Genomic DNA, 54,792 nt, shown 5'->3' with positions numbered 1-54,792 from the left:
GCGCGACGTACAAGTCGATCAAGGTCGGCCCGCCCACCGACGCGTCGGCGATGATGGGCCCGGTCATCAGCGCCGCGCAGCGCGCCAAGTGCGAGCAGTACGTGAAGCTGGCCGAGGAGCACGGCGGCAAGGTGTACTGCGGCGGCGGCCGGCCGGCTGGACTGGACCGCGGCTACTACTTCGAGCCCACCGTGCTGGATCTGCCGAGCAACGCCAATCCCGCTGCGCAGGAAGAGATCTTCGGCCCGATCATCGGCGTGCTGGGCTACCGCGACGTCGACGACGCGGTGGCGATCGCCAACGACAGCATCTATGGGTTGTCCGGTCAGGTATATGGCGCCGATGCGGCGGCCGCGGTCGCCGTGGCGCGTCGGTTGCGCACCGGTGCGGTCAATGTCAACACCAGCGTGTTCTCGGCCTACGCACCCAGCGGGGGCTACAAGCAGAGCGGTCTGGGCCGCGAACGCGGCCCGGACGGGATCCGCGAATTCCAGGAGGTAAAGCACATGTCGATCGGAGAACTCAAGTGAGCGAATACGACCTGAACTGGTTGATCTCGGTCGACGACCACATCCTCGAACCGCCGAACCTGTGGGTCGACCGCGTCGCCGCCAAGGACCGCGACCGGGCGCCACACATGGAAAAGAACGACGACGGCATCGACAACTGGGTGTACGACGGGAAGCGCTACCCGAACTCGGGCCTGAGCGCCGTGGTCGGCAAGTCCAAGGAGGAGTTCAGCCCGGAGCCGCTGTCCTACTCCGAGATGCGGCCGGGCTGCTATGACGCCAAGGCCCGCGTCGAGGACATGGACCGCTCGGGCGTGCTTGCGTCGCTGTGCTTTCCGACCATCACCCGGTTCTGCGGGCAGCTGTTCATGGAGGCCAGCGACCGCGAATTCGGCTTCGAATGCCTGCAGCACTACAACGACTGGCTGGTCGAGGAGTGGTGTGGCGCCGCGCCGGGCCGCTACATCCCGCTGATGCTGATTCCGATGTGGGACCCCAAGCTCGCCGCCAAGGAGATGGAGCGGATGGCGGCCAAGGGCGTGACGTCGTTCGCATTCTCGGAGAACCCGGAACCCTTGGGGCTGCCCACGATTCACGACCCCGACGGCTACTGGGAGCCGGTGATGGCGGCGGCCAACGAGCTGGAGATGGTCGCCAGCATGCACGTGGGTTCGTCGTCGACTTTGCCCAAGATCTGTTCGGACGCGCCGTTCATGGCCAACCTGACCTGGGGTGCGTCGCGCACGTCGGGCACCATGCTGTCCTGGCTGTTCAGCGGGATGTTCCAGCGCTACCCGAAGCTCAAGATCGCGTTGTCCGAGGGTGAGATGGGCTGGATGCCCTACTTCCTGGAGCGCGCCGAGCAGGTGCTCGACAAGCAGCGGTATTGGGTGATGCGCGGCGCGAAGTTCGACACCCACGCCGGTGCCGGCAAGGCGATCGACCTGGACACCCTCGACATCCGGGAAACCTTCCGTAACCACATCTTTGGCTGCATCATCGAGGACCGCCACGCCGTCCGGAGTCTGGACGAGCTGGGCGAGGACAACATCATGTGCGAGACGGACTACCCGCATTCGGACTCGACCTGGCCGGACTGCATCGACGTTGCCCGCAGCACCATGAAGGACCTGCCGGAGCACGTGCAGTACAAGCTGCTGCGCGGCAATGCCGAACGGCTGTACCGGTTTACGCCGGCCGAGCCTCCGGTCCTAGCGAGCGCTTGATGGCCGGGGTACTCGAGGGCAAGAGCGCCATCGTCACCGGCGCGGGGTCCGGCGTGGGCCGGGTGTCGGCGCTGCGGTTCGCCGAGGAAGGCGCCCGGGTGGTCGCGGCGGACATCGATGCCGAGCACGCGAAAGACACCGTGCGCCAGATTGAGTCGGTCGGTGGCATGGCCATCGCCATCGGCACGGACGTCTCGGATGAGCAGCAGGTGCAGGCGATGATCGCGGCGGCGGTCGACCAGTACGGGCGGCTCGACATCCTGTTCAACAACGTGGGCATCCCGACGCCGCGGCTCGGCATGACGTTCGAGGACCATTCGCTCGAGGACTTCAACCGGCTGGTCGCGGTCAACCTCGGCGGGGTGTTCCTCGGCTGCAAGTACGCTGTGCTGCGCTTCAAGGAGCAGGGTGACGGCGGCGTGATTCTCAACACGGCCTCGGTGGCCGGGCTGGTGGGCTGGGGCGGCACGGTCTACGGCGCCACCAAGGGCGGGGTCATCCAGCTCACCCGCGGCGTCGCAATCGAGGCCGCTCCCTTCGGGATTCGGGTCAACGCCATCTGCCCGGCCGCCATGCCGCTGACTGGGTTCATGGCCGCCGGTGGGTTGCAGGTCGACGCCGAGCAGCAGGCCGAGATCGCCAAAGCCGTTGGCGGGCAACACCCGTTGGGTCGCGCGATCACCGCCGAAGACTGCGCCGAGGCCGCGCTGTATCTGGTCTCCGACGCGTCGCGCAACGTCACCGGGGTGGCTTTGCCGGTCGACGGTGGGTTCGTGGCCCGATGACCGCACCCGCGCTGGACCGCGACCGGCTGCGGGAGCTGTTCGACCTGCGCAGCTCCTACAACGCCTGGGCCGGTGGCGCTTACGAGGACGATCCCTATCCGGTGTGGCACCGGTTGCGCGAAGAGGGACCTGTGCTGCCCGGCGTCCTGCACGAGCTCACCGGTAGCACGGACATGATGTTCTTTCACGGGCTGCCGTACCCGGACAGCCCGCATTTCACTGTGTTCGACTACGACACGTGCATGGCCGTTTACCGCAACCCGGAGGTGTTCGCGTCGTCTCCCGATCCTGTCGACCTCGAGGGCGGTCCGCTGGGCCTGACCAACAGCATGCTCTCGATGAACGGCGAGCAGCACAAGCGTTATCGCGCCCTGGTGCAGCCGTCGTTCCTGCCGGCGAATGGCAAGTGGTGGATTGACAATTGGATCACCGAAACCGTGGATCTGCTGGTCGACGGCATCGCGCATGAAGGACGCGCCGAGCTCAATGTCGACTTCTGTGCGGCCATCCCGGTGCTGACCATCACCGGCAGCTTCGGCGTGCCCGTCGAGCAGGCGCTCGACATCCGGGAGGCGCTGGCGCGGGATCCGCAAAAGGTGGTCGACATCCTCAAGCCCGTCATTGCCGCCCGCCGCGCGGAGCCCCGCGACGACCTGATCAGCATCCTGGTGCAGGCCGAGCTGACCGACGAGAACGGCGGCACCACCCGACTCACCGATCGCGAAATCGATTCCTTCGTACTGCTTTTGCTGGGCGCGGGCTCGGGAACCACCTGGAAGCAGATGGGCACCACGATCACAACGCTGTTGCAGCGGCCCGAGGTCTTGGACGCGGTGCGGGCCGACCGGCAGCTGCTGCGCGCCGCCATCGAGGAGTCGGTGCGCTGGATGCCCACCGACCCGATGTTCTCCCGCTGGGTGATCGCCGACACCGAGCTCGCCGGCGTGAAAATCCCGGCGGGATCGGTCGTGCACCTGGCACTCGGTGCGGCCAATCGGGACCCGACTCGATGGGACCGTCCCGACGAATACGACATCACCCGAAAGTTCCGGCCGTCGTTGGGTTTCGGGCAGGGCGTGCACATCTGCCTCGGCATGCACGTCGCTCGGGCAGAGATGACCATTGCGATCTCGGCGCTGCTGGACAGGCTGCCGAACCTGCGGCTGGATCCCGACGCCGAACCGCCCCGCATCATCGGGATGTACGAGCGCGGAGCGACCGCCATACCCGTGCTCTTCGATAAGGCGTGACATGTCTGATTACTCCCAGCCCGACCTGACGCTGCTCGGCGACGATCACATCCGCGCGTACCGGGACAGCGGCGGCGAGGTCGGCTACCTCTGGAACGGCGTGCCCACGCTCCTGCTCACCACGACCGGTCGTCGCACCGGCGAGCCCCGCACGTCGGCGCTGATCTTCGCCCGCGACGGGGTCGACTACCTGATCGTGGCCTCCAAGGGCGGAATGCCGACTCACCCGATGTGGTACCTGAATTTGCAAGCCAACCCGGCGGCCAAGATCCAGGTCAAGGCTGACGAATTCGCCGTCGTCGCGCGCACCGCGTCGGCGGCCGAGAAGCCGCGGTTGTGGAAGATCGTCACCGAGGTCTGGCCCAACTATGACGTCTACCAGACACGCACGGACCGCGAGATTCCCGTCGTGATACTCACACCGGCATGACGGCCGCTAGCATGACTTCGGTGTCACGAGCCGAAGAACGGGCCGCCCAGCGGTCAGCGGCCGTCCAGCGGTCGCGCACCCGCATCGCCAACCAGGTGCGGTCGATGCTCGACGCGGCCCTGCGGCTCATCCGAATCAAGGGCGATGCCTTCACGACCCAAGAACTGGTCAAAGAGGCCGGCGTTGCGCTGCAGACGTTCTACCGCTACTTCGCCAGCAAGGACGAGCTGCTGCTGGCGGTGATCGCCGACGCGATGACCGACGCCTGCGCGCGCTGGTCCGAGGCCGCCGGCGAGCTGGATGGTCCCGTCGAGCGGTTGCACTTTTACGTCACCGCCGTCATTGACGTGCTCGACAGCGAGGGTGGTGGCGGTGAGACGGCCCGGTTCGTGGTGTCGACGCGGTGGCGGTTGCATCGCATCTTTCCCGACGAGCTCGCCGAGGCGGAAAAGCCGTTCGTTGACTTGTTGCTCGGTGAAATCAATGCCGGTGTCGACGCCGGTCTGCTGCGCCCCGCGGATCCAAAATGGGCGGCCTGGTTCATCGTCGAACTGGTTCGGTCGGTGTACCACTACTACGCGTACGTGCCGAGGCAGCCCGACGTCAAGGAACAGTTGTGGGAGTTCTGTCTCACCGCACTCGGCGGCAAGGCGAGGTAGCTATGCCGCACGCGAGACCGGAGGAACTGCCCAGCGGCGGGGGCGGGCGATGGCCCTTGGCCGGTGACGGTTTCCGCTCCGTGCAGTGGGGCGACATGGAGGTCGGCTACACCACCACCGGGCCGCTGGATTGCACGCAGCTCTACCAAATTGGCGGGCTTCCCGGCGGGGTGTGCACCTGCCCGCACTACGGGTACATCTTCGAAGGATCAATTCGCGCAACGTATCCCAACACCGACTGGGCCGACGAGGTGGCGTGCGCGGGGGAGGTGTACTTCTTTCCCGCCGGGCACATTCTGATCTATCCCGAAGCGACGCGCGCCCTGGAGCTCAATCCGGCGTTCGCGCTGCAGCAGTGCATGGACGCGATGCAAAGGGCCGGGGAGAGAGCGGCCGGCCCCCGGCTGGGTGGCATATGACCGTTTGTCCACCTCTGAGCGACAACGTCGCGCGCTCAAGCGAACTTGTCGCTCGGAGGCGGACAACTACGTATGTGCCTCGGATTGGAGACGCCTGTGACGGACGTGACTCACAGGCGCGACAGCGTGAACGGATAGGTGAGGGTTCCGCCGGGGGCGCCGTCGCACCCCGCGTCGAAGGAGGACTCGAGCGAGCCGGCCAGCGTGACCGCGTCCCAGGTGTATACGTCGTGCGTGGGAATGGTTGTGCCGTAATAGATATTGTCGCAGCGCAGGCCGTCGGGGACATCGACGGTCAAGGTGTAGCGGCCGTTGGCCAGCTGCGCGTCGCCCGCGTAGTTGAACGCCCTTCCCACCGGCATGGCGATGGCGTTCACGTGAACACATGCGCCGGGGCAGGCACTGATCGCCCATGTCCAGGTGTGGAAGTCGTATCTGCCCACGATCTGCAGGCTGTAGTTCCCGAGCGTCATATTGGCCTGAGCGACCGGTACGGGCGCCAGCGCGAATATGCCCGCGAGTATCGCGGCGAGTTGTCGCGGAGATCGCATGACGCTCCTCATCTTTGGTAGATTGTCATTCTCGTAGAGTCTAGAACGAGGTATCCGAATGGTGAAGCTGCGGGAGATGCCCGCCGGCGCAGGCATTCCCGAGACCAGCGCGACCCGACCACCATCCGAATTCGAAGAGCTGCTCCCCGAGTTCTCCGACGACTACCTCGAGACCGAATACCTGCTCTCCGGCACGGCGAACACCTACACCGGTCCCGCCACCGGGCCGGCCAGCGTGCACAGCAGCGGGCACGAATACGTCACCCGGGTCCTGGCACGCTATCCAAAAGACTTGGGCCGCTTCAGCGGCCGAGTGGTCATCGAGCCGTTCAACACCACCTACGGCATCGACCTGGATGCGCTGTGGCTGCACGTGGCGCCGCTGTTGCAGGCGCAGGGCGACGCGTGGGTCGGCATCAGCGTGCGCGCCTGGTCGTCGGAAGAGCTCAAGCGCCGCAACGCGCACCGCTACGCCGACGTCGACATCGGATCCAACGACCTGGTCTGGGACATGTTGCGGGACATCGGCACGTTCGTCAAGCGGGGTCCCGTCCGGCGCGTGTATCTCGGCGGATATTCGCAAAGCGCGCTTGACGCAGCCACTTTCGCCGCGGCGTTTGGTGACGTCTACGACGGCTTCTTCCCGACCGCGCACGCGGCGAGCCTCACGCCGCTCGCGTTGGGAGAAGGCCTGCCCCGCTTCGAGTACGCCCCGATGCCACCGACCGGGGCCCCGGTCATCGAGGTACAACCGCAAAGCGACGTCGAGGGATTCCGCTTCGACGAGTTCGTCAACCCGGGCAGCGCCTCGGTGCGGCGGCCGGACAGCGACACAAGCGCGGATCGCTTCCGGTTGTACGAAATCGCGGGGGCGCCGCACGCGGCCAAGATCGTCGGCTGCGACGGCGACGGATCGAGCCTTCCGACGGCGGCCTTCGTCCGTGCCGCGCTGCGCAACCTATTCCGTTGGGCCGAAGACGACATCGCCCCGCCGACGGCCCCGCGCATCGAACTCGACGTCGACGACACGGTGGCGCAGGCGGCCGTCGACCGATTCGGCAACGCCCGCGGGGGCGTGCCGTCACCGTTCCTCAACGTGCCGATCGCCCGCTACGAGGCCCACTCGACGCCGGGGCCGGTGTGCGCGCTCGCCGGCCGCGAAACGCCGCTGTCGTACCAGGTGCTCGCCGACCGGTACGGAGATCCGCAAAGCTACCTCGCCGAATTCACCGGCAGCCTCGACGAGATCATCGCGGCGGGCTTTCTGCTCGAAGCCGACCGCGATGCCATCCTGCAGGCTCAGGCCGCAAAGGCGAAGGCGGCATTCGCATGACGGCGACGACCGTGCCGGTGCCGGACGCCCTCGAGCAGGCGTTGTCTCCGGACTGGCTCACCGCGGCGCTGCAGCCGCAATTCCCCGGCATCGCTGTTTCCGCGGTCGTGCCGGGGCCGGTGGTCGACCGGATCTCCACCAATGCCCGGTTTTCCGCCGAGTGCGCCGACGGGCGATCGCTGGCGTTGTGCGTCAAGGGCTATTTCAACGAGATCGGCCGTACGGCCCGCTATGTCGGCGCACCGGAAGCATTCTTCTACCGGGACCTGGCGGCGTCGACCGGGGTGCGCACGCTGCGCAGCGTCTACGCCGACATCGACCCGGTCACGCAGCACGGCGTCGTCATCACCGAAGACGTTGCGTCCCAGGGCGCGACGTTCCTGGACGGCAACAGCCCCTACACACCCGACCAAACCGCAGACACACTCGTCGAATTCGCCCGGCTGCACGCGGCAACGTGGGCCGACCCACGCTACATCGACGTTCCGTGGCTGGCGCCGCAGCTGGGCCGCGTCCTGGAAGTGTGGGGCGAATCCGCAACGATCGAGATCATCGCCCGCAACCTCGACAGCACGGACGACGCCCATCGGCTCGTCGACGCGTACCGCGACCTCGCGGCGGAGGCGGCATCGGGAACCTGGTGTGTCATCCACGGCGATGCCCACGTGGGCAACCTCGTTGTCGACACAGGCGGGACAGCGTCCCTGGTCGACTGGCAACTCGTCCAACGCGGCAAGTGGTATTTCGACGTGGGCTACCACATTGCCTCGACGCTGACCGTCGAAGAACGTCGCAGTAACGAACGAGATCTCTTGCGGCACTACCTCGATGCCCTGGCTTCCCACGGCGTCACGCCGCCGCCATTCCACGAGGCGTGGCGCGCCATCGCCGGCGGCATGCTGCACGGGTTCTTTCTCTGGGGCATCACCACCAAGGTCGATCCCGCGATCATCGTGACGCTGATACACCGGCTGGGCACGGCCGTCGCGGACAGGAGGCAATAGATGGAGGCCAACGCGTTTGACGGAATGCGCGTCGTCGAGTTGGCGCAGTGGGTGTTCGTCCCGGTGGCCGGGGCGCTGCTGGCCGACTGGGGCGCCGACGTCATCCGCATCGAGCGCCTCGAGGGTGACCCCTACCGCGGTCTGGCGACGCAGGGCATCGGCACCGACCGCGGTGGCGTGAATCTTTCGATGGCCCTGGCCAATCGGGGTAAGCGGTCGATGGCGCTGAACCTTCGTCACGAGAGCGGCCTGGCCGTGCTGCACGAATTGCTCTCCACCGCAGACGTTTTCCTCACCAGCCTGCGACCCGGCGCGCTGGGCCGGCTCGGGCTCGACGCAGCCACGCTGCGCAAAAGGTATCCCACCCTCGTCTACGCCCGTGGCCACGGCTTCGGCACCCGCGGGCCGGACGCCAACCAGCCCGGCTACGACAGCTCGGCGTTCTGGGCGCGCGGGGGAGTGGGCCACATCCTCACCCCGCCCGACCGCGACTACCCGATCAGCCAGCGCGGCGCCATGGGCGACCGAAACGGCGCCATGGCCCTGGCTTTCGGCATCGCGACCGCGCTGCTCAAACGAACCAAGACCGGCGTCGGCTCGGTGGTCGACGTGTCGCTGCTGGCCACCGCGATGTGGACGCTGTCGTCGGATCTGCTCGCCGCACTCAACGGCGGGTCGGCCGAGCCGATGGGCGGCCGCGGGCCGGCCGTCAACCCGCTGGTCGGGAACTACCGCACCAAGGACGGCCGCCACATCCAACTGATGTTCCTGCAGGGCGACCGCTACTGGCCGGAATTCTGCCGGGTGGTCGGCCGCGACGACCTCATCGACGATCCGCGCTTCAATGACCTCGCGGCGCGCCGCGCCAACGCCGAAGCTTGTGTGGCCGAACTGGATTCCATCTTCGCCCGCCACACGCTCGACGAATGGAAGGAACTGCTGGCCAAACTCGACGCCCCCTGGGCACCCATGCAATCCGTCCAGGAGGTGATCGAGGACCCGCAGATCGCCGCCAACGGCTATGTGGGCGAGGTCAGCCTCGAAGATGGCCAAACCTATCGCCTGCCGTCGGTGCCGGTTCAACTCGACGAGGAGGCGGCGCCGTTGCGGCGCGCACCCGAGCACGGCGAGCACACCGAGGCCCTGCTTGAGGAACTTGGCTACGACTGGGACGCGATCTCAAAGCTGATGGAACAGGGCGTGATTCCGTGACCGCGCGCCCGGTGCCGGTCCCCGATGAGGCATCGGCCCCGTTCTGGGCGGCCGCGGCCGAGCACGTCCTCACCGTCGCCCGCTGCGGACAATGCGGCCAGTTCAGCATGCCGCCCGACGTGGTGTGCCCGCACTGCCGCAGCACCGAGCCCGGCTTCGAGTTCACACCCGTCAGCGGCCGCGGTACCGTGCGGTCGTGGACCGTCGTGCGCCAGGCCTTCCTGCCGGGATTCGAGGACGACCTGCCGTTCGTGCTCGTCGACGTGGAACTCGTTGAGCAGAAGGAACTTAGGTTGATCGGCCGGTTGCTGGACGGGCCACAGAAGGAGCTCCACGTAGGTAACGCCGTCACGGTCGGCTTCGAGGACCTTGCCCCCGGCGTGGCCGTACCGGCATTCGAGCTCACCCGGTGAGGAACAGGGTCGCCCTGGTCGGCTACGCGCACACCCAAGTCGTGCGCCACGCCGATCGGCCGTTGGGGGCGCAGGCCGTTGAAACCGCCCGCGCCGCAATCGCCGACGCCGGCCTGCGCCTCGACCAGATCGACGGCTTCGTCAGCTCGAGCCTGCTGCCCAGCGCGGGAGGGCGGGCGGCTGAGGACGGCGTCAGCACCGTGTCCTCCGCCTGGCTCGCACAGCATTTGGGTGTCGAGCCACGCTACGTCGCCGGGTTCGACGGCATCGGCCAGATCACCGGCTCGGTCGGCATGGCGGTCAACGCGGTCGCCAGCGGCGCGGCCGACTACGTGTTGCTGCACCGCGCCCTGCACAATCCGGCGGGGAAATATCACGCCAACCCCATGCGGCAGGCGTCCGGCCCCCTGCAGTGGACCGCGCCCCAAGGGTTTTTCGGGCCGCTGGCCATGATCGCCCTGCCCTACAACGAGTACCTGCAACGGTACGGCGCGAGGCGCGAGTCGATGGCCGCCGTCGTGGTGGAGGCGCGCAAGAACGGCGCGCGGATCCCGTGGTCGTATTGGCATGGCCGGCCGCTGAGCACCGACGAATACCTGGAAGCGCCATCGCTTTTCGATCCGGTCTGCCGCTATGACTGCGACATCCCGGTCGACGGGGTGGCCGCCTTCGTCTTCACCTCCGCCGAACGCGCCAAGGATCTGCCGCATCCGCCGGTGTATGTCGCCGGTTATGCCGCCGGCGCCCCTGCCCGGCAGCGACTTCCGCTGCACTGGCCGCTGGACGACATCCTTGACGGCGGCGCGCACACGGCGAGGCGGCTGTGGGAACAGGCGGGCATCACGGCCGACCAAGTCGACCTGCCGCAGGTGTACGACGGCTTCTCGTCGTTCGTGTGGTTCTGGCTGGAGGTGCTCGGGTTCTGCCCGCCGGGTGAGGCGCATCGCTTCGTCGAGTCCGGCGGCATCGACAGCGACCGCCCGGATGCCATACCGGCGCTCTCGGGCGGCGGTGCGCTGGGAAACGGGCGCATGCACGGCATACCGCAGATGCTCGAGTGCTACCTGCAATTGTCGCGACGGGCCGGTGATCGCCAGCGCGACAACGCGACCATCGGGTTGGCTTGTCATTCGTCACCGCATTTCGGCGGGGCGGTGGTCTACAGCGCGGAGGCATTTTGAGAGTTGTGCTCTTAGATTCGGCAGAATATCGTTCTACTGTTACTAGCGTTGAGGAGTCGCTGTGACGGTTCCATCCGAGTCGTGGGTCGAGCGCGCGGTCGATCGGTCAGCCGCCGTGCAGCGTTCCCGCACCCGCATCGCCAACCAGGTCAGGTTGATGCTCGACGCCGCGCGGCGACTCATCCTGGTGAAGGACGATTTCACCACCCAGGAACTGGTCGCCGAGGCCGGCGTCGCACTGCAGACCTTCTACCGCTACTTCGCATCGAAGGACGAGCTGCTGCTGGCCGTGATCGGCGACGCGATGACCGAGGCCTGCGAGCGATGGGGCCGCGCCGCCGCCGAGATGGCCGACCCCCTGGACCGGTTGCGGTTCTACATCACCGCGCCGCTGGAAATCTTCGACGGCGATAGCCGCCGCGCCGCCGGCATGCGGTTCACCGTCGCCATGCACTGGCACCTGCACCGCATCTTCCCCAAAGAGCTTGCCGAGGCCGAAAGGCCGTTCGTGGACCTGTTACTCAAGGAGATCAACCACGCCGCGGACGCCGGGTTGCTGCGTCCCCGCAACCCCGAATCGGATGCCTGGTTCGTCGTCGAACTCCTGCGCGCGGTCAACCACTACTACGCCTACGCGACACAGACCGGCGACGACTTGAATGCGACCAAGGAAAACCTGTGGCAGTTCTGCCAGACCGCGTTGGGGGTGAGGGCATGACCGAAAACAGCGAATTCGACTCCATCGATTTCTTCACCGATCCGTCGCTCGTCCCCGATCCCCAGCCGTATTTCGACTATCTGCGCGGCAAGGCGCCGGTCGTGCGCGAGGCGCATCACGGCGTCGTCGCCGTCACCGGCTACGACGAAGCCATGTCCTTATACAAGGACATCGACTCGTTCTCCAGCTGCATCGCGGTGGGCGGCCCGTTCCCGCCGCTGCCGTTCGAACCGTCCGGCGACGACATCAGCGCTCAGGTCGAGCAGCATCGCACGAAGTTGCCGCTGCACAAACACATGGTGACGATGGACCCACCGGAACACACCCGGGCGAGATCGGTGTTGAGCCGGCTGTTGACGCCCGCGCGGTTGAAGGAGAATCAGGAATTCCTTTGGCGGCTCGCCGATCAGCAGCTCGATGAGTTCGTCGAGAGCGGCGAATGCGAGTTCCTCGAAGCGTATTCCAAGCCGTACTCACTGCTTGCCATCGCCAACCTGCTCGGCGTTCCGGAAGCCGATCACGACGAATTCCGTGCCGTGTTTGGGAATTCGCATACCGTAGGTAATCTCGAGCACGATCCCGCCGCGATCAACCCGCTGGATTTCCTCGACGAGAAGTTCCACTTTTACATCGAAGACCGGCGTCGCGAACCGCGCGGCGACGTGCTGAGCGATCTCGCGGGCGCGAAGTATCCCGACGGATCGACGCCGGAGGTCGTCGATGTCGTGCGCACGGCCACGTTCTTGTTCGGGGCCGGTCAGGAGACGACCGCGAAGCTGCTCGGCGCGGCGTTGCGAATCCTTTGCGACCGGCCGGATTTGCAGCAGACACTGCGCGACGACCACAGTCTCATCCCGGCGTTCATCGAAGAAACCCTGCGGATGGAGAGCCCGGTCAAGACCACCTACCGGCTCGCCCGCAAGTCGACGTGCGTGGGTGGCGTCGACATCCCCGCCGGCACCACCGTGATGGTCGCCCCGGGGGCGATCAACCGCGATCCCCAACGCTTCGACGACCCACACGAATTCCGGCTCGACCGGCCCAACGTCCGGGAACACATCGCGTTCGCGCGCGGCGCACACACCTGTCCCGGCGCGCCGCTTGCCCGCGTCGAAGGCCGGATCTCGATCGAGCGAATCTTGGACCGCATGACCGACATTCGCGCCAACGAGGCCAAACACGGACCCGCGGACCACCGCCGCTACACCTATGTTCCGACCTACATCCTGCGGGGGCTGACCGAGCTCCACCTCCAATTCACCCCCACCGCTTAGCTGGTGCACGGTGAGGCGGATGGCGGCGGTCGCGAGCGGGATCTTGGTGGGGATCCTCGCCGTCGGCGCACCGCCGGCGGACGCGTCCGGCGAGTGGGGACTCAACGGGACCTACGCCGCGCTGTCAAACGGTCAGTGGGCGCAAACCAACGAGATCTACCACGACGAAGCCAGCGTCCGCAGCACCTGGACGATCAACACCACCTGTAGCACGCCGGTCGAATGCACCGGGTGGGTCACCAGTGATCAAGGCTGGAGCGCGGACACGAGCATTCACGGCAGCGAGTGGGTCGTCAAGCGCGACATTCCCAATTGGCAGCCCTGCCCGGACGGCTCCGCCCGCACCGGACACCAGATCTACCGGTTTTACCCGGTGGACGAAAGGGGTTGGATCTCTTGGGATTCGACGGTCCTCGCCGGTTTCGATAAGACGGTCGGGGACAGCGGTGCCTGCGGGGTGAACAAGGCGCTGGTGATCACCATGCCGTTCCGCCTGGAAAAGCTCGGCTAACTAGCCCGAAGCCTTGGGGCCCCACCATAACTCGTGGATGTGCTTGTCGTTGCGGCCGGCGTACATGACATGCTGCGTGCCGTCCACCACATAGCCGATCGGTCCGTTGCCGCCCGAGACCGGCGCACCGGTGGCGGCGGTCAAATCATCCAGGTGCCAGCCGTTGCGGTCCCACCACAGCTCGTCGAATTTGTTGTCGTCCACGATCACATGCTGGGTGCCCTGGGCTTCAAAGGCATATCCCGACACTGACCACGGCGAGCCCGCGACCCCGGTCGCCGCGGTCAAATCGTCCGTGTGCCAACCGGAGTGATCCGACCACAACTCCCGCAGGTGGGTGCCCTCCAGGGGATAGCTCTTGTAGATCACGTGCTGGGTGCCCTGCGCCGCGAACGGGTAAGCGGAGAAGAACCCGCCGATCGACGGCGGGGCGCCGGTCGCTGCGGTCAGGTCGTTGTTGTGCCAGCCGTTGGCGTCCGACGACAGTTCGTGCATATGTCCGGCACCCTCATCCCGGTAGAACACGTGCTGGGTGCCCTGGAACACGTAGCCCTCCGGGTGGCTACCGAGGTCCACCATGACCGAACCGGTGACCGCGGCCAGATCGTTATAGTGCCAGCCCTTTGCATCCCACCACAGTTCGTGGAGCTGATCGTCGGGCCAACCGCGATAGAACACGTGCTGGGTGCCCTGACCCTCAAAGCCGTACCCGGTGATCGCGTCGCTCGACAGCGGGGAACCGGTCAGTGCGGTCAGATCCTCCACATGGGTGCCGCTTTGATCCCACCACAGGTCTTCGATGTGATGTTCGGTGCTGAGATAAACCGCGTGTTGGGCGCGCTGGAACGCGTATCCCGCGACGTCCAACCTCGAGAGCGGAGCGGAGGCGGCCGCGCTGAGATCCTTGAAGTGCCAGCCGATGCCGTCCCGCGACAGGTCCACGATGTGACCCGCCGTGTTGGCGTAGAGCACGTGCTGAGTGTTGTCGGGCTGGGAGATGTAGCCGGCGATGCCGCCGAGGGCAGCCGCCGGAGCGTTGGTCAGCGCGCTCAGGTCCTGCGTTTGCCATGCGCCGGGCGCAACCAAGGACGCGGTCGGCGTCGTCGACGCACCCGTGCTGGCCGTCTGCTTCGATGCGCACCCCGTCACGCCCGAGGCGACGATGCCCACGGTTGCGGTGAAGGCGATCAAAAGGGTGGACTTCATCGCTGAATCTCCTGCCATTTGGACGCAACTGGAATAAGAATGAGGCAGGTTTGGTGTGCTGTCTTTTGTTTGCCGGAAATGCCGACCCTAGGACTCGAGGTGAAGCTGATGCGAGACCGATGCAGGATCGGCCTAGCAGCGATCACGGCCAGCGCGCTGGTCAGCTGGTTTGCCACCGGGACCTCCGCAGCCCAGTCGGCGTGCGACCAACTCGGCGGAACGGTCGACCCCGGCCAGACTTGCCACGTGCGCAGCGCTACCGCCACCTACAAGATCGACTTCGGCTTTCCGGTCGACTACCCCGACCAACAGCCGGTGGCCGACTATCTGATGCAGACGCGCGACGACTTCGTCAAGTTCGCCCAGTTGCCCGCTGCGCGCGATTGGGGCGCGCCGTATCAACTGATAGCGCAGGGGGAAACCTACCGATCGGCCGGCACGCAGAGCCTGGTGCTGCGGATGGGCCAGGACGCCGAACCCCACCCGGTCAGCTGGTTCAAGGCGTTCAACTACGACCTGACCAAGCGCGCCCCGATCACCTTCGACACCCTGTTCAAGCCGGGCACCAATCCGCTGGACGTCGTGTATCCGGCGGTCCAGCGCGCGGCCCAAAAGCGTTCGGGCTCAGCAACACCGCCGACGCTGAACGGCGGGCTCGACGTCAGCAACTACCAAAATTTCGCCATCACCGACGACGCGGTGACCTTCTATTTCGGCCAGGGACAACTGCTTTCGCACGCCGACGGTGAATTCGAGGTCCCGGTACCACGCGCCGAGCTTGCCGCCATGCTGGCTTAGTGGCCGCCGGCCTTGGCCGCGTACTGCGAGCAGTAGGCGTCGATGCTCGCGCCGACGAAGTAACCGGCTTGGTAGGCCGGCATGGAACTGCTGTTCAACACGTCACTGGCCACCTGCGTGGGCGTCTCACCGCCATCGAGTTTTTGGCAGACGCTATGACCGGCCTCGATTGCGTGTTGAGCCGACACATGGTCGGTGATGCCCTCCGACTTCATGGCCGCCAGGAACTTGGTGTCGTTGCTGTCGGCATGAGCCGTCGACACCGCTCCCAGCGGGCCAACCAAGGCGACGGCGATAGCTATGAATAGGCGCTTCCTCATCTTCAGATCCCCCCACTGAAATGAACTGCCGGTGCTCTGGTTAATCGCTCGAAGTGAACGCGGAGTTAGCCGCCGACTAAATGTCGACGGCGGCGACATTACGTCCTTAGGGCACTATAACCAGCGACAACTGTGGGCTCAGGCGATCAGCGCGACGCATAGCGCGCAAACCGCCAAGCCCTGCAGCGCCGCACGCGCAGTGATCACACGATCCCAATTAGCTTGCAGGACACGCGCATTCGCGGGTACCACGCGGTCTCGCGCGGCGGCGGTGAGCTGCCGATTGATGGGTGCGCTCACCGTTAAATACAGCGTGAGCCAAACCAGCAACAACGCCAGCGCGGTGCCCGCAAGGGTGGCCACCGTCCAGCGGCCGGCCGCGGCGGCGAGTGCGGCGCTGGCCGCCGCGGCGAGCAGCCCGAGCACGCCCGGAATCGGCATGCGGCGATCACCATAGCGATGCACGTGGCCCATCACGGCCACCAGCGCCCCGTCGTCGACGAACGCCAGTGCCGGTCGTTGCACGAGCGCGCAGAACACGTCGGTGCCAAAGACCACGGCGGTGCCCAGGACCGCGAAAAGCGCGGCGGCTTTGGCGAGCTCGATCATGCCGCACCGAGCTGCTGAAAGAACTCCATCGTGTTCAGCTCATCCCAGTGTTCGACGAACACGTCGTCGGCGACCCGCCAGATGTCAATGGAGCGCATCTCGACGCGGCGCCCGGTGGCGGGAATTCCCATGAAATCGCCGCGATGCGTACCCCGGTACACGAAGCGCCCGACCACTCGATCGCCCGAGACGACCAGATCCTCCATGGTCGCCGTCAGATCCGGAAATGCCGCAAAGAACCCGGTCCAGAACTGCCGGTTGGCCTCCCGCCCGTCGTCGACGTACGCGTTGTGATTGCGGTAGTCGCGGGCCACGAAGCGATCGACGAGGTCCGGATCGTGGTCGTTGAGCATTCTCAGGTACGTCTCGGCGAGGTGCCGGCTGGTGTCAGTCATGCTAGCAACGCTAACCCCTGCCCGACCAGGCGTCAATAGCGTCGCTAGTGTTCCTAGCGGTGCTACCATACTGGGCATGGCCACCGAAGACCGTCGTACCCGCGAGCGCGCCGCGCGGCATCGGCTGATCGTCGACACCGCTCGCCGGCTCGCCGAGACCGAGGGTTGGGACGCCGTCACCACCCGGCGGCTGTCCAGCGAGATCGAATACAGCCAACCGGTTCTCTACAAACACTTTTCGGGCATGGACCAGGTCGCCGCCGCCGTCGCGCTCGACGGCTTCGACGAGCTGGCCCGCCGGCTACACGCCGCGCGAGCCGACGCCGCCACCCCCGCCGCTGCGCTGACCCGGCTCGCGCACGCCTACCTCGACTTCGCCCGGGACAACCCCGCCGTCTACGACGCGATGTTCACGGGGCGCACCACGTTGCGTTTCGCGGCCGACGACACCCCAGCCGCGTTGGTGACCGCCTTCGACGCGCTGCGCCAGGCGGTGTCCGCGGTCGTCGAGGACGCGGACGCGGATTCCCTGACCGAGGTGTTCTGGGCCGCGCTGCACGGGCTGGCCACCCTGGGCCGCGGCGCCCGGCTACGTTCGGACTACGAGCGCGAGCGCGTCGATCTGCTCGTCGCGCGGTTCTGCGGCTGAAAGACGTTGTCAGTCAAGGTCATACGAGTCACGGGACACCCGGAAATAGTGCCCGCTGCCGCTATCCGCGCATCGCATGCCCGAGGCCTCGCTGACGCAGGACAGCGTTCCCGCGGATGCGGTCTGACCGTAATCGAGCGTCGGCTCGCCCGGGAGGCGCAGCGTATCCCCGTGGCAGTGGATGGCGGCAGGCTTGCCCGGTTCCAGCACGAACCGATTGCCCCAGGCAATGTGTTGTGCGCACGCCGGCGGCGGCGGTGGCTGATAGGTGTAGTCGCTGATATCGCAGGCGACCCCATCGGCGCCCAACATGCACGCGATATTGCCCGACGGGGATTGAAACGATTCGCTATCCGCCTGCGCCGGTGCTGCCAGCATGATTGCTGCCGCGGCCGTCGCCAGCACTGTGAGCCCGATTCTCATTTGCTGAGCGTAGCGCCGACGCCGCCGCCCCGGCGGATTTTGTCAGAGGGGCTGCGTATCTTGCCAGCCATGAGGTTCGGTGGGCTATTCGGGTTGCTGCTGCTGATCGCGATCATCATCAAGTTCATCTGGTGGATCCTCGCGGCGGTCGCACTGGTTGTCGCCTTCTTCATCGCGCGGGCCGTCGTGCGCCACCACGACGAACGGCGGGCCGCCGAGGCGCGTCGCCGCGCCGCTCTTGTCGCGCGTGCCGATCGGCAGCACAACTGGGTCATGCGCGGCGACGACCGCGGGATCTACGGCACCGAAGGCGCCGAGCTCATGCACTACCTTTTCCCGAGTCGGCGCTACCGCTGATTGCTACCATCGCGCGGTGAGCGATGTGTCGAGGCGCGATGTTCTGAAGTTTGCCGGCGTCGCGCCGGCGGCGCTCGGCGTCGCCGCGACATTCGAGGCACCGCGGGCCGCGGCAAGCGTCGCCGGCGCGGCCGTCTTCCTCGACCCCGGCCACAACGCCGTCAACGATGCGTCGATCAGCCGGCAGGTCAACAACGGCCGCGGCGGCACCAAAGAATGCCAGACGTCCGGGGCCGCCACCAATGACGGCTATCCCGAGCACGCATTCAATTGGGCCGTGGTCGGATTGATCCAGGCCCAGCTCGATCAACTGGGCGTTCGCACGCAGTTGTCCCGCGGCAACGACAGCTCCGTTGGACCCTGCGTCGACGAACGCGCGGCGGCGGCCAACGCGATGCACCCGGATGCGATCGTCAGCATCCACGCCGACGGCGGACCCCCATCGGGCCGCGGATTCCACGTGAACTACTCCAGCCCGCCGTTGAACGACGTCCAGTCGGGCCCGGCGCTGCGGCTTGCCCACGCGATACGCGACGCCCTGGTTGCCGCCGGCTATCAGCCGTCCACCTATCTCGGGTCCGACGGACTGTACGGCCGAGCCGACCTCGCCGGCCTGAATTTGGCTGAATACCCGGCGGTTCTGGTCGAACTCGGGAACATGAGAAACGCCGAGGAGGCCGCGCAGATGGAAAGCGCCGACGGCCGGGCAAGGTATGCCGTGGCCGTCACGAACGGGATCGTGGCATTCCTAAATGGCAAAGCGCCGGCCGGGTAGCGACCATGTCCGCGGAAGAGTCCCGTGTCGGAACGACATTCGGCAAGTACACGATCACCGGCGTGCTCGGCAGCGGGGGCATGGGCGAAGTCTACGAGGCGCACGACAACGAAATCGGCCGAACCGTCGCCCTGAAGATCATCAAGAGCCAGTTCGCCGACGATCGGCAATACCGGATCCGGTTCGAGCGGGAGTCCCACGCCGCCGCCAAGTTGCAAGAGCCGCATGTCATCCCGATTCACGGCTACGGCGAGATCGACGGCTGCCTGTTCATCGACATGCGACTGGTCCGCGGCACCGACCTGCAGACCATGATCGACACCGCGCCGCTGGATCCGTCGCGGGCGGTGGCCATCATCGCGCAGATCGCCGCCGCGTTGGACGCGGCGCACGCCGAGGGTTTGATCCATCGTGATGTCAAGCCGCAGAACATCATTGTCACGCCGGCCGATTTCGCGTACCTGGTGGATTTCGGCATCGCCGAGGCGATTGGCGATACCCGCCTCACGGCGGCCGGCGCTCAAGTCGGTTCCTTTGCCTACATGGCGCCCGAGCGATTCGGGGGCCAGGAGATCACGCCCGCGATCGACGTCTATGCCCTGACATGTGTTCTCTACGAAGCGCTTACGGGCCAGATGCCGTTTCAAGTCGATACCCCGGAGGCGGTAATCGCGGCCCATCTGGCCTACCCGCCGCCGCAGCCGAGTCTGACGAACCCGGATGTTCCGGCTTCCTTCGACGACGTCATCGCCCGTGGCATGGCCAAGGAACCCGACGATCGGTATGGCAGTGCGGGCGCGTTGGGGCGAGCCGCCAACCGCGCGCTGAAAGGTGTCGGTACCACCTCGGTCGAGTCGACGGAAAGGGCATGGGTGCCCCAGACCCCGAAGCCGCCCGAACGTCCGCGCGATCGCGCGCGTTGGCTCGTGCCGACCGTCATCGCCGTGTCGGCGGCGTTGGTTCTGGGCGCGATCGGCGTCGTGATCGCGCTGCTGGCCAAGCTGAACATCCATGGCCCCGGGCCGGCCCCGACCACCTCGATGAGACCGTCGATGAGCGCCCCAGTCGGACCGGCGCCGTTGGTGACCGGTCCGGATCAAAGCATCAGCCACACCGTGTGCGACCAGGGCTTCCAGGTCGCGAGCGGAACCGGGTACGGGACGCACGCCGGACGCGGATCGGCAGGGACGTCGTGCTTTTTCGCCAACTCGGTGATGCTGGCGTACTGGAACACCTACGGCAACGCCAGCACCATGCAGCGCTCGGTGTCGGCGCAAGGAGCGGTGCCCTGCGATACCGTGCCGGGCGCCATCTGCGATCCGCGCAATACCGCCAACTTCCTCATGCACTGCGCCGGCGACGGTGCCAACCCCTGGATCAAGTGCACCGGCGGCAAGGACGCGGTTGTCTACCTCTGGTAGCGCCGGCAGCGTCATCGACCTCTACCAACGCCACGCCGCCGCCTGGTCGCGTGATCGCGGCGAAGACCTTTTCGAGCGGGCATGGCTGGATCGGTTTCTGGAACTGCTTCCGCGCGACCCGACGGTGCTCGACCTCGGCTGTGGATGCGGCGTGCCGATCGCCCGCTACCTCATCGAACGCCGCTGCCGGGTGACTGGCGTGGACGGCGCGAGCGCCATGATCGCCATGTGCGAGCAGCGCTTCCCCGCGAACGAATGGCTCGTCGCGGACATGCGAACGCTGCGACTGGACCGCGGCTTCGACGGAATCATCGCCTGGGACAGCTTCTTTCACCTGTCGCAGTCCGATCAACGCCAGATGTTCGCGATCTTCAAGCGCCACGCGGCGGCCGGCGCCGCGCTGATGTTCACCAGCGGCCCGTCGGCCGGCGAGGCGGTGGGCAGCTACCGGGGCGAGCCGCTGTATCACGCGAGCCTGGACGGCGCCGAATATCGCGCGCTGCTGCACGACGCCGGCTTCAACGTGGTGACGCATGTCGTGGAGGATCCCAGCTGCGGCCTGCGCACGATCTGGCTGGCACAGACGACGGTGTGAGGCCGCGTAGCGGCGCTCTGGTGCCGCCCGCCCTTCGGCCAAATGCCCGCCGCCGCAGGGTCGTTCACCCCCTGATTACCTGCGCGACGACCAGCCCGAGCGCGATAACACCGACCAGGATCAGACCCACACCCAGGTAAGCCGGTGAGGGCTGGCGTGGCAGCGGGAGGCCGCGTCGCATGGCGCGATCGGCCCGTTGCCAGCGCAGCGATCCCATCCCGCTGGTGAGAATTGCCAGCGCCGCGAGCAGGACGCCGAGCGCCCGCCGCGCGCCGGGGATCCCCAGCTCCGGGACGATTTGTACCAGCGCGACGGCGGCGGCGAGCAGCCCGAGCGAGGTGCGCTGCCAGGCCAGAAAGGTCCGTTCGTTGGCCAGGGTGAAGCGGTAGTCGGGCTCGGTCTCGGCCGGGCTGTCGGATTCTTGGTCGCCGGCGGACACGTCGCAGATCTTAATTGACGGCATGATGAGTGTGTGGTCAAGGCGCTGTTGTTCGACGTGCAAGGCACGGCGATGGATTTTCACTCGACCGTCTGCGGCGAGGCGCAGCGGATCAGCGCCGGTCGCCACCCGGGCGTCGATTGGCCCGACATGGTGCGGCGTTGGCGGGCAAGCTACTTCGCCGCGCTGGAGGCTGCGCAGACCACCCACCAGGGCTGGGTTTCGGTGCACTCGGTTTACCGCGACGCATTGGACACCGTGCTGGATGAATGCGACATCACGGGGTTCACCGACGCCGAGCGCGAGGAGCTCACGCTGGCGTGGCAACGCCTGACGCCGTGGCCGGACGTGGTGGCCGGCCTGACCCGGCTGAAAAGCCGGTTCACACTGGCCACCCTTTCGAATGCCGATGTCGCCGCGGTGGTCAACATCTCCAAGCGAGCGGGCTTGCCCTGGGACACAATCTTCGCCGCGGAAATGGCCGGGGTGTTCAAGCCCGACCCGGCCATCTATCGCATGGCCGCGACCTACCTCGGTCTGGACGGCACCGACATCATGATGGTCGCCGCCCACAAGTACGACCTCCGGGCCGCCGCCCGGCTCGGTTTTCACACCGCTTTCGTGGCCCGGCCCTTGGAATTCGGGGCGGGCGGCGATGTCGACGTGCACTACTCGGACGAGTTCGACATCAACGCCGCTGACTTCCTCGATCTGGCACAGCAACTGGGTTGCTGACAAGGACTTTCACGCCTGCTCGGCGGAGGACAGCACCTCGTTGGCGGCGCGTTCACCGGAGCGGATCGCCCCGTCGATCCAGCCGCACATTTTCGGCGACGTTTCGGTGCCGGCCCAGTGGATGCGGCCGCACGGCTCGCGCAGTGCGTGGCCGAACTCGGTGAGCACCCCGGGGGGCGCATGGCTCAACATGCCGCCGCCGGAGTAGCGCTCGGCGCTCCAGTCCTGCTCGTGGTAGTCCACGGGTTTGCCGGCCTTGGCGCCGAACCGCTGGGCCAGGGTGTCGAGAACCGTTTGGCGGCGCTCGGTTTCGCCCAACCGCGAGTGCTGGCGCGCAATGGGACCCTCGCTGACCACGCACAAAATCCCCGGTGTGCCGGTGTCGGTGCAGGCGTCGATGGTCACCGGCGCCGCGGTTCCGGGTGCGGCGGACTGACCGCACAGACCGTCGGCCCGCCAGAACGGCTCGTCGTAGACGATCGAAATCTTCACGATCGCGCCACTCGGCATCCGCTGGTGCAGAAACGACCGATCGGCGGGAAGCATTGGCTCGTAGGTGATTTGGCTGGCGATCGCCAACGGTACCGCGACGATCACCCGCCTGGCCCGCACGCTGTCATTCTCCGAGCGGACGGTGACACCCTCGGCGTCCTGGGTGATGGACCGGACCGGCTGCGACAGCCGCAGCGCGTCGCCCAGCTCGGCGGCGACGGGCCGGTAGATCGCACCCATGCCGCCGATGACCCGGGAGTCCTGGGATGCGTCCTTGCCGCCCAACACGAATCCGGGCCCGCCGCCGGACGCCATCTGATACAGCACGAACAGCATCGACACCTCGGAGGCGGCGGACGTGTAGCAGCCGGAGACCGCGGTATCGAGTAAGTCGTGCGCCGCTTTGGATTTGACGTTCCTGTCCAGCCATTCGGCCAACGTCATGCGATCCCACTTGGCCGCCTTCTTAGCCTCCCAGGGGGCCTCGAGCGGAATCGACTTGCACAACTGGCTCAGTCCGTAGAAGCCCGCGCCGAGGTTCAGCGACGCCCACGGGCTCATGGTCCACGGGACCGTGCCCGAGTAGCGATACTGCTTGCCGTCGACGACCATCATCGCTTCGCCGTCGTGGTACTGCTTGAAGGTCTTGACGCCGAATTCGGCCATCAGCGCGTGGATTCGGTCCTGGGTCGGCCCGACCCACGCGCCGCCGCGGTCGATCCACGATCCGTCGTCGCGCATCTCGGTGAAGGTGCGGCCGCCGACCCGATCGCGGGCCTCGAGTAACGCCACCGACCGGCCCGCCTGCTTGACGCGCAGCGCCGCGGTCAAACCCGCAAAACCGGCACCCACCACGCAGACATCGGCGTCGGTCATCGAGCGGTCCACGCGACCGGCAGGCTCTTGATGCCGTGGATGAATTGCGACAGCAGGCGCGCGGGTTCCGCCGTCGCGACCAAGTCCGGGACTTCGCGGTGCAACTCGTCGAACACCACTCGGATCTCGCGACGGGCCAGGTTCGCGCCCAGACAGAAATGCGCGCCGCCACCGCCGAAGCCGAGGTGCGGGTTGGGGTTGCGCGCGACGTCAAACGCCCACGGATTGTCGAACTTTGACTCGTCACGGTTGGCCGAGTTGTACCACAGGATCGCCTTGTCGCCGGCGGCCATCTTGGTGCCGCTGAGCTCGAAGTCCTGGGTCAGGGTGCGGCGCATGTACACCACGGGCGACGCCCAGCGCACGATCTCCTCGACGGCGGTGGGCGCCAGGGCGTCGAAGTCCGACCACCATTTGTCGCGTTGCTCGGGATAGCGGGACAACGCCAGCACGCCGTGGCTGATCGCGTTGCGGGTGGTCTCGTTGCCGGCCACCACCAACAGGATGAAGAACGACGCGATTTCCTGCGATGTCAACCGGTCGCCGTCGACTTCGGCTTCCACCAGGCTGGTGGTCAGATCGTCGTGCGGATTGGACCGGCGATCCTCGGCCAGCGCGCTGGCGTAGGCGCCGATGTCCATCGAAACCTGAAGGAATTCCTCGAAATCCAGCGTCAGGTCGGGGTCGCCGAACCCGAGGATCACGTTGGTCCAGTGGAAGACTCGCTCGTGGTCCTCCTCGGGAATGCCCATCATGTCGCAGATCACCTGCAACGGCAGCGGCCCGGCGAGTTCGCTGACCACATCGGCTTGCCCGTCGGGATGATTGGCGATCATCCCCGCGACCAGGCGGCGAGCGCGCTCGCGCACCGACTCTTCAATGCGGGCAACCACTTTGGGTGTGAACGCCCGGCTGACGATCGAACGCAGCCGCTGATGCCGCGGATCGTCGAGCACGATCATCGAGCCGAAATACTCGGCCAGTTCCGGGGTTTGGTCGTTGACGGTGATGCCGCCGGCGGAACTGAAAATGTCCGGGTGGCGGCTGGCGAAGTGGACGTCGTCCAACTTGGTCAAGGCCCAATACCCGCTGCCGGTCTCAAAGCCCTCGAACTCGATCGGGGACCAGAACGAAATCGGGGCCTCGCGGCGCAAGGTGGCGAAGGTGCCGTCGCGGACGTCGTCGTTGCGGGCCCAGAAGTCAAGCGATTCAAGATGGATGTCGGAAAGCGGAATCTCCGGCGGCGGCGTGCCGTTGACGCGCTTCTTCAGGCCCTTCTTGACGCCTTTGACGCGCTTGTCGCTTTTGTTGCGGATGTCGCTGATGTCGAGGCCCACGCGATCCTCCTAGTTCCGACTCAATGCGAACAGACCGCCCGCCCCGGGGTCCCCGACGCTGTCGCCTTGAACACCGAGTTGCCGTCGACCACGATGTTGCAGGAGACCTGGCCGTCGCCCTCCACGCTGAGCACGTATACCTGCCCGCCGAATGCGGTGAATTCCGTCGACCACGGCAGGGGCACATTCACGATGTGCTTCTGACCGGTATCCAGTTGGTAGTTGATGGCTTGCGCCACGCCGGAACCGCTCACTTCGTAGCGGACCCGAGGGAAAGCGTCCGCGTTAGCCACACCGCACGTAGCCGCGAATCCGGCCGCCACCGCGAACAGGACTGAGCCGCCGCCGAGAGCCCATCGACTGGTCATGGTTCCTCATCGTGTCACTACAGGCATGTCGCGTCGAGGGTTTCGGGTCGTTTGGGGTCGAGCAGCGCTTAGGGTGAGCGGTGAGCGAAAGGTTGATTCATGGGCGAATTGTCAGCAAATCGCGCGGCAAAGCGTGTAGTGGTGTGGGGCACCGGCTTCGTGGGCAGGATGGTGATCGCGGAGATCGTCAAACATCCGGCCTTCGAGTTGGTGGGCGTCGGCGTCAGCAACCCGAACAAGGTCGGCCGCGATGTCGGCGACATCTGCGGGCTCGGCGAGCCGGTGGGCATCACCGCCACCGACGACGTCGAGGCGCTGATCGCGCTGAAACCCGATGCGCTGGTGCATTACGGACCGACGGCCATGCACGCCAAGGACAACATCAAGCTGATCACCGCCTTCCTGCGCGCCGGCATCGACGTGTGCTCGACGGCGATGACGCCGTGGGTCTGGCCGACCATGCACCTCAATCCGCCGAACTGGATCGAGCCCATCACCGAGGCCTGCGAGCTGGGGCAGTCGTCCTGCTTCACCACCGGCATCGACCCCGGCTTCGCCAACGACCTGTTCCCGATGACGCTGATGGGCCTGTGTTCCGAGGTGCGGCGGGTGCGCGCGTCGGAGCTGCTGGACTACACCAACTACGAGGGTGACTACGAATTCGAGATGGGCATCGGCCGCGAGCCCGAATTCAAGCCGATGCTGGAAGACCGCGACATGCTGATCTTCGCGTGGGGCGCCACCGTCCCGATGATCGCGCACGCCGCCGGCATCATGCTCGACGAGATCACCACCACCTGGGACAAGTGGGTGACGCCCACGGAGCGCAACTCGGCCAGGGGCGTGATCAAGCCCGGTCATGTCGCCGCGGTCCGGTTCACCATCAACGGCATCTACCAGGGTGAGACGCGGATCCAGCTCGAGCACGTCAACCGCATCGGACTCGACGCCGCCCCGGACTGGCCGAGGGGCCACGACAACGACGTCTACCGAGTGGACATCGAGGGGACGCCGAGCATCTTCCAGGAGACGGCGTTCCGGTTCACCGACGGCTCCGGGCGCGACGCGGCCACGGCCGGATGCCTGTCGACCGGGATGCGGGCTTTGAACGCGGTCCCGGCGGTCAACGATCTGCCGCCCGGCTGGGTGACCCCGCTGGATCTGCCGCTGATTGCCGGGGTGGGCACCATCCGCTGACCAGCGTCTAGGTTGCGCCGACGGGGGGATGGGACGCATGGCTGACGTGGCCGGGCCCGCGCTGGGCTTGTCCATCGGATCCACGAATCTGGCCGCGGTAACCGCCGAGCAGGCGATCACCCGCAAGCCCGTGTTGACGCTGTATCGCCACCGTCCGCCCGAGGTCGGCGTGCCGTCGGAAAATCCGAAGCTGGACGAGCTCGGCGTGGTGATCACCGGCTTCGTCGACCGGGTGGGCGACCCCGTCGCCATCGAGGCCGTCGACGGCTCGGTGCATCGCAGCGAGGTGTTGGCCGCCGACGCGCTGCGCGCGCTGGCCTACATCGCCGCCCGCGGGCGGCCCGTGCCCGACAGCATGGTGATCGCCTACCCCGCGCATTGGCCGCGCAGGGCGGTCGACGAGCTGGGCGCGGCGTTGAGCGGGGTGTCGGAGTGGTCGAACCGTGCGCGGCCGCCGACGCTCATCCCGGATGCCGCCGCGGCGCTGTTCGCCGTGCGCGCCGCCGCAGGCATCCCGGAGCGCGGAATTGTCGCGGTGTGCGACTTCGGGGGCGGCGGGACCAGCATCACGTTGGTCGAGGCCGCGGGCGAGTACCAGCCGATGGGCGCCACCGCGCGATGTCGTGACTTCTCTGGCGACCTGCTCGACCAGGCGATGTTGACGGCCGTGCTGGCCAATCTGCCCACGGGTGGGTTCCGGGGCGTCCCGCGGCTGGCTCGGCTCCGAGCGGAATGCCGAATCGCCAAGGAGCGGCTCTCGGCGAGGACGGTGACCACGCTGCTCGATATCCAGGTCACCAGGGCCGAACTGCTCGACGCTATCAGCGATTCGCTCGCCAACTTTATGGCATTCTTCGAAACAACCTTGCGGAGCAACGGAATTCGCGAGTCCGACGTCGCGGCGGTGGTTTCGGTCGGTGGGGGAGCGAGCCTGCCGATGGTCACCACCACACTGTCGGCGCGGTTCGGGGTCCCGGTTGTGACGACGCCGCGCCCGCAGCTCGCCGCCGCTGTCGGTGCCGCGTTGCGCGCGGCGCGCGGTACAACCGATGTCGGTGCGATCACCGGCTAGCTTCGTCGAAAAGCTATGTGCCCACGGCCTGCTCGTCGTCGGACGTCTGCTCGCCCGCCTTTTCTTTGGCGTGCTTGAGTACGGCTTCGTTGAATTCCTTGTCCTTGGCCGCTTGTTCTTCGATGTCTTTATCGTCGATCCTGTCGGCGTTGGCCTTGGCGGCCGGGGCGTCCTCGTCGGTGGCGGATTTGGGGTTGCCGTCGTCGTCCAGCCAGTTGCCCACGGCGGTTCCGGAGACAGCCCCGCCCGTGCCGGGCAGTATCAGCGTCGGCCGATCTTCATAGGCCTCCATCATTTCGGCGGCCTTCGCGTTGTCGTCTTCGTCCGGTTCCGGCTTTTCGGTCGGCGTTTCCCGAGAATTGCCGCCGTCTGGTTCCGTCACTTGCTTGGCCTCGTCGTTGCCTTGCTCGCCCATGCTCTGGTCCCCCTCGTGGAGTTGCGATATGAGCCGACCCCGGATCAGGTCTACCCACTGGGGTGCAACGCCGAAACTCCGGTCACCGCGATCCGTCCTTGACCAGGACCAGCGAGGCGAGTGGGATCCGCATTGGCTCCGGCGCACCCGACAGCCGGCGCGCGATGCCGGCCTCGAGCCGCTGGATGAATTCGGCCGCCCGCGGGTCATCGGCCCCGCGATCCAGCATGGCCACCAAAGTGGGGAAGAGGGCGGCCCGCGCGAACGCTGCCCATCGCGCCCCGAAAGCCTCTGCGTCGCCATCCGATTGGAACGTTTCCCAGAATCGATCGTCTGCGTTGAAGATCTCGAGGTGCTCGATCGTCAAACCCTCGAAGCGGCCGGTGGGGGAGAACGGCGCGCGAAAGTCCTTCTCGTCGCGGGCGAAAACAGGAAATGCCATGCGCCGCAACTCATCTCGATGTAGCAGGCCGTCACTGACCTGATCGTTGAGCGTCGCAACCAGCGCGTCGTTCATGGCGCGGTAACCGAATTCGCCGTTTTCGTCGAGGGCCATCGTGAGCACCACCAGCCGGCCGTCGGGAGCCAACTCCCGGCCGCGGAACGCCACGAAGTCATTCCAGTCGGTGGCGGCCTGACGGGCGTACGCGGCGCGGGCCTCCGCGTTCTTGCTGTAGGCGACCTGCACGTGGTCGTCGAATTCGGGTGCTCCGGCGGGGATCCGGCTCAGCCACTGCACCGCCCACGACGACCAGCCGAGGTTGACGGTGCGCGACGGCAGGATCTGGCCGTAAAACGAGCGGCCGATCGCCGACGGAAAACTCGCGCGATCGTGCTGCAGGTAGCTGTCTTGGTCGTCGGCCAGGGTCCGGAACAAGGCGGTGAAATCGTTGTTTGGTACATCGGTGTGCGCCACCAGGATTGCGTGGTCGCGACTCGTGCGCCGTCGAAGTGCACCGATCGCCGCAGACATCGGCTTGAGCGAGTTGTAGCCGGTCGCGGCGCCATAGTCGGCGACGACGATCGGCTGCGGCGGTGTGGGCAGCGGGACCTCGGCGGCGGCGCGTTCGAACAGCGCGACCGCGGGTAACAATCCGGCGGCCTGCAGCCGTGAGGACGCGGTGTAGGTCGCGCTCTCCATCGGCTCCGGCCGCACCACGATGCTTGATTCGGGCATGGTGGAACGATAAACGCTGCGGCAGTCCTCAGCTCGGGTAGCGGACACCGGTGAGTTGTTCGGAAAGCTCCCACAGTCGCCGGCAGTCCTCGTCGTTGCGGGCACGCGCGGGCACCTTGGCCGGTGCCACACCGCCACCGGCCAGTTCGTAGAAGCCGCTGGGCCCGTAGAAGGCGCCGCCCTCGGCCTGCGGCGTCGCGGCCGCGTACACGGCGGGCAGGATTCCCTCGTCGATCTCCTGCCACAGGAACGGCGCGAAACGCCAGGACGTCTTGTACAACCGCTCCATGAGCGCCGGCTTCTCCCGGCCGTGCGACGGCCCGCTGATCTGCAGGTTGGTTTTGGTCAGGCCCGGGTGCGCGGCGTTGGACATGATGCCCCAGCCGCCCGCGCGGCTGCGCCGGTCCAATTCCAGCGCGAACATCAGCACGGCCAGCTTCGACTGGCCGTAGGCGGACATGGCCGCGTACGACTTCTCGAATTGCGGGTCGTCGAAGTGGATCTTGCCGCTTTGGCGGGCCGCCAGGCTGCTCAGTGACACGACCCGCGCGCCGTCGGCGGCGCGCAACAGCGGCAGCAGGTGGCCCGTGAGCGCGAAGTGTCCGAGATGGTTACTGCCGAACTGCAATTCGAAGCCGTCGGAGGTGGTGTCGCGTTCCGGCGGCGTCATCACCCCGGCGTTGTTGATCAGGATGTTGATGGGTCGTCCCTCGGCGTTGAACTCTTCGCCCAGGGCGGCGACGGACGCCAGTGACGACAGGTCGAGGGACTTGATGGTCAATTTGGCGTCGGGCACCGTCCGCCGGATCTCCTCGATCGCCGCGTCGCCCTTGGCGCGATTGCGTATCGCCATGACGACGTCGGCGCCGGCGGCGGACAGCCGTCGGGCCAGCCCGAACCCCAGACCGCTGTTGGCCCCCGTGATGACGACCAGCTTCCCCGACAGGTCGGGCACGGTGGCGACGAGATCGTTGGCCATGCGTATCACTCCTTCTTCGGTGTGGGTCCTGTCCAAGTGTGCTCTTTGCGTCATCGCCTGGGAACGCTGGCACGGCCTGGCCCGCAGTGACACACTGCGTGGGTGACAAGCAGGCGGCTGGTGAAAATGGCGCTGTCCGCTGCCGTCGTGATGATGGTCGTGTCGGTGGGCGGCTTCATCACCACCTTGGTGCTCAACGCGTTCTTCCTGGACAAATACAACGCCTACGGCGAGGTGCCGATCCCGGGGGCGGGGCGTCTGCATCTGCCCGCCGGCGAAGTCACGATCAGCCTGCACACCGTGGTGATCGGCGGCCCCAACGGCGGCGGCCTGCCGGTGCCGCCGCTCGGGGTGACGATCAAGCCGCCCGACGGGGTGGCCCAACCGGTGGTCACCGAGAACATCGGCAGCACGACGACGGTCAACAACGACTCGCACGTGCGCGTGTGGGTGGCGCAGATTCCCGCTGACGCCACCTACGACATCACGACGGACGGGCAGGTCAACGGGTACATCACCCCGCAGTTGGCGTTCGGTCACAGCAGCTCGTACGGCTACCTCGTGTGGGTGTTCGTCGCGATTTTCGTTGCGGGCCTTGTTATTTCGATTCTGTCGGGCGTGTGGCTGTCCCGCACCCGGCGCAGAGCCGTGGTGTCGGCCTACGCGCCGGTGGTCTTCCCCACCGTCGACGTGCAGCCCAGCTACGCTGCCCCGGTGCCCAGCGACGAGGACATCAGGCTGGAGCGACTCAAAACGCTTGCGTCATTGCGGGATTCCGGCGCGCTCACCGAGGAAGAGTTCCAGGCCGAGAAGCGCCGGATCCTGGGCGGCGGCTAGGCGCGAGGGGCTAGTGGCCGCGGGCGACCCATTCTTCGTAGTGGACGATCTCGTCGCCGATGATGGTGCTGTCGCCGTGGCCGGTGTGCACGATGGTCTCGGCCGGCAACTTGCCCAGCCGCTCTGAGATCGAGTGCAGGATCGTCGGAAAGTCCGAATAGGAGCGGCCGGTTGCGCCCGGTCCGCCGGAGAACAACGTATCGCCGCTGAACACGACGCCGAGGTCGTGGATGTACCAGCACGCCGATCCAGGGGAGTGGCCCGGGGTGTGCAGCGCGCGCAACTCGGTGCCGGCGACGGTCAGCGTCTCGCCGTCGGAAATGGCGCGAAAGTCCTTGTCCGGGTGGGTCATTCGCCACAGCACCTCGTCGGCGGGGTGCAGCAGCACCGGGGCGTCGAGCGTCGTACCGAGTTCGGGGGCGACGGTCACGTGGTCGTTGTGCCCGTGCGTGCAGACCACCGCGACCACATGGCGGCCAGCGACGGCCTCGACGATCGGGGCGGCGTCGTGCGCGGCGTCGAACACCACGACGTTGGAATTGTCGCCGACCAGCCAGATGTTGTTGTCGACTTCCCAACTGCCGCCGTCGAGTTCGAAGGTGCCGTGCGTGATGACGCGATCGATGTCCACCATTACAGGACTACCACCGAACGCAGCACCTTGCCGTCGTGCATCTTGTGGAACGCCTCTTCGACGTCGCCGAGCCCGATGCGCTCGGAGACGAACTTGTCCAACGGGAGACGGCCCTGCAGATGCAGCTCGATCAGGGTGGGGAAGTCGCGCTCGGGCAGGCAGTCGCCGTACCAGGACGACTTCAACGAGCCGCCGTGGGAGAAGAAGTCCACCAGCGGCATGTCCAGGCGCATGTCGGGGGTGGGAACGCCGACCAGGACCACGGTTCCGGCCAGATCGCGCGCGTAGAAGGCCTGCTTCCAGGTTTCCGGGCGGCCGACCGCGTCGATCACCACATCGACGCCGAAGCCGTCGGTGAGGTCCTGGATGGTTTTGACGGGGTCGAATTCGCGGGCGTTGACGGTGTGGGTGGCGCCGAATTTGCGGGCCCAGTCCAGCTTGGTGTTGTCGGTGTCGACGGCGATGATCCGCCGGGCGCCCACGAGCGCGGCCCCGGCGACCGCGGCGTCGCCCACGCCGCCGCAGCCGATCACCGCGACGGTGTCGTCGCGGGTCACCCCGCCGGTGTTGATCGCCGCCCCCAGCCCGGCCATCACCCCGCAGCCCAGCAGGCCGGCCACGGCCGGGTCGACCTGGGGATCGACCTTGGTGCATTGGCCCGCGGCCACCAGCGTCTTGTCGGCGAAGGCCCCGATGCCCAGAGCCGGGGTGAGCTCGGTGCCGTCGGTCAGCGTCATTTTCTGCTCGGCGTTGAAGGTGTCAAAGCACAACTGCGGCCGGCCGCGCTTGCAGGCCCGGCACTGCCCGCACACCGCGCGCCAGTTCAGGATCACGAAGTCGCCCGGCGCCACGGAGGTCACTCCCGGGCCGACGGCCTCGACCGTGCCCGCGGCCTCGTGGCCCAACAGGAACGGATACTCGTCGTTGATGCCGCCCTCGCGGTAGGTCAGATCGGTGTGGCACACCCCGCACGCCGCGATGTCGACGACGGCCTCGCCCGGCCCGGGGTCGGGGACGACGATGTCCACCAGCTCCACGGGCGCACCCTTTTTCCGTGAAATCACTCCGCGCACTGTCTGACTCATGGCCTACAACCTACGGTGTAGCGTCGCTGAACATGACGACGGCAGCCGAGACCGCCGAGGAATTCACCGGACGAATGGTCGCGGCCATCGACGGCGCGAGCCTCGCACTCCTGTTGAGCATCGGACACCAGACCGGCCTTTTCGACACGATGGCCGGACTGCCGCCCGCCACCAGCGCGCAGATCGCCGAGGCCGCCGGACTCAACGAGCGTTACGTCCGGGAGTGGCTGGCCGGCGTGACCACCGCGCACGTCGTCGACTATGACGCCGACACCGCCACCTACTCGCTGCCCGCGCACCGGGCGGCGGTGCTGACCCGCGCCGCCGGACCGCACAACCTGGCGTTGGTGGCTTTGTTCCTTCCGCAACTCGGCGAGGTCGAGCAGAAAATCATCGGATGCTTCCGCGAGGGCGGCGGCCTGCCCTACAGCGAATTCCCGCGCTTCCACGCGCTGATGGCCGAGCAGAGCGCCGCGGTGTTCGACATCGCGCTGGTCGACGTCGTGCTGCCGTTGGCCGAGGGTCTGCCGGAACGGCTGCGGGCCGGGGCCGACGTGGCCGATTTCGGCTGCGGCAGCGGACACGCGATCAACGTGATGGCACAGGCGTTTCCGGCGAGCCGCTTCACCGGCATCGACTTCTCCGAACAGGCGATCGCGGCCGGCGCCGCCGAGGCGGCCCGCCTCGGCCTGACCAACGCGGCCTTCGAGGCACACAATTTGACCGAGCTGGACAAGACGGACGCCTACGACGTGATCACCGTGTTCGACGCGATCCACGATCAGGCGCAGCCGGCGCGCGTCTTGGAGAACATCTACCGCGCGCTGCGGCCCGGCGGCGTCTTCCTGATGGCCGACATCAAGGCATCCAGCCGGCTCGAGGAGAACGTCGACGTCCCGATGAGCACCTACCTCTACACCGTCTCGCTGATGCACTGCATGACGGTGTCCCTGGCGCTGGACGGCGTCGGACTTGGCACGGCGTGGGGAACCCAGCTGGCCACCTCGATGCTCGGCGACGCGGGATTCGCCGATGTCCGGGTGGTCGAGGTCGAGTCCGACCCGATCAACAGCTACTACATCGCCAGGAAGTGACGCCCGCGCTGGACGCCCTCGCGGACTGGCCGGTAACCAATGCGGCCGCCGCCGTCGTCGGGCCCGCCGGGATCCTGGCCACCCACGGCGACATCCAGCGGCAGTTCGCGCTGGCCTCGGTCACCAAGCCGCTGGTGGCCCGGGCGGTGCAGATCGCCGTCGAGGAAGGGGTGCTCGAGCTCGACACCCCGGCGGGCCCGCCGGGGGCCACGGTGCGCCACCTGCTGGCGCACGCGTCGGGTGTGGCACTGCAATCCGGCAAGGTACTGGCCAAGCCGGGCACCCGCCGGATCTACTCGAACTACGGCTTCACCCTGCTGGCCGAGGCCGTCCAGCGCGAGTCGGGCATCGAATTCGGCGGCTACCTGGCCGAAGCGGTATGCGAACCGCTGCGCATGACGTCGACCCGGCTGGACGGCGGCGCCGAGGCGGCCGGTTTCGGCGCGACCTCCACGGTTGCGGATCTGGCGGCGTTCGCCGGTGACCTGCTGCGACCGTCGACCGTCTCGGCCGGCATGCACGCCGACGCGACCACGGTGCAGTTTCCCGGTCTGGACGGCGTGCTTCCGGGATACGGCGTGCAGCGGCCCAACGATTGGGGGCTGGGCTTCGAGATCCGGGACGCGAAATCGCCGCACTGGACCGGCACCCGCAACTCGGCCTCGACATACGGGCATTTCGGCCAATCAGGCACGTTTATCTGGGTCGATGCCGAGGCGGACCTGGCGTTGGTGGTGCTCACCGACCGCGATTTCGGGCAGTGGGCGCTCGAAATCTGGCCGGCAATTTCCGACGCGGTGATCGCCGAAAAATTTGCACTCTAGCGCAACAGGGGTCTCACAAGGCACAATAGACACGCACGGCACAAAAATCACAACTACACGCATCCTGCACGCAGTTTGCCCTTGGGTTTTACCAGGTCGTTGGGGAAGACGTCCCTCGTGGAACTGAAGGAGCAAAAGATGCGAGCGTCGAATCAATTCGCCGACGCCACGGCAGGCGTGGTGTACGTGCACGCCTCACCGGCCGCGGTGTGCCCGCATGTCGAGTGGGCGTTGTCGTCGACCCTGCAAGCCAAGGCGAACCTGGTGTGGACCCCGCAGCCGGCGATGCCCGGCCAGCTGCGCGCGGTGACGAACTGGATCGGGCCGGTCGGCACCGGCGCCCGGTTGGCCAACGCGCTGCGCTCCTGGTCGGTGCTGCGGTTCGAGGTCACCGAGGACCCCAGCCCCGGAGTCGACGGTCAGCGGTTCTGCCACACCCCGCAGCTGGGGCTGTGGAGCGGGTCGATGAGCGCCAACGGCGACATCATGGTCGGGGAAATGCGGCTGCGGTCGATGATGGCGCAGGGCGCCGACACGCTGGCCGCCGAACTCGATTCGGTACTGGGAACGGCCTGGGACGAAGCGCTCGAGGTGTACCGCGACGGCGGCGATGCGGGCGAGGTGACCTGGCTCAGCCGCGGCGTCGGTTAGATCACCGGCGGGCTGTAAGGCGTTGCGGTGAGCGGCATTTCGACGCTGCCCTTGCACGCGCCGCTCACGATGTCGGTGTGAAACACGCCGGTGAGCGCGCCGTTGGGGCCGGGCGTCAGCACCGCGGTCGAGCGGGCCGGGTCGCGTTCCACCCGGCCGCCGGCGACCGGGCAGTCGTATTTGGAGGTCGTTTGCTCGATCCACTGCGACCCGTTCCAGGTGTAGGGACCTGACTGCTGCGCGTACAGGCTGGGGGAGGCGGGCGCGTCGCTGACCTTGGCGACGCAACCGCCGGTGGAGCAACTCGAGGTGAACGAGTATTTGGCCCACTGCGCCGGTTCGGGCATCCGGGCCGCCGCGCTGGTGCCGGTCTTCTGGTTGGCGGAGAACGTCACCATGTAGTGCCCGTCCAGGGCCGAACCCGTACCGGCGAAGGCCGCCGGAGCGAGCCATAACGAGCAGCTCACGGCCGCTCCCGCCACGGCGATGAGTCCGGTCCTGCGGTGTCCCAGCATCGTTCCTCCTGTGAGGTATTGATGCCAAGATGTCGTCTTCGGTGGCCGAAGTGTTACACCGCCGTGATCAGCGGTTTGGCCGCAGGATCTGCAACGCGCGCGGCACGGCGGAAATCTCGGCGGGCAGCAGGCACGCGAAGTCGCCGTCGGCGTAGACGTTGATGCCCGGGCACTCCACTTGGACGGATCGGGCGCGCGCCGTGCTCACCTCGTCGAGCTCGACGTGGGTGCCCTTCATGACGGTGGGAAACAGCCGGACCAGTTTGGTCCGCGAATCCGAGTGCGCCATGGTGATGTCGAGCAGTCCGTCGGAGCGATCGGCGTTCGGACAGATCAGCAGCCCGCCACCATAGCTTCGGGTGTTGCCGAAGGCCGCAAGCGTGATGTCGGCGTCGATCTCTTTGGTGCCGTCGAGCACCATCCGGAACGGCAACAGCCGCAATTGCGAGAGTTCGGCGAGCATCGCCAGGTAGTAGCGCAGCCGCCCGTGCGGCCAGCGCATCCGGTTGGCGCGATCGGTCACCAGCGAATCGAATCCGGCCGCGGCCACGGTGCCGAACCATTTATCGGTCCCGTCGTCGCCCCGAATCCGGCCCAGGTCAATGGTTTCCGTGAAGCCGTCGATGATGATGTCGGCTGCGGCCTCGGGATCCGTTGTGGGAATGGCGAATTCACGAGCGTGGTCGTTGCCGGTGCCCGCCGGAATGATGCCCAGCGGAACGTCGGTACCCGCCAGCACCTGCAGCGCGTTGGAGATGACGCCGTCGCCGCCGGTGACCATGACCGCGTCTGTGCCCTTCTCCAGTGCCGCGCCGACCAGATGACGCGCGTCTTCGGCTGAGTCGCCGATGATTTCGACGACCTCCACACCGCGCCGGTGCAGCCGGGCGATCGCGGTCTGCGCCGCCGCGATGGCCGCGCCGTGCCCCGACACCGGATTGGTCAGCGCGGCGACCTTGCCGATCTCGCGCCGGCTCAGGTCGCTCACGGAATCAGCTTGCCGGGGTTGAGAATTCCGGCCGGGTCCAGCGTCGTCTTGATTGCCCGCAACAGCTGCACGCCCAGATCGCCGACCTCGTCGCGCATCCAGGCGCGATGGTCGGCGCCGACCGCATGGTGGTGGGTGATGGTTCCGCCGGTGGCCATGATCGCATCGCAGGCGGCTTTCTTGGCGGCCCACCACTGTTCGATCGGGTTGCCGCGCTGGCCGGCGACGACGGTGAAGTACAGCGAAGCGCCCGTGGGGTACACGTGCGAAATGTGGCACATCACCAGCGCCGGCGTGCCCGATTCGGCCAACGAGGTCGTCAGCGCCTCGGTCACGGCGGCCTTCAGCGCGTCGAGGTTCGACCAGTCCGTGGCGGTCTCGAGGGTTTCGCAGAGCGCGCCCACGGCCAGCAGCGAGTCGCGCAGGTACGGGGCGGCGAACCGGCCGCGTTCCCAGGCCTGCGCGGGCGCCTCGCCCAGCGACGTTCCGCCGTGCGCCTGCAGCACCGCGCGCGTTTCGGCCTGCCGGCTCTCGGTGTGGTCCTTGGTGCCCTCGAACAGGGTCAGCCCCAGGCAGCCGCCGGTGATCTGGCTTTCCCCGATCGCCTCGGTGGTGGCGAGGTTAACCCCCGTCTCGGCCTCGTCGGAGAGCCGGACCACGGTGGGCCCGGTGCCGATTTGGGTCACGGCCCGCAAAGCCGCTGCCCCGGTGGCGAAGTCGGGGAACGACCACGCCTCGTAACGGGTGGTTTCCGGTGCTCGGTGCACCCGTAGGCGCACCTTGGTGATGACGCCGAAGACGCCCTCGGAGCCGATCGCCAGCTGGCGTAGGTCAGGGCCGGCCGCCGACGCGGCGACCCGTCCGAGGTCCAGCGTGCCGGCCGGGGTGATCATGCGCAGCCCCAGGATCATGTCGTTGAACCGCCCGTAACCGGCCGAATCCTGGCCCGACGACCGAGTCGCGGCGAAACCCCCGATGGTGGCGAACTCGAAGCTCTGCGGGAAGTGGCCGAGCGAAAAGCCGCGCGCGCCGAGCAGGCGTTCGGCGTCCGGTCCGGTGACACCGGCACCCAACTCCGCCACGCCGGACACCTCGTCCAGGGACAGCAGCTGGTCGAAGCGCCTGAGGTCCAGGGAGATTACGGAACCGAACTGCCCGCGGGTGGGATCGAGTCCACCGGTGACGCTGGTGCCGCCGCCGAACGCGACGACGGCGATGCCGCGCTCGGAGCAGTGCCGCAGGATCGCGGCGACCTCTTCGTCGGTGCCGGGGAGCAACACCGCGTCGGGCGCATCCTGGGCGGGCTCCTTGCGCCGCAGCAGGTCGGGGGTGGACTTGCCGCCGGCGCGCAGCAGTCGGTCCCGATCCGCGGTGCGCACGAAGGCGGCGCCGACGATCGCGGCCAGCGCATCGTGATCGGCCTGCGACAACGCCGACGGCCTCAGCGTGACCTGGTCGGGCCGCAGTTCGCCGGCGTCGGAGTCCTCCAGGCCCACCACCTGCTTGAGCAAGGAACGGATCCCTTCGGAGAGGGGTTTGGCGGCGGCGGGATCTCCCCACGCGTTCCATTTCATCGGGGGAAGGAGTTGCTCAGTGCCGGAATCCTGCGTCATGCGTTACAGTATTACATATGATGTCAACAAGTAACGCAGTCTTGGACACCGGGGAGCGGATTTTGCAGGCCGCGGCGAGTTGTGTGATCGATTTCGGGGTGGATCGCGTGACGCTGGCCGAGATCGCCCGGCGCGCGCGGGTGAGCCGTCCGACGGTGTACCGGCGCTGGCCGGACACCCCGTCGATCATGTCGGCGCTGCTGACCAGCCACATCACCGAGGTGACGCGCGAAGTGCCGGTGGACGGCAGCGACCGGGACGCGTTGGTCAAGCAGGTGGTCGCGGTGGCCGACCGGCTGCGGCGCGACGAGCTGGTGATGTCGGTGCTGCACTCGCAGCTGGCCAGGGTCTACATCACCGAGCGGCTGGGCACCAGCCAGCAGTTCCTGATCGAGGCGCTCGCGGCCCGGCTGGCGGTGGCGCAGCGATCGGGCAGCGTCCGCGCCGGCGACCCGCGGCGCATGGCGACCATGGTGTTGTTGATCGCGCAGTCGACCATTCAGTCCGCCGACATCGTCCGGCCCATCCTCGACTCCGAAGCGCTGGCCGCCGAACTCACCCACGCCCTGAACGGATACCTGTCGTGAACTCCACCGCCCTTAACGCCGCGCGCCGCACCGCCGAGCTGAGCGCGCTGGCCGACGGCGAAGCCCTCGACGTGCTCGTCATCGGCGGCGGCATCACCGGCGTCGGCATCGCCCTGGACGCGGCATCGCGCGGGCTGCGGGTCGCGCTCGTGGAAAAGCACGATCTGGCATTCGGCACCAGCCGCTGGAGTTCCAAACTGGTGCACGGCGGCCTGCGCTACCTGGCGACCGGCAACGTCGGAATCGCACGGCGAAGCGCCATCGAGCGCGGAATCCTGATGACCCGCAACGCTCCTCATCTGGTTCATGCGATGCCGCAACTGGTTCCGCTACTGCCGTCGATGAATCACACCAAGCGTGCGCTGGTGCGCGCCGGGTTCCTCGCGGGCGACGCGTTGCGGATGCTCGCCGGGACCCCGGCGTCCGCCCTGCCCAGATCCCGCCGGGTCTCCGCGCAGCGCGTCGTGCAGATGGCTCCCACCGTGCGACGCGACGGGCTCGCGGGTGGATTGCTCGCCTACGACGGGCAATTGATCGACGACGCCCGATTGGTGGTTGCGGTGGCGCGCACCGCGGCCCAGCACGGCGCGCGGATCCTGACCTACGTGGCCGCCTCGGAGGCGACCGATACGTCGGTGCGGTTGACCGATCAGCGCAGCGGTGAGTCATTCGACGTGTCGGCCGGTGCGGTCATCAACGCGGCGGGTGTGTGGGCCGGAGAGATCGACGGCTCGTTGAAGTTACGGCCCAGCCGCGGGACCCATCTGGTGTTCGACGCCGCTGCGTTTGGGAATCCTGTTGCAGCGCTGACCATTCCGATTCCCGGCGAGCTGAACCGCTTCGTGTTCGCGATGCCCGAGCAGCTGGGCCGGGTCTATCTCGGGCTGACCGACGAGGATGCGCCCGGGCCGATTCCCGATGTGCCAGAGCCGTCTTCGGCCGAGATCGCGTTTCTGCTGGAGACGGTGAACACCGCGTTGGGAAGCGCGCTTGGCCCCGAGGATGTCATCGGCTCCTACGCGGGTTTGCGGCCGCTGATCGACACCGGGGAGGGACGCACCGCCGACGTGTCGCGCGACCACGCCGTGTTCGAATCACCGTCGGGCGCCCTCAGTGTGGTCGGCGGCAAACTGACCGAGTACCGCTACATGGCCGAGGACGTGTTGAATCGCGCCATCGACCTGCGGCGGCTGCGCGCCGGGCAGTGCCGGACCCGCAACCTGCCGCTGATCGGAGCACCGGCCAACCCCGGGGCAGACGTCCCGCCGCTGCCCGGCCTGCCCGAATCGCTGGTTGCGCGCTACGGCGCCGAGGCGCCCAATGTCCTGGCCGCCGCGAGCTGTGAGCGCCCCGCCGACCCGGTCGCCGAGGGCGTCGACGTGACGCGGGCGGAGTTCCAATACGCGGTGACCCACGAGGGCGCGCTGGACGTCGGCGACATCCTCGATCGGCGGACGCGGATCGGTCTGGTGGCGCGCGATCGCGAGCGGGCTGTGGGCGTGGCCCAGGAGTTCATCGACTAGGGCGTTTCGCCGATGTCCTCGTACCACAGGGCACGGTTCTCCGCGATGAAGTCCGACATCATTGCGGTGCAGCGCGGGTCGTCGAGCAGGGTGATCGCGACCCCGTGTTCGGCCAGCCACTCGTGCCCGCCGCGCAGCGTTTCGGCCTCGCCGATCACCACCGCGCCGATGTTGAACTGGCGCACCAGGCCACTGCAATACCAGCACGGCGTCAGGGTGGTGACCATGATGGTCGAGCGGTAGTCGCGTTGTCTGCCCGCCGCCCGAAATGCGTCAACCTCGGCGTGCAACGACGGATCCCCTTGTTGCACACGGCGATTGCGGCCGCGACCGAGCAGCGCGCCGTCGGTGGTGAACAGTGCGGCCCCGATCGGGACGCCGCCCTCCGCCAGCCCGGCGCGGGCTTCTTCGATGGCGACTTCCAGCATCGCCTGTGCCGAGAGGGGTCCGTGATTGTCATCCACAGCCGCGAGCGTAACGCTGCGGCGACTTTTTTCGCAGTAGGGAGGCGACTACAGCGGGATGTTCTTGTGGCGGCCGCGCCGAGCCGGCGCCTCGGCCAGCGCCTCGGTGAGCTTGCTGCGGGTGTGCGCCGGGTCGATCTTCTCGTCGACGACGCCGATCTCGATGGCGCTGTCGACGCCACCGGCGATCTTTTCGTGCTCGGCGGCCAGCTGGTCGTGCAGCGCTTCGCGCTCTTCCTCGGACGCGGCGGCCAGCTTCTTCTTGTGCAGGATGCCCACCGCCGCCTTGGCGCCCATGACGGCGACCTCGGCGTCCGGCCACGCGAACACCTTGGTGGCGTTGAGCGAACGCGAGTTCATCGCAATGTAGGCCCCGCCGTAGGTCTTTCGGGTGACCAGCGTGACGCGCGGAACGGTGCACTCGCCGAAGGCGTGCAGCAGCTTGGCGCCGCGGCGCACCACGCCGCCCCACTCCTGGTCGACACCGGGCAGGTAGCCCGGAACGTCGACGATCACCACCAGCGGGATACCAAACGCGTCGCAAAGCCGCACGAAACGCGCTGCCTTCTCGGCGCTTTCGGAGTTCAAGCAGCCACCCAGGCGCAGTGGGTTGTTCGCCAGCACGCCGACCGTGCGGCCGGACAGCCGGCCCAGCCCGACCACCATCGACGGCGCCCAGTTGGCCTGGAATTCGTCGAAGGGCGTGTCCGAGTCCAGGATCGCGGTCACGATCGGATGCACGTCGTACGCCCGCCGCGCGGATTCGGGCAGCAGCGCGTGGATGTCGGTGTCGCCGGCCTCGGCCTTGCTGCGGTCGAAAAGCCCTTGCTGGCAAAACAATCCGACCAACCGGCGACCGCGCTCGTAGGCGTCGGGCTCGTCGTCGGCGACGATGTGGCACACGCCCGACTTCTTGTGGTGGGTCTCCGGACCACCAAGCGACGCCATGTCGACGTCCTCACCGGTGACGCTGCGGACCACGTCGGGCCCGGTGACGAACACTCGGCTTTCCGGCGCCATCACGATGACGTCGGTCAGCGCCGGTCCGTAGGCGGCGCCGCCGGCGGCGAAGCCCACGACCACCGAGACCTGCGGGATGTAGCCCGACGCCCGGATCATCGCCTCGAACACCGTCCCGACCGCGTGCAGCGCCTTGACGCCTTCGGCGAGCCGGGCGCCACCGGAGTGCCAGATGCCCACGATCGGGCTCTGCTCCTCGATGGCGGTGTCGTAGGCGTTCACGATGTGCCGGCAGCCCTCGATGCCCATCGCGCCGCCCATTACGGTTCCGTCCGTACAGAATCCGATGGTCCTCACCCCGTTCACGGTGCCGGCCGCGGCCAGCACTCCAGAGCGGTCCCGCTCGTGCAGCAGTTCGACGCTGTCGTCATCGAAGAAGTTACGGAGACGCAGGAGCGGGTCACGGGGGTCGAGCGATTCGCCAACCTCCGAGGGGGCCATCGTTGTCATCTCAGGTCTCCTGTTTTCTGGGGTGATGCTAGGAGGGTCAGTAGCGACCAAAAGCGATCGCTACGTTGTGACCGCCGAAGCCGAATGAGTTGTTGATCGCGTATTGGTAATTACCGGGCCGCGGCTTGCCTGCCACGACATCCAGGTCGATCTCTGGATCGAGGTTTACAAGATTGAGGGTGGGCGGAATCACCTGATCCCGCAACGCAAGTACGGTCAGGATCGATTCGACCGCGCCGACCGCGCCCACCGAGTGGCCGAGGGCGGACTTGGGCGCGTACACGGCGGGTTTGTGGCCGCCGAGGGCGTTGTTGATGGCCCTGCCTTCGGCCACGTCGCCGACCTGGGTGCCGGTGGCGTGGGCGTTGACGTGGTCGATGTCGGCCGGGGTCAGGCCCGCCAGTTGGATCGAGCGCGACATCGCGTGCCCGGCGCGTTCCCCGTTGGGGTCCGGCGCAACCATGTGGAAGCCGTCCGAGGTGATGCTGGCTCCCATGATCCGGGCCACGATGTTGGCGCCACGCGCCTTCGCGTGCTCCTCGGTTTCGATCGTCATGAGGGCGCCGGCCTCGCCGAACACGAAGCCGTCCCGGTCCTTGTCGAACGGGCGGCACGCTCCGGCGGGGTCGTCGTTGTTGGTGGACATGACGATGCGCATGTTGGCGAAGCCGGCGATCGGGACCGCCTCGATCCGGGTTTCCACGCCACCGCAGATGGCCATGTCGGCCTCACCGAGGACGATCTGCTGCCACGCACGAGCGATGGCCTCGCACCCGGACGCGCAGGCCGAAACCGACGTCAACACACCGGCCTTGGCCTGCCGTTCCAGCCCGATCGCGGCAGCCGCACCGTTGGGCATGTACTTCTGCACCGTCAGCGGGGACACCGCTCGCAGGCCGCGCTCGCGCATTTCGTCGTAGCTGAAGACCAGTTCCTCGGCCGAGCCCAGGCCGGTGCCGATGGACACCAGCAATCGATTGGTGTCAACCTCGGGTGCGCCGATGTCGTCCCACAACCGCCGGCTCAAAACGGTGGACATCCGCTGCAGGTATGCCGTGCGACGCAGTTCGACCTTGGTGAGGTGATGGTCGAATTCTTCCAAGAGGTGCCCGCCGATGCGGACCGGCAGATTGAATTCCTCGACGAACGGGTCTTCCAGCGTGCGAATCCCACTTTGGCCGTCCAACAACAACTTCCACGTGTTGTCGACATCGGTCGCCAGCGCGGTCGTCATGGTCATGCCGGTGACGACGACGTTGGGTAGCGCTTTCCCCGTAACCAGTTCAGACATGGGTCCTGCGAAAGTTCCTTCCGTACTTCTAGTAGCGCCCAAACGCGAGCGCCACGTTATGACCTCCGAAGCCGAACGAGTTGTTGATCGCGTAGCGGTACTCGCCGTAGCGAGGCTCGCCGGCGACGACGTCCAGCTCGATCTCTGGGTCCGGGGTCTCGTAGTTAAGTGTCGGCGGGATGACTCCATCCCGCAGGCTCAGCACCGTGAGCACCGACTCGAGCGCCCCGACTGCGCCGATCGAGTGTCCCAGCGCCGATTTCGGCGCGTAGATCGCCGCGTGCTCACAGCCGGCGACGCGGATGGCGTTGGCCTCCGCGGTGTCGCCGATCGGCGTCGCCGTGCCGTGCGCGTTGACGTGGTCGATGTCCTTGGCGGACAAGCCCGCCAATTCCAGCGCCCGGGTCATCGCCTTGCCGGCGCGGACGCCGTCCGCCGCGGGCGCCACCATGTGGAAGGCGTCCGAGGTGATACCGGCGCCCATGATGCGGGCCAACGGCTTGGCGCCGCGGGCCTTGGCGTGCTCTTCGGTCTCGATGACCATCATTGCCCCGGCCTCGCCGAACACGAAGCCGTCGCGGTCCTTGTCGAACGGGCGCGACGCCCCTTCGGGGTCGTCGTTGCGCGTCGACATGGCCCGCATCATCGAAAACGCCGCGATGGGCAGCGCCTCGATGGGTCCTTCGACACCGCCGCAGACGGCGATGTCCGCGTCACCCATGACGATCTGGCGCCAGGCGTGGGCGATCGCCTCCGAGCCCGACGAACAAGCCGACACCGGAGTGATCACCCCGGCGCGGGCCCCCAGCTGCAGACCCACCACGGCGGCGGCGCCGTTGGGCATGATCATCTGCACCGCGAGCGGGGACACCTTGCGGGGCCCGCCCTCGTTCATCAGGTCGTAGCTCTCCACGATCCGCTCGGCGCCGCCCAGGCCGGTGCCCACCACGACGGTGAACCGGTCCGGGTCGACCTCCGGGCTGCCGGCGTTCTCCCACAGTTGAGCGCTGAGGAACTTGCTCATCCGCTGGACATACGACATCCGCCGCATGTCCAGCCGGCCCATGTGGATGTCGACCGACTCCTTGAGGTGTCCACCGATCTTGACCGGCAGATCCCACTTGGTGACGAAGTCGTCTTCGAGGACGTGGATGCCGCTCTCGCCGGCCAACAAGCCCTTCCACGTGCTCTCGATGTCCGGCGCGATCGATGTCGTCGCCGTGACGGCGGTTACCACAACACTGGGGTAACCGCCATTGGCAGTGGAAGGCTTGGTCACTTGCTGTCCGCTTCCAGCCTTGCCTTGACGTTGGCAACGGCGTCGGGGTTCTCGGTCTCCAGCTTGGCGCGCAGCGCCTCGGCGGCCTCGGGGTTCTCTTCCTCGAGCTTCTGGATGTAGGACACCACGTCACCGACGGTGCGCAGGCCGGCGAGGTCCTCGTCGGGGATCTTCACGCCGTACTTGTCCTCGGTCTGCACGGCGATCTCCACCATCGACAGCGAGTCGATGTCCAGGTCGTCGACGAACGACTTCTCCGGGGTGACCTCGGAGGGCTCGATACCGGTGACCTCTTCGATGATCTCGGCGATACCGGCGATGATTTCTTCCTGACTTACGGCCACGGTCTTTCCCTTCGTAATGTGTTGTGTAGCAACCGAACTCATGTTCGTCTTTGGTTGTAACTAGAAAAGCGGGCAGTTAGAGGTTGGCCAGCTCGTCCAGATCTGCGGGTGACTTGACGGCGCGCGTAGGAACCCCCCGAAGTTCGCGTTTGGCGATGCCCGTGAGGGTGCCCGCGGGCGGGAACTCCACGATCGCCGTGATGTTGTGCTCACGCAGCGTCGCGGTGCACAGGTCCCAGCGCACCGGTTGGGTGAGCTGAGAGACCAGGGTCTGCATTGCCGCCGCCGCCGACGTGACGGGCTGGCCGTCGCGGTTGGACAGCAGCGTGGCGGTGGGCTCGGCGATGGCGATGTTGGCCGCCGCGGCGGCGAAGCCGTCAAGAGCCGGAGCCATGAACCGGGTGTGGAAGGCGCCGGCCACGCTCAACGCGCGCACTCGGGCCTTCTCCGGCGGGTCTTCGGCGAGCTTCTCCAGCGCGGTCAGCGGACCGGCGGCGACGATCTGGCCGGCGGCGTTGCGGTTCGCGGGGACCAGGTCGAGCTGCTCGAGACGGCTGAGCACATCGGCCTCTTCGCCGCCGAGGACCGCGGACATGCCGGTCGGCTCGGCGGCACAGGCCTTGGCCATCTCGGCGCCGCGGGTGGCGGCCAGCGCGACCGCGTCGTCGGCGGCCATCACACCGGCGATCGCGTAGGCCGCGATCTCGCCGACGGAGTGGCCCGCAACGACCAGGTCTGCGCCGCTGAGCAGCCCGCGGTTCTTAAGCTCCTGATAAGCCAGCAGGGTGGCCGCGACGATCAACGGCTGAGCGATGGCGGTGTCGGTGATCTCCTCGGACGAGGCAGTGGTGCCCAGCCGTTGCAGGTCCAGGCCACTGGCCTGCGACCAGGACGCCAGCTGGTCCGCTGCGCCGGGAAGTTCCAACCACGGCGACAGCATTCCCTCCGTCTGCGAGCCCTGTCCGGGCGCAAGAAATGCGATCACGTGTTTAAGAGAACACTGTGGAAACGGTTTTGGCGGGTGTAACAGATTATGAACCTCGTCTTAGGTTTTTGTATGGAGTATACAAAACAGGCCCGTAAGCTACGTGTTTGATATCGCGTCGCGATCTGTTGGCTAAATCACTACCGGTCCGACGGGGCCGCCGCATCCCCGTTGACCTGCCCTTTGACCGGGCCGTTGACCGCCAGCGGTATCTCCGGCATGGGGTTGTTTCCGGTAGTCGATTGAGGCGTCGGGTAGTTGAGTTGGCCCACCGTGGCCGCCACTCGCAGCACGTAGGCGTCGCGCGGCTGGGTCGGATCGCGGCCGGTGAAGTCGGTGATGCGCTTGAGCCGGTACCGCACGGTGTTTGGATGAACGAACAACTTGCGCGCGCAGGCCTCGATCGCGCCGCCGCAATCCAGATAAGCATCGAGGGTCTCGATGAGCGTCGGTCCGGCATCGGCCAGCGGCCGCATCACGTCGGTATGCAGCGCCACGATCGCCGACGCGTCGCCCATCAGCGCGCGCTCGGGCAGCAGTTCCCTCGCCAGCACCGGGCGCGGCGCTCCGCGCCAGCCGGCGACGGCGTTCATCCCCGAAATCGCCTCGCTTGCGCTGTGATAGGCGGCGGTCAGCATCGGCGCGACGGGCCCGATGACCACCGGGGCGTCGGAGAACGCGCCCAGCAGGTCGGCCAGGAACTTGTCGGTCGGCGATACCTGGCCGGACACGATCGCCACCAGCCACGTCCCGTGCACGTCGGTGAGCGCCGCCCGGCCGTGGCGAGCCGCGGTGTCGCGGACGTGCTGACTGGCGCGCAGGCTGTCATCCTCGCCGCTTGAGCCGCCGCGGCCGGGTGCCGGCGTGCCGACCACCACGGTCGCCGGCGCGGTGGTATCCCAGTTCAACGCGGCCGCCCGGGACAGCAGCTCGGGGCCGGTGTCGCCGCGCACCACCGCGTCAACGACGCTGGCTTCCATCCGGCTGTCCCAGGACCCACGCGCTTCGGCCGCGTCGGCGTACGCCGTGGCGAGACTGAAAGCCAAGTCGCGGCTGTATTTCAGGATGCCGGCGGTCAAGGCGGTCAGCTGCTCCTCGTCGCGGGCCACCAGCGGCACCACCTCTTCGAAGAACTCCATGGTGACTCGCACCATCTCCACGCTGTTGCGCAACGGGATGCGGCGGTGCAGCTCCTGGGGTACCAGTTCGAATGCCTGCGCGGTGTGGGTGACGTCGCTGTGCGGGTCGTGCATCCACTCGACGAAGTTCACCACCGCGGTCTGCACCACCAGCGCCACGCTGGCCCGCTGGGACGCTTCCAGATCGGCGAAGAACGGCAGCCGCTCGTGCATGGCCGAGACCGCCTCGGTTGCCAGCCGGCCGGAGTACTGCTTCAGCCGCCGCAGCAGGCCCTCGGACACGGTGTCCAGCAGCTCGAGCGCCGCCTTCGGCTTGGGTGCCGGCGCCCGCTTGTCACTCACTCCTAAAAGCTACGCCTGATTTCTGGAAGTTCCGGCCAAGGCCGTTGGCGAGGCGTGGCTAGGCCACGCCGGGGTCGGACGTCTGCTCCGGAGCGGCGAGCACATCGTCGATCCGGTATTGGCGCGCGGCCGCGACCGGCACCGACGGGTCGATCTCGCCGTCGCGAGCCAACGCCTCCAGCACGGCGACCACCTGCGATTCGGCGTCGGTGTTGAAGTAGCGGCGGGCGGCCGGGCGGGTGTCGGAGAAGCCGAACCCGTCGGTGCCGAGCGTGACGTAGGTGTTGGGCACCCACTGCCGGATCTGCTCGGGAACCCCGCGCATCCAGTCCGACACGGCGATCACCGGGCCGGCCGCGTCGGCCAGCGCCTTCGTCAGGTAGGCGGTGCCGGCCGGCCTGTCGGGGTGGCGCAGCTTGGCCTTCTCGACCTCGATGCCGTCGCGGTTCAGCTCGCCCCAACTGGTCACCGACCACACGTCGGCGGCGACGTCCCACTCGGCGGCCAGCATCTCGGCCGCCTTCAGCGCCGCGGGCATGGCCACCCCCGACGCCAGGATCTGCGCCTTGTTGGAGCGCCGCTCGGTGGCCGTGCGGTACCGGTAGATGCCGCGCAGCACGCCTTCGGGGTCGAAGTTGTCCGGCTCCGGTGGCTGCGCATACGGCTCGTTGTAGACGGTGATGTAGAAGTAGATGTTCTCCGGGTTTTCCCCGAACATCCGGGCCAGCCCGCTTTCGACGATGTAGGCGATTTCGTAGGCGAACGCCGGGTCGTAGGAGACCACCGCCGGATTGGTGGCCGCCAGCAGCAACGACTGGCCGTCGGCGTGCTGCAGGCCCTCGCCGGTCAGCGTGGTGCGTCCGGCGGTGGCCCCGAGCAGGAACCCGCGGGCCATCTGATCGGCCGCGGCCCACAGGTTGTCGCCGGTGCGCTGGAACCCGAACATCGAATAGAAGATGTAGATCGGGATCATCGGCTCGTTGTGGGTGGCATACGAGGTCCCGGCCGCGATGAAGCTGGCCGACGAACCGGCCTCGTTGATGCCCTCGTGCAGGATCTGGCCGACCTCACTCTCCTTATAGGCCAACATCAGATCGGCGTCCACGGCGGTGTACAGCTGGCCGTTGCGGTTGTAGATCTTCAACGACGGAAACCAGGAGTCCATGCCGAACGTGCGGGCCTCGTCGGGAATGATCGGCACGATCCGCGGGCCAACCTCCTTGTCCCGCAACACTTCCTTGAAGGTGCGCACGATCGCCATGGTGGTGGCGACCTCCTGTTGCCCGGACCCCTTCTTCAGCGCGGCGTAGGTGTCGCGACCGGGGAGCTTGAGCGTTTTGGCCTTGGTCCGGCGTTCGGGCACAAACCCGCCCAGGGTGCGGCGGCGGTCGAGCAGGTAGCGGATCTCCGGGGCGTCCGGGCCGGGGTGGTAGTACGGCGGCAGGTAGGGGTCCTGCTCCAGCTGCGCGTCGCTGATCGGGATCCGGATGGCGTCGCGGAAGTCCTTAAGGTCTTGCAGCGCAAGCTTTTTCATTTGGTGGGTGGCGTTGCGACCCTGGAAGTGGGCGCCCAGCGAGTAGCCCTTGATGGTCTTGGCCAGGATCACCGTCGGCTGTCCCTTGTGGTCGACGGCGGCGCGATAGGCGGCGTAGACCTTCCGGTAGTCGTGCCCGCCGCGCTTGAGGTTCCAGATCTCGGAATCGGTCATGTGCTCGACGAGCGCCTTGGTGCGCGGGTCGCGGCCGAAGAAGTGGTCACGCACGTAGGCGCCGTCGTTGGCCTTGTAGGTCTGGTAGTCGCCGTCGGGGGTGGTGTTCATCAGGTTCACCAGCGCGCCGTCGCGGTCGGCGTGCAGCAGGGCGTCCCACTCGCGGCCCCACACCACCTTGATGACGTTCCAGCCGGCGCCGCGGAAGAACGACTCCAGTTCCTGGATGATCTTGCCGTTGCCGCGCACCGGGCCGTCGAGGCGCTGCAGGTTGCAGTTGACGACGAAGGTCAGGTTGTCCAGGCCTTCCAGCGCGGCGACATGGGCCAGCCCGCGGCTTTCGGGTTCGTCCATCTCGCCGTCGCCGAGGAACGCCCACACGTGCTGATCGGAGGTGTCCTTGATGCCGCGGTCGTGCAGATAGTGGTTGAAGCGGGCCTGATAAATGGCGTTCATCGGGCCCAGGCCCATCGACACCGTCGGGAATTCCCAGAAGTCGGGCATCAGCCGCGGATGCGGGTAGGACGGCAGGCCGCCGCCGGCGTGGCTGTGTTCCTGGCGGAACCCGTCGAGCTGATCGGCGCTGAGCCGACCTTCCAGGAATGCGCGGGCGTAGATGCCGGGGGAGGCGTGGCCCTGGATGAACACCTGGTCCCCGCCGCCCGGATGCGATTTGCCGCGGAAGAAGTGGTTGAACCCGACCTCGTAGAGCGCCGCCGACGAGGCATACGTCGAGATGTGGCCGCCCACGCCTACCCCCGGCCGCTGCGCGCGGTGCACCATGATCGCCGCGTTCCAGCGGATCCAGGCCCGGTAGCGGCGTTCGATGTCTTCGTCGCCGGGGAACCAGGGCTCCAGCTCGGTGGGGATGGTGTTGACGTAGTCGGTGGACGTCAGCGCGGGGATGGCCACCCGCTGCTCGCCGGCGCGTTCCAGCAGCCGCAACATCAGATAGCGCGCCCGCGCGGGGCCGGATCGGTCCAGCAGTTCGTCGAAGGACTCCAGCCACTCCGAGGTCTCTTCGGGATCGATGTCGGGCAGGTAGGACGCGACGCCCTCGCGGATCACCCGAACCCGGTCGGGTTCGCTTGCGCTGCTTGGATTTTTCGCCAGGTCATGGCGCGCGAACTCGGTGGTCAACTTCCGCTCCTGTGCTCGGCGGGTTTTCTGTGTGGACGATCGCCCTTTATCGTGCCCCACCCACGCCAATCCGGTGCGTTGAGGGCGATAGCAGGTGCGACCCGGTAACGTCAGGAGCCGTGCTCAACGGATGGCGTGCCGTTCCGGCGGGGGAGTCGGCCAAGCGCCGCGCCCTGCTGTCCGGGTGCATTGGTGGCTTGGCCGCGACGTTGATGGTGGTGGCGGCATGCACCAAGATGACCGACGGCATGGCCACCCCGAACACCAAGGTCGCCCCGGCCTACCGGGCGTCGGTGTCCGCGTCGGTTTCGGCGTCGATCGCGACCTCGAGCGTCCGCGAGTCTCAACGGCAACAATCCTTGACCACCAAGGCGATTCGCACCTCCTGTGACACGCTCGCCACCAGCAGCAGCGCCGCGATCGACAAGGTCAACGTGTTCGTCAAGACCTACAACCAGGGCCACAACACCGGCCCCACCGAGGGCCCGGCCATCGACGCGCTCAACGACAGCGCCTCCACCGTCGGCGGCGCGCTCAACGACGCGATGTCCTCGGATCTGCGGGACGCGTTCAACGCCTACGTCGACGCCGCCCACGCGGTCGCCAACGCCATCGGCACACACGCCCCGACCGGGGAGTTCAACAAGCGGGTCGACCAGCTCAACGACACCAAGACCAAGGCGTTGAAACTGTGTCTGGCGTCCTTCTGAGGTGGCTGTAACGGCCCGGCATTTACTTATGCGACGATAAAGCCCATCGCAGGGCGCGCGGACAGTTTAAGGAGGCTCCACGGTGGTCGCGGAGGATCACGCCCCGGGCTACGGTCGCAAGCTGGGCATCCAACGAGACCAAGTCGTCCAGGAGTGGGGTTGGGACGAAGACACCGACGACGACATCCGCGCCGCGGTCGAGGAGGCCTGCGGCGGTGAGCTGCTCGACGAGGACAGCGACGAGGTCATTGACGTCGTCCTGCTGTGGTGGCGCGACGGCGACGGGGATCTGGTCGACACGTTGATGGATGCGATCACCCCGTTGGCCGAAGACGGGGTGATCTGGGTGCTGACGCCCAAGACCGGCAAGCCCGGTCACGTGCTGCCCGCCGAGATCGCCGAGGCCGCCCCCACCGCGGGCCTGATGCCGACCTCGTCGGTCAACCTCGGCGACTGGAGCGCCAGCCGCCTGGTACAGCCGAAGTCACGCGCCGGGAAGCGTTGATGCTTCCCGTCGGAACCCCGGCGCCCGACTTCACGCTGCGCGACCAGAATCAGCAACCCGTCACCCTCAGCTCCTACCGCGGTGCCAAGAACGTGCTGCTGGTGTTTTTTCCGCTGGCGTTCACCGGGATCTGTCAGGGCGAGCTGGACCGGCTGCGGGATCACCTGCCGGAGTTCGACAACGACGACAGCGCGGCGCTGGCCATTTCCGTAGGCCCGCCGCCCACGCATAAGATCTGGGCGACCGAGAGCGGCTTCCTGTTTCCGGTGCTGTCGGACTTCTGGCCGCACGGCGCGGTGAGTCAGGCCTACGGGGTGTTCAACGACGCCGCCGGCTATGCCAACCGGGGCACCTTCGTCGTCGACCGGTCCGGGATCATCCAGTTTGCCGAGATGAAAGAGCCCGGCGAATCCCGCGACCAACGGCTGTGGACTTCGGCGTTGGCCGCTTTGCGGGGGTGACGGTTTTGGGGGGTTGGCGTTCGGGCGTGTAGCCTGCCTCGGGCATAGGGGCGCGTAGCTCAGTGGTAGAGCTCTGGTTTTACACACCAGCGGTCGGCGGTTCGATACCGTCCGCGCCCACGAAGGTACGTCAGAAGCGATCAGCCGTCGGCCGCTGTCAGTACGATTTGCCATTGTGAAACCCGCGATTTGTGCGGCGCTAATGGCAGCGGCCTGCGTCTGTTCGGCGTGCGGGGGTAATTCACCGAAGGCACAGAGCCCCAGCCCCGCGCAAAGCGAAAGACCCGCGCTCTCCGATCGCCCCACCGCGGACACCATTCCCGGCGACGGAAAGTTCGTCGTCGGATCCGAGATCCGACCGGGAAAATACGCCTCAGAACCTCCCGCGCTTGGACAGAGCTGCGTGTGGGCACGCCTGCGCAGCCTCAACGAGAGTCGCGAATCGACGATCGCCGAAGGTGTGGAGACCGGACCCGTTCGGGTGACCATCGAACCGACAGACGTCGCGTTTCATTCCAGCAATTGCCAGACCTGGCGGAAGGTCGAATAGCGCTCTGGTAGAGGGGATCTCGTGGGTGAGGCGCGATTCGTGCCGCGTCAACGTGAACGTGAGATGGCCCCGACGTGACGGTTCGGCAGCTCGCTGCGCCGGCGTGGTGGCGCAGGCTATGAATCTACGGTGAGCAACCACCGTGTGAACCTGACCCAGCAGGAAGACTCGCTGATCGGCGAGAGCCACCCCGCCGCCCTGGAGCGCATGGACGAGCAGCAACTGAAGGATCTACAGGGCCGGCTCCGGGCCGCGCGTGAGAAGAACTTCAGCCTGTTGCGGCGCCAGGGCGCTGCCCGGGTGGCGAGTGAAGGTGCTCGCGGCGCCGCCCAGCCGGCCAACGAACGCCGTGGCGAAAAGGTGGAGGTCTTCGACGAGGCGCTGGCTCGGGTAAACGAGCGCCTCGATTCGGTCCGCGACCCCAACTAGCGTTCGGGCGCGCCGGAAATCCAGGATTGGGCGCCGGTCCGGACGGCCGCGTGCACCGCTCGTGCGATCCGGGCGCCGAACGCCGAGCGCGGCCCGCCGTAGGTCTCCGCAATCCCGTCGGTCGGGCAGTGCACGACGACCGCGTCCGAGGCGGTGCCGGTGGCCCGCACCCCAACCTCGTAGAGCGCCTGCGTTTTGGCTTCTGTCGCGGTGGCCACGGCATTGACGAGCGCTGCCTCGGACAGCCGCACCGGCACCGCGACCACGATGTTGATCGTCCCCACCGGGTAGTGCTCACCGGACGGTGCCTCGCGGCGGAAGTGCCCGTCGGGCGCGGCCGCCCAGGCCGGGCTGGACAGCCCGACGGTTGCCGTGGTGGACACGCCGCCGTCGGCGGCGAGGTGATGCCGGGTCACGTCAACGGCGGTGAGCAGCCCGCAGCCGGTGCCGGCGAGATTGAGCGCGCTGCCGATCTCGGTCAGGTGGCGGTCCGGGTCGGTGCGGTCGTAATCGAGGGGGACCGTGGCGTTGAGCACCCAGTTCCGGGCGCCGAGGCCGCCGCCCAGCGGGCCCGACGAGATGCACAGTCGGGGCTCGGCGAACTGCCACAGCAACACCGGCAGCGAGCGAGCCTGCTCTACCCGGGCGGTCAACCGTGGATGCACTTCGCGAGCGTAACCAGGCTGCGACGTCGGCTGTGGATTTTCGCAGTGGGGTTACGCTCGTGCGCTGCGCGGGCGGGCGTGTTGAATCGTGGTCATGACCCAACACGAACCGCTCAACATGCCCCTCGAAGAGGTGATGCGGACCCAGCGTGCCATCCGCCGTCTGAAGCCCGACCCGGTCGACGACGCGCTGGTGCTGCATCTGCTCGAGCTGGCGATGAAGGCGCCGACCGGTTCGAACGCGCAGAACTGGGAGTTCATCGTCGTCAAGGATCGCGGCGTGGTCACGAAGCTGGGCCGGTTGACTCGCCGGGCCTGGAGTGTCTTCGGGCCCGCCTACCAGCGCACCCTGCGCCGCCGCGGCGACGACAAGATGCTGCGGACGCTCAAGGCCGTGCGCTGGCAGGTGGAGCACTTCGACGACATCCCCGTCGTCGTGGTGGCATGCCTGAAGGGCACCGTTGCGCCTTGGCCCCCGATAGCCGCGAGCAGCGCCTACGGGTCCATCTATCCCGCGGTGCAGAACCTGCTGCTGGCGGCGCGCGCGGCCGGGCTGGGCGCGGCGCTGATCACCATGCCGCTGTGGAGCACGCTATTGGCCAAGCGTGCCTTGGGGTTGCCGCGGAATGTCACTCCGTGCGCGGTTATTCCGCTGGGCTGGCCGATGGGCAAGTACGGTCCCACCACGCGTCGGCCGGTCGGCGAACTCGTCTCGCTCGACCGATACGGCAACCGAGCGTTTCTAGAGGGCGCCGCCTCGTGAGCGATGAGACGTTTCCGGATGTGCGTTGGGCGGACGTGAAATACCGGTCACCGCTAGACAATTGACGGGCCGGAGGCCGAGCGCGT

61 protein-coding genes, 1 tRNA gene and 1 pseudogene (1 of these 63 only partly in view) are annotated in these 54,792 nt (G+C 67.2%); 36 read left to right on the top strand and 27 right to left on the bottom strand.

Translation table 11 applies throughout. From position 1 onward, the window contains the following. The 7 genes in view from G6N66_RS16380 to G6N66_RS16350 are tightly spaced (at most 11 nt apart) and all read left to right on the top strand, a layout consistent with a single transcriptional unit that may run on beyond the window. Positions 1–530, top strand: the 3' end of a protein-coding gene (locus G6N66_RS16380; RefSeq protein WP_085231275.1) for an aldehyde dehydrogenase family protein. 937 nt of this gene lie to the left of the window's left edge; 530 of the gene's 1,467 nt are visible here — the last part of the coding sequence; the start codon falls outside the window, past its left edge; it ends in the stop codon at positions 528–530. Continuing rightward, on the top strand, positions 527–1,735 hold the full coding sequence (locus G6N66_RS16375; protein WP_085231135.1) for an amidohydrolase family protein: 1,209 nt from the start codon (positions 527–529) through the stop codon (positions 1,733–1,735). The genes G6N66_RS16380 and G6N66_RS16375 overlap by 4 nt, the downstream gene beginning before the upstream one ends. After that, on the top strand, positions 1,735–2,520 hold the full coding sequence (locus tag G6N66_RS16370) for an SDR family NAD(P)-dependent oxidoreductase (protein WP_085231134.1): 786 nt from the start codon (positions 1,735–1,737) through the stop codon (positions 2,518–2,520). Before G6N66_RS16375 ends, G6N66_RS16370 begins: the two co-directional genes overlap by 1 nt. Further along, positions 2,517–3,770 carry a cytochrome P450 gene (locus tag G6N66_RS16365; protein WP_085231133.1) on the top strand — a complete coding sequence of 418 codons (1,254 nt, stop codon included), beginning with the start codon at positions 2,517–2,519 and terminating at the stop codon, positions 3,768–3,770. The genes G6N66_RS16370 and G6N66_RS16365 overlap by 4 nt, the downstream gene beginning before the upstream one ends. Before the next feature lies 1 nt (position 3,771). After that, on the top strand, positions 3,772–4,200 hold the full coding sequence (locus tag G6N66_RS16360) for a nitroreductase family deazaflavin-dependent oxidoreductase (RefSeq protein ID WP_085231132.1): 429 nt from the start codon (positions 3,772–3,774) through the stop codon (positions 4,198–4,200). Between the two features lie 11 nt (positions 4,201–4,211). Next, positions 4,212–4,859 carry a TetR/AcrR family transcriptional regulator gene (locus G6N66_RS16355; protein WP_232079524.1) on the top strand — a complete coding sequence of 216 codons (648 nt, stop codon included), beginning with the start codon at positions 4,212–4,214 and terminating at the stop codon, positions 4,857–4,859. A gap of 2 nt (positions 4,860–4,861) precedes the next feature. Then, a complete protein-coding gene (locus G6N66_RS16350; protein WP_232079327.1) occupies positions 4,862–5,278 on the top strand; it encodes a cupin domain-containing protein in 417 nt (138 codons plus the stop codon). 110 nt (positions 5,279–5,388) lie between these two features. On the opposite strand, the gene G6N66_RS16345 is transcribed toward G6N66_RS16350, so the two are convergent. After that, entirely contained in the window at positions 5,389–5,751 is a 363-nt protein-coding gene (locus tag G6N66_RS16345) for a hypothetical protein (protein WP_085231273.1), read from the bottom strand. 136 nt (positions 5,752–5,887) lie between these two features. Between G6N66_RS16345 and G6N66_RS16340 the strand changes: the two genes are divergently transcribed. The 8 genes from G6N66_RS16340 (at position 5,888) to G6N66_RS16305 (ending at position 13,475) form a co-directional block, all read left to right on the top strand. Further along, positions 5,888–7,162 (top strand): alpha/beta hydrolase domain-containing protein, encoded by a 1,275-nt coding sequence (locus tag G6N66_RS16340; protein WP_232079326.1) that lies wholly within the window; start codon positions 5,888–5,890, stop codon positions 7,160–7,162. Next, complete coding sequence (locus tag G6N66_RS16335; protein ID WP_085231129.1) at positions 7,159–8,166, top strand: phosphotransferase family protein; 1,008 nt, start codon at positions 7,159–7,161, stop codon at positions 8,164–8,166. Before G6N66_RS16340 ends, G6N66_RS16335 begins: the two co-directional genes overlap by 4 nt. Further along, positions 8,167–9,378, top strand: a complete 1,212-nt coding sequence (locus tag G6N66_RS16330; protein WP_085231128.1) for a CaiB/BaiF CoA transferase family protein — start codon at positions 8,167–8,169, stop codon at positions 9,376–9,378. Continuing rightward, the gene (locus G6N66_RS16325) at positions 9,375–9,791 is read left to right on the top strand and encodes a Zn-ribbon domain-containing OB-fold protein (protein ID WP_085231127.1); all 417 of its coding nucleotides are present in this window, start codon (positions 9,375–9,377) and stop codon (positions 9,789–9,791) included. Before G6N66_RS16330 ends, G6N66_RS16325 begins: the two co-directional genes overlap by 4 nt. Beyond that, positions 9,788–10,972 carry a thiolase family protein gene (locus G6N66_RS16320; protein WP_232079325.1) on the top strand — a complete coding sequence of 395 codons (1,185 nt, stop codon included), beginning with the start codon at positions 9,788–9,790 and terminating at the stop codon, positions 10,970–10,972. Before G6N66_RS16325 ends, G6N66_RS16320 begins: the two co-directional genes overlap by 4 nt. Positions 10,973–11,087: 115 nt before the next feature. Then, on the top strand, positions 11,088–11,690 hold the full coding sequence (locus G6N66_RS16315; protein ID WP_085231272.1) for a TetR/AcrR family transcriptional regulator: 603 nt from the start codon (positions 11,088–11,090) through the stop codon (positions 11,688–11,690). After that, positions 11,687–12,964, top strand: coding sequence for a cytochrome P450 (locus tag G6N66_RS16310; RefSeq protein WP_085231125.1), 1,278 nt, complete (start codon positions 11,687–11,689; stop codon positions 12,962–12,964). The genes G6N66_RS16315 and G6N66_RS16310 overlap by 4 nt, the downstream gene beginning before the upstream one ends. A 19-nt stretch (positions 12,965–12,983) precedes the next feature. Further along, positions 12,984–13,475: an Rv2253/PknI dimerization domain-containing protein gene (locus tag G6N66_RS16305; protein WP_085231124.1), complete on the top strand. Its 492-nt coding sequence runs from the start codon at positions 12,984–12,986 to the stop codon at positions 13,473–13,475. On the opposite strand, the gene G6N66_RS16300 is transcribed toward G6N66_RS16305, so the two are convergent. Continuing rightward, positions 13,476–14,681 carry a hypothetical protein gene (locus G6N66_RS16300; protein ID WP_085231123.1) on the bottom strand — a complete coding sequence of 402 codons (1,206 nt, stop codon included), beginning with the start codon at positions 14,679–14,681 and terminating at the stop codon, positions 13,476–13,478. Positions 14,682–14,789: 108 nt separating this feature from the next. On the opposite strand from G6N66_RS16300, the gene G6N66_RS16295 reads away from it, so the two are divergent. Continuing rightward, the gene (locus tag G6N66_RS16295) at positions 14,790–15,479 is read left to right on the top strand and encodes an esterase (RefSeq protein ID WP_085231271.1); all 690 of its coding nucleotides are present in this window, start codon (positions 14,790–14,792) and stop codon (positions 15,477–15,479) included. Here the strand turns inward: G6N66_RS16295 and G6N66_RS16290 are convergent. From G6N66_RS16290 to G6N66_RS16280, 3 genes are all read right to left on the bottom strand, one after another. Next, on the bottom strand, positions 15,476–15,799 hold the full coding sequence (locus G6N66_RS16290) for a DUF732 domain-containing protein (protein WP_085231122.1): 324 nt from the start codon (positions 15,797–15,799) through the stop codon (positions 15,476–15,478). The two genes, G6N66_RS16295 and G6N66_RS16290, sit on opposite strands and share 4 nt — an antisense overlap. Positions 15,800–15,937: 138 nt before the next feature. After that, positions 15,938–16,408: a DUF1772 domain-containing protein gene (locus G6N66_RS16285; protein ID WP_085231121.1), complete on the bottom strand. Its 471-nt coding sequence runs from the start codon at positions 16,406–16,408 to the stop codon at positions 15,938–15,940. Further along, positions 16,405–16,803, bottom strand: coding sequence for an ester cyclase (locus G6N66_RS16280; RefSeq protein WP_085231120.1), 399 nt, complete (start codon positions 16,801–16,803; stop codon positions 16,405–16,407). Before G6N66_RS16280 ends, G6N66_RS16285 begins: the two co-directional genes overlap by 4 nt. A 76-nt stretch (positions 16,804–16,879) precedes the next feature. Here G6N66_RS16280 and G6N66_RS16275 point away from each other — a divergent pair, with 76 nt between their 5' ends. After that, positions 16,880–17,452, top strand: coding sequence for a TetR/AcrR family transcriptional regulator (locus tag G6N66_RS16275; protein WP_085231119.1), 573 nt, complete (start codon positions 16,880–16,882; stop codon positions 17,450–17,452). Between the two features lie 9 nt (positions 17,453–17,461). Here the strand turns inward: G6N66_RS16275 and G6N66_RS16270 are convergent, their stop codons facing one another. After that, positions 17,462–17,875, bottom strand: coding sequence for a DUF6636 domain-containing protein (locus G6N66_RS16270; RefSeq protein WP_085231118.1), 414 nt, complete (start codon positions 17,873–17,875; stop codon positions 17,462–17,464). 69 nt (positions 17,876–17,944) lie between these two features. On the opposite strand from G6N66_RS16270, the gene G6N66_RS16265 reads away from it, so the two are divergent. Genes G6N66_RS16265 through G6N66_RS16250 form a run of 4 tightly spaced genes read left to right on the top strand, consistent with a single transcriptional unit; the run spans position 17,945 to position 21,023 of the window. Next, entirely contained in the window at positions 17,945–18,232 is a 288-nt protein-coding gene (locus G6N66_RS16265; RefSeq protein WP_232079324.1) for a hypothetical protein, read from the top strand. Between the two features lie 25 nt (positions 18,233–18,257). Beyond that, the gene (locus G6N66_RS16260; protein WP_085231269.1) at positions 18,258–19,007 is read left to right on the top strand and encodes an Rv3717 family N-acetylmuramoyl-L-alanine amidase; all 750 of its coding nucleotides are present in this window, start codon (positions 18,258–18,260) and stop codon (positions 19,005–19,007) included. 5 nt (positions 19,008–19,012) lie between these two features. Beyond that, the gene (locus G6N66_RS16255; RefSeq protein WP_085231117.1) at positions 19,013–20,428 is read left to right on the top strand and encodes a serine/threonine-protein kinase; all 1,416 of its coding nucleotides are present in this window, start codon (positions 19,013–19,015) and stop codon (positions 20,426–20,428) included. After that, positions 20,412–21,023: a class I SAM-dependent DNA methyltransferase gene (locus G6N66_RS16250; protein WP_085231116.1), complete on the top strand. Its 612-nt coding sequence runs from the start codon at positions 20,412–20,414 to the stop codon at positions 21,021–21,023. Before G6N66_RS16255 ends, G6N66_RS16250 begins: the two co-directional genes overlap by 17 nt. Positions 21,024–21,087: 64 nt before the next feature. On the opposite strand, the gene G6N66_RS16245 is transcribed toward G6N66_RS16250, so the two are convergent. Further along, positions 21,088–21,486, bottom strand: a complete 399-nt coding sequence (locus tag G6N66_RS16245; RefSeq protein ID WP_085231115.1) for a YidH family protein — start codon at positions 21,484–21,486, stop codon at positions 21,088–21,090. A 48-nt stretch (positions 21,487–21,534) separates the two neighbouring features. On the opposite strand from G6N66_RS16245, the gene G6N66_RS16240 reads away from it, so the two are divergent. Beyond that, positions 21,535–22,197: a haloacid dehalogenase type II gene (locus G6N66_RS16240; protein ID WP_085231266.1), complete on the top strand. Its 663-nt coding sequence runs from the start codon at positions 21,535–21,537 to the stop codon at positions 22,195–22,197. Positions 22,198–22,206: 9 nt separating this feature from the next. Here the strand turns inward: G6N66_RS16240 and G6N66_RS16235 are convergent, their stop codons facing one another. The 3 genes from G6N66_RS16235 to G6N66_RS16225 form a co-directional block, all read right to left on the bottom strand. Beyond that, positions 22,207–23,565 carry a flavin monoamine oxidase family protein gene (locus G6N66_RS16235; protein ID WP_085231267.1) on the bottom strand — a complete coding sequence of 453 codons (1,359 nt, stop codon included), beginning with the start codon at positions 23,563–23,565 and terminating at the stop codon, positions 22,207–22,209. Next, positions 23,562–24,836, bottom strand: a complete 1,275-nt coding sequence (locus tag G6N66_RS16230; protein WP_139825029.1) for a cytochrome P450 — start codon at positions 24,834–24,836, stop codon at positions 23,562–23,564. Before G6N66_RS16230 ends, G6N66_RS16235 begins: the two co-directional genes overlap by 4 nt. Positions 24,837–24,922: 86 nt before the next feature. Further along, entirely contained in the window at positions 24,923–25,270 is a 348-nt protein-coding gene (locus G6N66_RS16225) for an MmpS family transport accessory protein (protein WP_085231114.1), read from the bottom strand. 99 nt (positions 25,271–25,369) lie between these two features. On the opposite strand from G6N66_RS16225, the gene G6N66_RS16220 reads away from it, so the two are divergent. Both G6N66_RS16220 and G6N66_RS16215 read left to right on the top strand, forming a co-directional pair. Then, entirely contained in the window at positions 25,370–26,467 is a 1,098-nt protein-coding gene (locus G6N66_RS16220; RefSeq protein WP_085231113.1) for an NAD(P)H-dependent amine dehydrogenase family protein, read from the top strand. A 37-nt stretch (positions 26,468–26,504) separates the two neighbouring features. Beyond that, positions 26,505–27,527, top strand: a pseudogene (locus tag G6N66_RS16215) (Hsp70 family protein); the annotation flags it as partial. Positions 27,528–27,552: 25 nt separating this feature from the next. On the opposite strand, the gene G6N66_RS16210 reads toward G6N66_RS16215, so the two are convergent. From G6N66_RS16210 to G6N66_RS16200, 3 genes are all read right to left on the bottom strand, one after another. Then, the gene (locus G6N66_RS16210; RefSeq protein WP_232079523.1) at positions 27,553–27,834 is read right to left on the bottom strand and encodes a hypothetical protein; all 282 of its coding nucleotides are present in this window, start codon (positions 27,832–27,834) and stop codon (positions 27,553–27,555) included. Between the two features lie 202 nt (positions 27,835–28,036). Further along, positions 28,037–29,131: a class I SAM-dependent methyltransferase gene (locus tag G6N66_RS16205; protein WP_085231111.1), complete on the bottom strand. Its 1,095-nt coding sequence runs from the start codon at positions 29,129–29,131 to the stop codon at positions 28,037–28,039. Between the two features lie 28 nt (positions 29,132–29,159). After that, complete coding sequence (locus G6N66_RS16200; RefSeq protein WP_085231110.1) at positions 29,160–30,110, bottom strand: SDR family oxidoreductase; 951 nt, start codon at positions 30,108–30,110, stop codon at positions 29,160–29,162. Between the two features lie 102 nt (positions 30,111–30,212). Between G6N66_RS16200 and G6N66_RS16195 the strand changes: the two genes are divergently transcribed. Further along, complete coding sequence (locus G6N66_RS16195; protein WP_085231109.1) at positions 30,213–30,947, top strand: SHOCT domain-containing protein; 735 nt, start codon at positions 30,213–30,215, stop codon at positions 30,945–30,947. A 10-nt stretch (positions 30,948–30,957) separates the two neighbouring features. On the opposite strand, the gene G6N66_RS16190 is transcribed toward G6N66_RS16195, so the two are convergent. Together G6N66_RS16190 and G6N66_RS16185 are read right to left on the bottom strand one after the other, a co-directional pair. Continuing rightward, positions 30,958–31,581 (bottom strand): MBL fold metallo-hydrolase, encoded by a 624-nt coding sequence (locus tag G6N66_RS16190; protein WP_085231108.1) that lies wholly within the window; start codon positions 31,579–31,581, stop codon positions 30,958–30,960. Continuing rightward, positions 31,581–32,666 (bottom strand): S-(hydroxymethyl)mycothiol dehydrogenase, encoded by a 1,086-nt coding sequence (locus tag G6N66_RS16185; protein ID WP_085231107.1) that lies wholly within the window; start codon positions 32,664–32,666, stop codon positions 31,581–31,583. Before G6N66_RS16185 ends, G6N66_RS16190 begins: the two co-directional genes overlap by 1 nt. Positions 32,667–32,698: 32 nt before the next feature. On the opposite strand from G6N66_RS16185, the gene G6N66_RS16180 reads away from it, so the two are divergent. The 3 genes from G6N66_RS16180 (at position 32,699) to G6N66_RS16170 (ending at position 35,235) form a co-directional block, all read left to right on the top strand. Continuing rightward, positions 32,699–33,760, top strand: coding sequence for a class I SAM-dependent methyltransferase (locus G6N66_RS16180; RefSeq protein ID WP_085231106.1), 1,062 nt, complete (start codon positions 32,699–32,701; stop codon positions 33,758–33,760). Then, positions 33,757–34,584 (top strand): serine hydrolase domain-containing protein, encoded by an 828-nt coding sequence (locus G6N66_RS16175; protein WP_085231105.1) that lies wholly within the window; start codon positions 33,757–33,759, stop codon positions 34,582–34,584. The genes G6N66_RS16180 and G6N66_RS16175 overlap by 4 nt, the downstream gene beginning before the upstream one ends. A gap of 138 nt (positions 34,585–34,722) precedes the next feature. After that, positions 34,723–35,235: a DUF3145 domain-containing protein gene (locus tag G6N66_RS16170; protein WP_085231264.1), complete on the top strand. Its 513-nt coding sequence runs from the start codon at positions 34,723–34,725 to the stop codon at positions 35,233–35,235. On the opposite strand, the gene G6N66_RS16165 is transcribed toward G6N66_RS16170, so the two are convergent. From G6N66_RS16165 to G6N66_RS16155, 3 genes are all read right to left on the bottom strand, one after another. Next, entirely contained in the window at positions 35,232–35,750 is a 519-nt protein-coding gene (locus G6N66_RS16165; RefSeq protein ID WP_085231104.1) for an Rv2253 family sensor-like surface protein, read from the bottom strand. The genes G6N66_RS16170 and G6N66_RS16165 overlap by 4 nt on opposite strands. A gap of 67 nt (positions 35,751–35,817) precedes the next feature. Continuing rightward, positions 35,818–36,738, bottom strand: a complete 921-nt coding sequence (locus G6N66_RS16160; RefSeq protein ID WP_085231103.1) for a diacylglycerol kinase — start codon at positions 36,736–36,738, stop codon at positions 35,818–35,820. Beyond that, positions 36,735–38,312 (bottom strand): FAD-binding oxidoreductase, encoded by a 1,578-nt coding sequence (locus G6N66_RS16155; RefSeq protein ID WP_085231262.1) that lies wholly within the window; start codon positions 38,310–38,312, stop codon positions 36,735–36,737. The genes G6N66_RS16160 and G6N66_RS16155 overlap by 4 nt, the downstream gene beginning before the upstream one ends. Positions 38,313–38,368: 56 nt before the next feature. On the opposite strand from G6N66_RS16155, the gene G6N66_RS16150 reads away from it, so the two are divergent. Together G6N66_RS16150 and G6N66_RS16145 are read left to right on the top strand one after the other, a co-directional pair. Then, positions 38,369–38,938, top strand: coding sequence for a TetR/AcrR family transcriptional regulator (locus G6N66_RS16150; protein WP_085231263.1), 570 nt, complete (start codon positions 38,369–38,371; stop codon positions 38,936–38,938). Beyond that, a complete protein-coding gene (locus tag G6N66_RS16145; protein ID WP_085231261.1) occupies positions 38,926–40,461 on the top strand; it encodes a glycerol-3-phosphate dehydrogenase/oxidase in 1,536 nt (511 codons plus the stop codon). Before G6N66_RS16150 ends, G6N66_RS16145 begins: the two co-directional genes overlap by 13 nt. On the opposite strand, the gene G6N66_RS16140 is transcribed toward G6N66_RS16145, so the two are convergent. The 8 genes from G6N66_RS16140 to aceE form a co-directional block, all read right to left on the bottom strand. Then, the gene (locus tag G6N66_RS16140) at positions 40,458–40,889 is read right to left on the bottom strand and encodes a nucleoside deaminase (RefSeq protein WP_085231260.1); all 432 of its coding nucleotides are present in this window, start codon (positions 40,887–40,889) and stop codon (positions 40,458–40,460) included. The two genes, G6N66_RS16145 and G6N66_RS16140, sit on opposite strands and share 4 nt — an antisense overlap. 84 nt (positions 40,890–40,973) lie before the next feature. Then, complete coding sequence (locus G6N66_RS16135; protein WP_085231102.1) at positions 40,974–42,395, bottom strand: acyl-CoA carboxylase subunit beta; 1,422 nt, start codon at positions 42,393–42,395, stop codon at positions 40,974–40,976. A 37-nt stretch (positions 42,396–42,432) separates the two neighbouring features. Continuing rightward, on the bottom strand, positions 42,433–43,686 hold the full coding sequence (gene kasB, locus G6N66_RS16130; protein ID WP_085231101.1) for a 3-oxoacyl-ACP synthase KasB: 1,254 nt from the start codon (positions 43,684–43,686) through the stop codon (positions 42,433–42,435). A 28-nt stretch (positions 43,687–43,714) separates the two neighbouring features. Further along, a complete protein-coding gene (kasA, locus tag G6N66_RS16125; RefSeq protein ID WP_085231100.1) occupies positions 43,715–44,965 on the bottom strand; it encodes a 3-oxoacyl-ACP synthase KasA in 1,251 nt (416 codons plus the stop codon). Continuing rightward, positions 44,962–45,309 carry a meromycolate extension acyl carrier protein AcpM gene (gene acpM, locus G6N66_RS16120; RefSeq protein WP_066960905.1) on the bottom strand — a complete coding sequence of 116 codons (348 nt, stop codon included), beginning with the start codon at positions 45,307–45,309 and terminating at the stop codon, positions 44,962–44,964. The genes kasA and acpM overlap by 4 nt, the downstream gene beginning before the upstream one ends. Before the next feature lie 76 nt (positions 45,310–45,385). After that, positions 45,386–46,294 (bottom strand): ACP S-malonyltransferase, encoded by a 909-nt coding sequence (locus G6N66_RS16115; protein WP_085231099.1) that lies wholly within the window; start codon positions 46,292–46,294, stop codon positions 45,386–45,388. Between the two features lie 140 nt (positions 46,295–46,434). Beyond that, positions 46,435–47,775 carry a PucR family transcriptional regulator gene (locus tag G6N66_RS16110; RefSeq protein ID WP_085231098.1) on the bottom strand — a complete coding sequence of 447 codons (1,341 nt, stop codon included), beginning with the start codon at positions 47,773–47,775 and terminating at the stop codon, positions 46,435–46,437. Positions 47,776–47,833: 58 nt separating this feature from the next. Then, positions 47,834–50,623, bottom strand: coding sequence for a pyruvate dehydrogenase (acetyl-transferring), homodimeric type (gene aceE, locus G6N66_RS16105; protein WP_085231097.1), 2,790 nt, complete (start codon positions 50,621–50,623; stop codon positions 47,834–47,836). 119 nt (positions 50,624–50,742) lie between these two features. On the opposite strand from aceE, the gene G6N66_RS16100 reads away from it, so the two are divergent. The 5 genes from G6N66_RS16100 to G6N66_RS16080 all read left to right on the top strand — a co-directional run bounded on the left by G6N66_RS16100 (position 50,743) and on the right by G6N66_RS16080 (position 53,278). Continuing rightward, positions 50,743–51,333 (top strand): hypothetical protein, encoded by a 591-nt coding sequence (locus tag G6N66_RS16100; protein ID WP_085231096.1) that lies wholly within the window; start codon positions 50,743–50,745, stop codon positions 51,331–51,333. A gap of 82 nt (positions 51,334–51,415) precedes the next feature. After that, complete coding sequence (locus G6N66_RS16095) at positions 51,416–51,838, top strand: DUF3052 domain-containing protein (protein WP_085231095.1); 423 nt, start codon at positions 51,416–51,418, stop codon at positions 51,836–51,838. Then, positions 51,838–52,299: a peroxiredoxin gene (locus G6N66_RS16090; RefSeq protein ID WP_085231094.1), complete on the top strand. Its 462-nt coding sequence runs from the start codon at positions 51,838–51,840 to the stop codon at positions 52,297–52,299. Before G6N66_RS16095 ends, G6N66_RS16090 begins: the two co-directional genes overlap by 1 nt. Before the next feature lie 48 nt (positions 52,300–52,347). Then, positions 52,348–52,419, top strand: a tRNA-Val gene (locus G6N66_RS16085). A gap of 559 nt (positions 52,420–52,978) precedes the next feature. After that, positions 52,979–53,278 carry a hypothetical protein gene (locus tag G6N66_RS16080; RefSeq protein WP_085231092.1) on the top strand — a complete coding sequence of 100 codons (300 nt, stop codon included), beginning with the start codon at positions 52,979–52,981 and terminating at the stop codon, positions 53,276–53,278. Here the strand turns inward: G6N66_RS16080 and G6N66_RS16075 are convergent. After that, on the bottom strand, positions 53,275–53,943 hold the full coding sequence (locus G6N66_RS16075; RefSeq protein WP_085231091.1) for an adenosylcobinamide amidohydrolase: 669 nt from the start codon (positions 53,941–53,943) through the stop codon (positions 53,275–53,277). The genes G6N66_RS16080 and G6N66_RS16075 overlap by 4 nt on opposite strands. 94 nt (positions 53,944–54,037) lie before the next feature. On the opposite strand from G6N66_RS16075, the gene G6N66_RS16070 reads away from it, so the two are divergent. Next, entirely contained in the window at positions 54,038–54,706 is a 669-nt protein-coding gene (locus tag G6N66_RS16070) for a nitroreductase family protein (RefSeq protein ID WP_232079323.1), read from the top strand. Positions 54,707–54,792 lie beyond the last annotated feature (86 nt).

Origin of the sequence: Mycobacterium conspicuum (assembly GCF_010730195.1) — a bacterium.
Lineage (GTDB): Bacteria > Actinomycetota > Actinomycetes > Mycobacteriales > Mycobacteriaceae > Mycobacterium > Mycobacterium conspicuum.
This window is presented reverse-complemented; position numbering and strand designations above follow the sequence as displayed.

What these genes read in the sequence shown, in the direction of transcription:
- G6N66_RS16210 (WP_232079523.1), bottom strand. Translation starts at nt 27,834, where the DNA reads ATGATGGAGGCCTATGAAGATCGGCCGACGCTGATACTGCCCGGCACG.
- G6N66_RS16365 (WP_085231133.1), top strand. Translation starts at nt 2,517, where the DNA reads ATGACCGCACCCGCGCTGGACCGCGACCGGCTGCGGGAGCTGTTCGAC.
- G6N66_RS16235 (WP_085231267.1), bottom strand. Translation starts at nt 23,565, where the DNA reads ATGACCGACGCCGATGTCTGCGTGGTGGGTGCCGGTTTTGCGGGTTTG.
- G6N66_RS16070 (WP_232079323.1), top strand. Translation starts at nt 54,038, where the DNA reads ATGACCCAACACGAACCGCTCAACATGCCCCTCGAAGAGGTGATGCGG.
- G6N66_RS16355 (WP_232079524.1), top strand. Translation starts at nt 4,212, where the DNA reads ATGACTTCGGTGTCACGAGCCGAAGAACGGGCCGCCCAGCGGTCAGCG.
- G6N66_RS16165 (WP_085231104.1), bottom strand. Translation starts at nt 35,750, where the DNA reads ATGCTGGGACACCGCAGGACCGGACTCATCGCCGTGGCGGGAGCGGCC.
- G6N66_RS16265 (WP_232079324.1), top strand. Translation starts at nt 17,945, where the DNA reads ATGAGGTTCGGTGGGCTATTCGGGTTGCTGCTGCTGATCGCGATCATC.
- G6N66_RS16270 (WP_085231118.1), bottom strand. Translation starts at nt 17,875, where the DNA reads ATGAGAATCGGGCTCACAGTGCTGGCGACGGCCGCGGCAGCAATCATG.
- G6N66_RS16155 (WP_085231262.1), bottom strand. Translation starts at nt 38,312, where the DNA reads ATGAAATGGAACGCGTGGGGAGATCCCGCCGCCGCCAAACCCCTCTCC.
- G6N66_RS16335 (WP_085231129.1), top strand. Translation starts at nt 7,159, where the DNA reads ATGACGGCGACGACCGTGCCGGTGCCGGACGCCCTCGAGCAGGCGTTG.
- G6N66_RS16220 (WP_085231113.1), top strand. Translation starts at nt 25,370, where the DNA reads ATGGGCGAATTGTCAGCAAATCGCGCGGCAAAGCGTGTAGTGGTGTGG.
- G6N66_RS16295 (WP_085231271.1), top strand. Translation starts at nt 14,790, where the DNA reads ATGCGAGACCGATGCAGGATCGGCCTAGCAGCGATCACGGCCAGCGCG.
- kasB (WP_085231101.1), bottom strand. Translation starts at nt 43,686, where the DNA reads ATGTCTGAACTGGTTACGGGGAAAGCGCTACCCAACGTCGTCGTCACC.
- G6N66_RS16185 (WP_085231107.1), bottom strand. Translation starts at nt 32,666, where the DNA reads ATGAGTCAGACAGTGCGCGGAGTGATTTCACGGAAAAAGGGTGCGCCC.
- G6N66_RS16280 (WP_085231120.1), bottom strand. Translation starts at nt 16,803, where the DNA reads ATGACTGACACCAGCCGGCACCTCGCCGAGACGTACCTGAGAATGCTC.
- G6N66_RS16340 (WP_232079326.1), top strand. Translation starts at nt 5,888, where the DNA reads ATGGTGAAGCTGCGGGAGATGCCCGCCGGCGCAGGCATTCCCGAGACC.
- G6N66_RS16180 (WP_085231106.1), top strand. Translation starts at nt 32,699, where the DNA reads ATGACGACGGCAGCCGAGACCGCCGAGGAATTCACCGGACGAATGGTC.
- G6N66_RS16330 (WP_085231128.1), top strand. Translation starts at nt 8,167, where the DNA reads ATGGAGGCCAACGCGTTTGACGGAATGCGCGTCGTCGAGTTGGCGCAG.
- G6N66_RS16205 (WP_085231111.1), bottom strand. Translation starts at nt 29,131, where the DNA reads ATGCCCGAATCAAGCATCGTGGTGCGGCCGGAGCCGATGGAGAGCGCG.
- G6N66_RS16135 (WP_085231102.1), bottom strand. Translation starts at nt 42,395, where the DNA reads ATGACAACGATGGCCCCCTCGGAGGTTGGCGAATCGCTCGACCCCCGT.
- G6N66_RS16245 (WP_085231115.1), bottom strand. Translation starts at nt 21,486, where the DNA reads ATGCCGTCAATTAAGATCTGCGACGTGTCCGCCGGCGACCAAGAATCC.
- G6N66_RS16275 (WP_085231119.1), top strand. Translation starts at nt 16,880, where the DNA reads ATGGCCACCGAAGACCGTCGTACCCGCGAGCGCGCCGCGCGGCATCGG.
- G6N66_RS16190 (WP_085231108.1), bottom strand. Translation starts at nt 31,581, where the DNA reads ATGGTGGACATCGATCGCGTCATCACGCACGGCACCTTCGAACTCGAC.
- G6N66_RS16310 (WP_085231125.1), top strand. Translation starts at nt 11,687, where the DNA reads ATGACCGAAAACAGCGAATTCGACTCCATCGATTTCTTCACCGATCCG.
- G6N66_RS16370 (WP_085231134.1), top strand. Translation starts at nt 1,735, where the DNA reads ATGGCCGGGGTACTCGAGGGCAAGAGCGCCATCGTCACCGGCGCGGGG.
- G6N66_RS16305 (WP_085231124.1), top strand. Translation starts at nt 12,984, where the DNA reads ATGGCGGCGGTCGCGAGCGGGATCTTGGTGGGGATCCTCGCCGTCGGC.
- G6N66_RS16255 (WP_085231117.1), top strand. Translation starts at nt 19,013, where the DNA reads ATGTCCGCGGAAGAGTCCCGTGTCGGAACGACATTCGGCAAGTACACG.
- G6N66_RS16345 (WP_085231273.1), bottom strand. Translation starts at nt 5,751, where the DNA reads ATGACGCTCGGGAACTACAGCCTGCAGATCGTGGGCAGATACGACTTC.
- G6N66_RS16090 (WP_085231094.1), top strand. Translation starts at nt 51,838, where the DNA reads ATGCTTCCCGTCGGAACCCCGGCGCCCGACTTCACGCTGCGCGACCAG.
- G6N66_RS16300 (WP_085231123.1), bottom strand. Translation starts at nt 14,681, where the DNA reads ATGAAGTCCACCCTTTTGATCGCCTTCACCGCAACCGTGGGCATCGTC.
- G6N66_RS16240 (WP_085231266.1), top strand. Translation starts at nt 21,535, where the DNA reads ATGGATTTTCACTCGACCGTCTGCGGCGAGGCGCAGCGGATCAGCGCC.
- G6N66_RS16285 (WP_085231121.1), bottom strand. Translation starts at nt 16,408, where the DNA reads ATGATCGAGCTCGCCAAAGCCGCCGCGCTTTTCGCGGTCCTGGGCACC.
- G6N66_RS16150 (WP_085231263.1), top strand. Translation starts at nt 38,369, where the DNA reads ATGATGTCAACAAGTAACGCAGTCTTGGACACCGGGGAGCGGATTTTG.
- G6N66_RS16350 (WP_232079327.1), top strand. Translation starts at nt 4,862, where the DNA reads ATGCCGCACGCGAGACCGGAGGAACTGCCCAGCGGCGGGGGCGGGCGA.
- G6N66_RS16200 (WP_085231110.1), bottom strand. Translation starts at nt 30,110, where the DNA reads ATGGCCAACGATCTCGTCGCCACCGTGCCCGACCTGTCGGGGAAGCTG.
- G6N66_RS16290 (WP_085231122.1), bottom strand. Translation starts at nt 15,799, where the DNA reads ATGAGGAAGCGCCTATTCATAGCTATCGCCGTCGCCTTGGTTGGCCCG.
- G6N66_RS16140 (WP_085231260.1), bottom strand. Translation starts at nt 40,889, where the DNA reads ATGCTGGAAGTCGCCATCGAAGAAGCCCGCGCCGGGCTGGCGGAGGGC.
- G6N66_RS16225 (WP_085231114.1), bottom strand. Translation starts at nt 25,270, where the DNA reads ATGACCAGTCGATGGGCTCTCGGCGGCGGCTCAGTCCTGTTCGCGGTG.
- G6N66_RS16360 (WP_085231132.1), top strand. Translation starts at nt 3,772, where the DNA reads ATGTCTGATTACTCCCAGCCCGACCTGACGCTGCTCGGCGACGATCAC.
- G6N66_RS16170 (WP_085231264.1), top strand. Translation starts at nt 34,723, where the DNA reads ATGCGAGCGTCGAATCAATTCGCCGACGCCACGGCAGGCGTGGTGTAC.